Origin of the sequence: Aeromonas sp. R1-2, assembly GCF_040908505.1 — a bacterium.
GTDB classification, from domain to species: domain Bacteria; phylum Pseudomonadota; class Gammaproteobacteria; order Enterobacterales; family Aeromonadaceae; genus Aeromonas; species Aeromonas veronii.
On the sequence record NZ_JBFODU010000041.1, the window covers coordinates 1 to 40,930 of the forward strand.

The 40,930-nt window shown below is 59.9% G+C and carries 31 protein-coding genes, 4 tRNA genes and 1 pseudogene; 20 read left to right on the top strand and 16 right to left on the bottom strand.

The features are described 5' to 3' along the window. From AB5Y76_RS15110 to AB5Y76_RS15155, 10 genes and pseudogenes are all read right to left on the bottom strand, one after another. Positions 1-191 (bottom strand): annotated as a pseudogene (locus tag AB5Y76_RS15110) (IS3 family transposase); the annotation flags it as partial. A gap of 116 nt (positions 192-307) precedes the next feature. Beyond that, on the bottom strand, positions 308-502 hold the full coding sequence (gene yacG / locus AB5Y76_RS15115; protein ID WP_005336142.1) for a DNA gyrase inhibitor YacG: 195 nt from the start codon (positions 500-502) through the stop codon (positions 308-310). Between the two features lie 9 nt (positions 503-511). Beyond that, positions 512-1,234 (bottom strand): cell division protein ZapD, encoded by a 723-nt coding sequence (zapD, locus tag AB5Y76_RS15120; RefSeq protein ID WP_005336141.1) that lies wholly within the window; start codon positions 1,232-1,234, stop codon positions 512-514. Between the two features lie 37 nt (positions 1,235-1,271). Beyond that, the gene (coaE, locus tag AB5Y76_RS15125) at positions 1,272-1,886 is read right to left on the bottom strand and encodes a dephospho-CoA kinase (protein ID WP_167573347.1); all 615 of its coding nucleotides are present in this window, start codon (positions 1,884-1,886) and stop codon (positions 1,272-1,274) included. Between the two features lie 12 nt (positions 1,887-1,898). Beyond that, entirely contained in the window at positions 1,899-2,771 is an 873-nt protein-coding gene (locus AB5Y76_RS15130; protein ID WP_368177748.1) for an A24 family peptidase, read from the bottom strand. A 61-nt stretch (positions 2,772-2,832) separates the two neighbouring features. Further along, positions 2,833-4,074, bottom strand: a complete 1,242-nt coding sequence (locus AB5Y76_RS15135; protein ID WP_005336136.1) for a type II secretion system F family protein — start codon at positions 4,072-4,074, stop codon at positions 2,833-2,835. Positions 4,075-4,314: 240 nt separating this feature from the next. Next, positions 4,315-6,021, bottom strand: coding sequence for a PilB family type IVa pilus assembly ATPase TapB (gene tapB / locus AB5Y76_RS15140; protein WP_139474347.1), 1,707 nt, complete (start codon positions 6,019-6,021; stop codon positions 4,315-4,317). Positions 6,022-6,024: 3 nt separating this feature from the next. Continuing rightward, positions 6,025-6,399 carry a prepilin-type N-terminal cleavage/methylation domain-containing protein gene (locus AB5Y76_RS15145; protein WP_167557146.1) on the bottom strand — a complete coding sequence of 125 codons (375 nt, stop codon included), beginning with the start codon at positions 6,397-6,399 and terminating at the stop codon, positions 6,025-6,027. 315 nt (positions 6,400-6,714) lie between these two features. Beyond that, complete coding sequence (gene nadC, locus AB5Y76_RS15150; protein WP_167557145.1) at positions 6,715-7,590, bottom strand: carboxylating nicotinate-nucleotide diphosphorylase; 876 nt, start codon at positions 7,588-7,590, stop codon at positions 6,715-6,717. Between the two features lie 3 nt (positions 7,591-7,593). After that, positions 7,594-8,064, bottom strand: coding sequence for a TIGR02281 family clan AA aspartic protease (locus tag AB5Y76_RS15155; RefSeq protein WP_167557144.1), 471 nt, complete (start codon positions 8,062-8,064; stop codon positions 7,594-7,596). 130 nt (positions 8,065-8,194) lie between these two features. On the opposite strand from AB5Y76_RS15155, the gene ampD reads away from it, so the two are divergent. The 6 genes from ampD (at position 8,195) to AB5Y76_RS15185 (ending at position 17,226) form a co-directional block, all read left to right on the top strand. Then, positions 8,195-8,770 carry a 1,6-anhydro-N-acetylmuramyl-L-alanine amidase AmpD gene (gene ampD, locus AB5Y76_RS15160; protein ID WP_236382360.1) on the top strand — a complete coding sequence of 192 codons (576 nt, stop codon included), beginning with the start codon at positions 8,195-8,197 and terminating at the stop codon, positions 8,768-8,770. A 278-nt stretch (positions 8,771-9,048) separates the two neighbouring features. Then, positions 9,049-9,813 (top strand): pyruvate dehydrogenase complex transcriptional repressor PdhR, encoded by a 765-nt coding sequence (pdhR, locus tag AB5Y76_RS15165; protein WP_005336127.1) that lies wholly within the window; start codon positions 9,049-9,051, stop codon positions 9,811-9,813. 79 nt (positions 9,814-9,892) lie between these two features. Continuing rightward, complete coding sequence (aceE, locus tag AB5Y76_RS15170; RefSeq protein WP_005355086.1) at positions 9,893-12,553, top strand: pyruvate dehydrogenase (acetyl-transferring), homodimeric type; 2,661 nt, start codon at positions 9,893-9,895, stop codon at positions 12,551-12,553. A gap of 120 nt (positions 12,554-12,673) precedes the next feature. After that, complete coding sequence (aceF, locus tag AB5Y76_RS15175) at positions 12,674-14,563, top strand: pyruvate dehydrogenase complex dihydrolipoyllysine-residue acetyltransferase (RefSeq protein WP_005336125.1); 1,890 nt, start codon at positions 12,674-12,676, stop codon at positions 14,561-14,563. Between the two features lie 148 nt (positions 14,564-14,711). Further along, positions 14,712-16,139: a dihydrolipoyl dehydrogenase gene (gene lpdA / locus AB5Y76_RS15180; protein WP_005336123.1), complete on the top strand. Its 1,428-nt coding sequence runs from the start codon at positions 14,712-14,714 to the stop codon at positions 16,137-16,139. Between the two features lie 124 nt (positions 16,140-16,263). Then, positions 16,264-17,226 (top strand): sensor domain-containing diguanylate cyclase, encoded by a 963-nt coding sequence (locus AB5Y76_RS15185; protein WP_167573353.1) that lies wholly within the window; start codon positions 16,264-16,266, stop codon positions 17,224-17,226. A gap of 84 nt (positions 17,227-17,310) precedes the next feature. Here AB5Y76_RS15185 and AB5Y76_RS15190 read toward each other — a convergent pair whose 3' ends face one another. Beyond that, the gene (locus tag AB5Y76_RS15190; RefSeq protein WP_129503161.1) at positions 17,311-19,221 is read right to left on the bottom strand and encodes a methyl-accepting chemotaxis protein; all 1,911 of its coding nucleotides are present in this window, start codon (positions 19,219-19,221) and stop codon (positions 17,311-17,313) included. Positions 19,222-19,455: 234 nt separating this feature from the next. On the opposite strand from AB5Y76_RS15190, the gene AB5Y76_RS15195 reads away from it, so the two are divergent. The 5 genes from AB5Y76_RS15195 (at position 19,456) to AB5Y76_RS15215 (ending at position 29,105) form a co-directional block, all read left to right on the top strand. Further along, complete coding sequence (locus AB5Y76_RS15195) at positions 19,456-21,717, top strand: patatin-like phospholipase family protein (RefSeq protein ID WP_263718066.1); 2,262 nt, start codon at positions 19,456-19,458, stop codon at positions 21,715-21,717. 229 nt (positions 21,718-21,946) lie between these two features. Beyond that, positions 21,947-24,544 (top strand): bifunctional aconitate hydratase 2/2-methylisocitrate dehydratase, encoded by a 2,598-nt coding sequence (gene acnB / locus AB5Y76_RS15200; protein ID WP_005355080.1) that lies wholly within the window; start codon positions 21,947-21,949, stop codon positions 24,542-24,544. A 280-nt stretch (positions 24,545-24,824) separates the two neighbouring features. Further along, a complete protein-coding gene (locus AB5Y76_RS15205; RefSeq protein WP_263718051.1) occupies positions 24,825-26,411 on the top strand; it encodes an EAL domain-containing protein in 1,587 nt (528 codons plus the stop codon). A 162-nt stretch (positions 26,412-26,573) separates the two neighbouring features. Then, positions 26,574-27,968: a D-arabinono-1,4-lactone oxidase gene (locus tag AB5Y76_RS15210; protein WP_263718052.1), complete on the top strand. Its 1,395-nt coding sequence runs from the start codon at positions 26,574-26,576 to the stop codon at positions 27,966-27,968. Between the two features lie 9 nt (positions 27,969-27,977). Then, the gene (locus AB5Y76_RS15215) at positions 27,978-29,105 is read left to right on the top strand and encodes a GTP-binding protein (RefSeq protein ID WP_263718053.1); all 1,128 of its coding nucleotides are present in this window, start codon (positions 27,978-27,980) and stop codon (positions 29,103-29,105) included. On the opposite strand, the gene AB5Y76_RS15220 is transcribed toward AB5Y76_RS15215, so the two are convergent. Both AB5Y76_RS15220 and AB5Y76_RS15225 read right to left on the bottom strand, forming a co-directional pair. Beyond that, complete coding sequence (locus AB5Y76_RS15220) at positions 29,090-32,197, bottom strand: efflux RND transporter permease subunit (RefSeq protein WP_263718054.1); 3,108 nt, start codon at positions 32,195-32,197, stop codon at positions 29,090-29,092. The two genes, AB5Y76_RS15215 and AB5Y76_RS15220, sit on opposite strands and share 16 nt — an antisense overlap. After that, positions 32,194-33,294: an efflux RND transporter periplasmic adaptor subunit gene (locus AB5Y76_RS15225; RefSeq protein ID WP_129503165.1), complete on the bottom strand. Its 1,101-nt coding sequence runs from the start codon at positions 33,292-33,294 to the stop codon at positions 32,194-32,196. The genes AB5Y76_RS15220 and AB5Y76_RS15225 overlap by 4 nt, the downstream gene beginning before the upstream one ends. Before the next feature lie 90 nt (positions 33,295-33,384). Between AB5Y76_RS15225 and AB5Y76_RS15230 the strand changes: the two genes are divergently transcribed. Continuing rightward, entirely contained in the window at positions 33,385-33,993 is a 609-nt protein-coding gene (locus AB5Y76_RS15230) for a TetR/AcrR family transcriptional regulator (protein WP_129503166.1), read from the top strand. 11 nt (positions 33,994-34,004) lie between these two features. Then, the gene (gene mdtD / locus AB5Y76_RS15235; protein WP_263718055.1) at positions 34,005-35,420 is read left to right on the top strand and encodes a multidrug transporter subunit MdtD; all 1,416 of its coding nucleotides are present in this window, start codon (positions 34,005-34,007) and stop codon (positions 35,418-35,420) included. Here the strand turns inward: mdtD and AB5Y76_RS15240 are convergent. The 3 genes from AB5Y76_RS15240 to folB all read right to left on the bottom strand — a co-directional run bounded on the left by AB5Y76_RS15240 (position 35,392) and on the right by folB (position 36,887). Further along, complete coding sequence (locus AB5Y76_RS15240) at positions 35,392-35,880, bottom strand: YbaK/EbsC family protein (RefSeq protein ID WP_263718056.1); 489 nt, start codon at positions 35,878-35,880, stop codon at positions 35,392-35,394. The genes mdtD and AB5Y76_RS15240 overlap by 29 nt on opposite strands. A 126-nt stretch (positions 35,881-36,006) precedes the next feature. Continuing rightward, entirely contained in the window at positions 36,007-36,516 is a 510-nt protein-coding gene (folK, locus tag AB5Y76_RS15245; RefSeq protein WP_263718058.1) for a 2-amino-4-hydroxy-6-hydroxymethyldihydropteridine diphosphokinase, read from the bottom strand. Beyond that, positions 36,516-36,887 (bottom strand): dihydroneopterin aldolase, encoded by a 372-nt coding sequence (folB, locus tag AB5Y76_RS15250; protein ID WP_258721564.1) that lies wholly within the window; start codon positions 36,885-36,887, stop codon positions 36,516-36,518. Before folB ends, folK begins: the two co-directional genes overlap by 1 nt. 157 nt (positions 36,888-37,044) lie before the next feature. On the opposite strand from folB, the gene plsY reads away from it, so the two are divergent. From plsY to AB5Y76_RS15285, 7 genes are all read left to right on the top strand, one after another. Beyond that, positions 37,045-37,707 carry a glycerol-3-phosphate 1-O-acyltransferase PlsY gene (gene plsY, locus AB5Y76_RS15255; RefSeq protein WP_263718061.1) on the top strand — a complete coding sequence of 221 codons (663 nt, stop codon included), beginning with the start codon at positions 37,045-37,047 and terminating at the stop codon, positions 37,705-37,707. Between the two features lie 47 nt (positions 37,708-37,754). After that, positions 37,755-37,830 (top strand) — tRNA-Phe (locus tag AB5Y76_RS15260). Positions 37,831-37,882: 52 nt separating this feature from the next. Continuing rightward, positions 37,883-37,958 (top strand) — tRNA-Thr (locus tag AB5Y76_RS15265). A gap of 3 nt (positions 37,959-37,961) precedes the next feature. Beyond that, positions 37,962-38,037: transfer RNA gene (locus tag AB5Y76_RS15270), tRNA-Phe, on the top strand. An 8-nt stretch (positions 38,038-38,045) separates the two neighbouring features. Then, positions 38,046-38,121 (top strand) — tRNA-Asn (locus tag AB5Y76_RS15275). A gap of 105 nt (positions 38,122-38,226) precedes the next feature. Beyond that, positions 38,227-39,399: a nucleoside recognition domain-containing protein gene (locus AB5Y76_RS15280; RefSeq protein ID WP_005355060.1), complete on the top strand. Its 1,173-nt coding sequence runs from the start codon at positions 38,227-38,229 to the stop codon at positions 39,397-39,399. Between the two features lie 461 nt (positions 39,400-39,860). Then, on the top strand, positions 39,861-40,316 hold the full coding sequence (locus AB5Y76_RS15285; RefSeq protein ID WP_263718062.1) for a hypothetical protein: 456 nt from the start codon (positions 39,861-39,863) through the stop codon (positions 40,314-40,316). Positions 40,317-40,930: the final 614 nt, after the last annotated feature.

A 40,930-nucleotide genomic window follows, 5' to 3' on the forward strand; every position in this document is an offset into this window, starting at 1 on the left:
ACAGAAGCCCCCTGGCTCCAATCTTGCCGACCATGTTTACGCAACCATACCAGAACGGTGGAGCGGCCCTGAATGCCATAACGCACCTGAGCCTGTTTGTAGGTGAGCTCGCCTTTTTCAATCTGCTCGACCAGTGCCAGTTTAAAAGTCAGCGAGTAATCGCGCTGTGTCCGTTTCACACCTTGTCCCATCGGGTTCTCCATTTATTGGGGGGAAAGGTGTAAACCATATTCAGGACGGGACACAAACATGAAAAAAGGGCCAATCGGCCCTTTTTTCATGTTGCAGAGGTGGGTGGCCAGGGGACTTATAGCCACTGATCGCCCTCTTCCGGCTCCGGCAGCAGATCCGGGTTGATCTCCCCCGGGATCCGCTTCTCTTCATCGGCCCATTCGCCGAGATCGATCAGCTGGCAGCGCTTGCTGCAGAAGGGGCGGAACGGACTCTGCGGGCCCCATTCCACTTCGCTCTGACAGGTCGGGCACTTTACCTTGGTGACCATAAGCCCTCCTTAGCAGCAGGCGAGCTGGAACGGCACGTCGCCAATCGGCTGTTCTGCGGTGGGTAGAAAGCGCAGGGCGAAGCGGTTCTTGTGGCCGCTCAGGGTCGGGTAGCAGAACAGATTGCCCGGTAGCTTGATGCGGATCAGCTCGGCGCTCTCGGCGGTGTCCTGGAAGAAACCGTTGCTGGCAACCTGCTCACTGAAGCTGCCTGATTCGCGCCACAGGCGCAGCAGCAGAGTGATGGCATTCATCAGCAGATTGATATCGCTCAGCCAGCCCTGCATCTGCTGGTGACGGGTGATGGCCGGGGTACCGAGCCAGTGGTGCAGCTGCGGCACATCGAAGGCACACAGACCACCCGGGATGGAGAAGCGCTGGCGGATGGAGCCGAGCAGACGATCCTCTTTCAGGCGGGCACCCGGGCGTGGCGAGTTGAGCAGGTTGCGGGAGAGCTGGCTGCTCTCTTGCTGCATCAGTTTGATCTGCTCCAGATCGACATCGGGCAGGCTGGCCCAGTGGCTCAGACGCTGGCCGAGACGCTCCAGATCCTTGATGAGGTCGGCGCGCAGGTCACCACGCTCCAGCAACTCCTGCAGATCGAACAGCCCCTTGAAGAAGGCGATATGTGCCCAGGATTGTTCACTCTCCAGATTGTCGCGGATCTGGGAAAACAGGGACTCCAGACGAAGATAGGTCCGGCTTTTTTCATTGAGGGGGAAATCGTAAATCATGCCTAATCCTGGCCAGCCATAAACCGGCCTAGTGTACTCACACTTGGCGGCCTTGTTGAGAGGCAATTGCCAGATATGTCTCGTGCAGCGCCAAAATCCGCGTTTTAATCGTCATTTCGCTGCCATTGTAGTTTTCGATGACATCATCCGCCGCCGCGAGGCGCTCCGACCGACTCGCTTGGGCGGCGATGATGGCCTTGGCTTGCTCGGCCGATACCCCATCACGGCGACAGGTGCGCTCAATCTGGGTGGCTTCATCCACATCGATCACCAGCACCCGGTTGGCGAGGCCAGTGAGTTTGTTCTCCACCAGCAGCGGCACCACCAGCAGGCAGTAAGGAGAACTGGCTGCGGCACACTGGCGCAGCATTTCGCTGCGAATGAGCGGATGGAGCAGGGCATTGAGCCACCCCTTGGCCTGCGGGTCGCTGAAGACCCGCTCGCGCAGGGCACGACGGTCGAGTTGACCGCTAGGTTCAATCACATCAGGGCCAAAATGGTCGGCGATGGCGGCAAGGGCCGGGGTGCCCGGCTCGACCACTTCACGGGCGATCACATCGGCATCCACCACCTCGATACCCAGCGCGGCAAACTGATTGGCGATAGTGGTCTTGCCGCTGCCGATACCACCTGTGATAGCAACTACATACATGGGGCCTCTTGCTCAAAGCAGGGTAGAGAGATACCAGCGGGTGATGGTATCGCCCCACAGCAGGGCGATCCAGCCCGCGATGGCGAGGTAGGGGCCGAAGGGAATGGGCTTGCCCTGATGGTGTTTGTGCAAGGCGATCAGACTGATGCCGATCACGGCGCCGACCAGGGATGAGAGCAGCAGAATTATGGGCAGCGCCTGCCAGCCGAGCCAGGCGCCCAGTGCCGCCAGCAGCTTGAAGTCGCCATAGCCCATCCCCTCCTTGCCGGTTAGCAGCTTGAAAGCCCAGTAGAGGCTCCAGAGCACCAGATAGCCGGCCATGGCACCAATCACGGCATCCGCCAGCGGCACGAAACCACCAGCCAGATTGAACAGCAGCCCGCCCCACAGCAGTGGCAGGGTGAGCTGGTCGGGCAGCAGCATCTTGTCGAGATCGATGAAGGTGAGGGCGACCAGCACCCAGGTCAGCAATAGGGCGGCCAGTGTGCCCCAGCCCGGCGTTATGACCATGGCAACGGCCACCGAGAGCAGGGCGGTCAGCAGCTCTACCAGCGGATAGCGGGCCGAGATGGGGGCCTGACAGTCACGGCAATGCCCTTTGAGCCAGAGCCAGCTCCACAGCGGGATGTTCTCCAGCGCAGTGATGGCGTGGCCACAGTGAGGGCATGCGGAGCGGGGGACCATCAGGTTGTAGCGCTCTGGCGCAGTGGCCTCCTCATCGGGGGAAAAGTAGCTGCGATATTCGGCCTGCCACTCCCGCTCCAGCATGATGGGCAAGCGGTGGATCACTACGTTAAGGAAGCTGCCGATCATCAGGGAGAAGAGAAAAACCAGCGAGAAGTAGAGCCATGGCAAGCCGTGAGCCAGCTCGAGAAGAAGTGTCATAACCAACCGTCAGTTATTGAATGAGGGGGAGGGCATGGTTGTGGTGCCATGCCCTGATAAATCAGCCTACCACGTCGCCAAGCTTGAAGATGGGCAGGTACATGGCGATAACCATGCCGCCGACCAGCACCCCGAGCACCACCATGATGAGGGGTTCCAGCAGGCTGGTGAGGCCATCGACCAGATCATCCACCTCCTGTTCGAAGATGGTGGCGACCTTGGAGAGCATATCATCGATGGCGCCGGACTCCTCACCGATCATCACCATCTGGATCACCATGTCGGGGAAGAGATCGACGGTGCGCATCGCCACGTTGATCTGCATACCGGCCACCACCTCGTTGCGGATCGCCATGACCGCGGTGCGATAGACATAGTTACCAGAGGCCCCAGCCGCCGAAATCAGCGCATCTACCAGCGGGATACCGGCGGAGAAGGTGGTCGACAGGGTGCGGGCAAAGCGGGCCATGGCCGCCTTGTGCAGGATCATCCCGACCACTGGAATGGTGAGGACGAACTTGTCGGTATTGTCTTTCACCTTCTGGGAGGCCCGCCAGGCCCGCACGTAAAGGAAGATACCAAGGGCGGTGCCACCAAAGAAGACATACCACCAGTTCTGCATAAAGCGCGAGATGCCGATAACAAACTGGGTGAACACCGGCAGCTCGGCGCCGAAGCTCTTGAAGATATCCTCGAACTGCGGAATGACGAACAGCAGCAGGATGGAGGTGACCACGATGGCGACCAGAATGACCATGGTGGGGTAGAACATCGCCTTTTTGATCTTCGACTTGAGCGCTTCCGACTTTTCCCGGTAAGTGGCAATACGGTCGTAGATGGTCTCCAGTGCACCGGATTGCTCACCGGCTTCCACCAGATCGCAGTAGAGATCATCGAAATAGAGAGGATGGCGGCGCAGTGCCTCCGACATGGGGGTACCGGTCTCCACATCGGCGGCAATCTGTCCCATCAGCTCGCGCATCGAGGCTTTCTCGTGGCTGCGGGCGATGATCTGCAGGCTCTGCACTAGCGGTACGCCGGCGGAGAGCATGGTAGTTATTTGGCGGGAGACGATGGCGATATCCATCGGTTTGATCTTGGCGCCGCCCTTGGAGAAGAGCCCCTGGGATTTCTTGGCTACCTTGGTGACGTTGACCCCCTGCTTGCGCAGTTCGGTCTTGACGGTGTTGATGCTGTCGGCCTGCAGCTCGCCGGAGACCTTCTGCCCCTTGCGGTTTACCCCGTGCCAGCGGAAGGCGAAGACTTTCTTGGGGGCATTGTTCTTTTTCGTTAGGGTTGCCATCTTTGCATCCTGCAATGGGGTTGGTTGTCAGAGTCGGACTCCGCACGTCACCAACCTGGTCAAGGTGCCCGACTGGCTTGATGCCTGCGGGGTACTGATAGGGTGGGTGGTACCTTCTTGGCGCCAGCCCGGTCACTTTAATACCTGATTATTCTGTCGCTCGGGTTGTCATCCATAGCGAGTTTGTGGGTGAATGATGCTTTGTGCCAACCAAACCGGCGGGTCGTGACGTCACACGGATCAGTTGGTGGTGACCCGGTTGACCTCGGCCAGACTGGTGACCCCGAGCCGGGCCTTCTCCAGTCCCGAGGTGCGCAGGGTGCGCATCCCCTCCTTCTGCGCGATAGCGGCGATTTGCAGGGAGTTTGCCCCCTGCATGATCAATTTGGCGATGTTCTCCGACATCAACATGATTTCGTAGATGCCGACCCGCCCCTTGTAGCCGCCGGAACACTCCTTGCAGCCGACCGGTTTGAACAGTCGAAGCCCTGCCGCCAGTTGCTGCGGCGTAAAGCCCAGCTCCAGCAGTTCGGCTTCCGGCACCACTTCCGGCGCCTTGCAGTGATCGCATAGTTTACGGGCCAGCCGCTGGGCCATGATCAGGGTCACCGAGGAGGCGATGTTGAACGCGGGCACCCCCATGTTCATCATCCGGGTCAGGGTCTCGGCGGCGGAGTTGGTATGCAGGGTGGAGAGCACCAGGTGGCCGGTCTGCGCCGCCTTGATGGCAATCTCGGCGGTTTCGAGATCGCGAATTTCTCCCACCATCACTACATCCGGATCTTGCCGCAGGAAGGAGCGCAGGGCGCTGGCGAAGGTGAGCCCCGCCTTGGGGTTGACCTGCACCTGGTTGACGCCGGGCAAGTTGATCTCCACCGGATCTTCGGCGGTAGAGATATTGACCTCGGTGGTGTTGAGAATATTGAGGCCGGTATAGAGCGAGACCGTTTTGCCCGAGCCGGTGGGGCCGGTCACCAGGATCATTCCCTGTGGCTTGGAGAGGGCGCGCAGGTACTGCGCCTTCTGCCGGTCATCAAAGCCGAGTTGCTCGATATTGAGGCGTGCCGCCGAGGAGTCGAGCAGACGGATAACGATCTTCTCCCCCCACATGGTGGGCAGGGTATTAACCCGCATATCCATCGACTTGTTGCGTGACAGCTTCAGCTTGATGCGGCCATCCTGTGGCAGCCGCCGTTCGGCAATATCGAGTCGTGCCATGACCTTGAGACGGGCGGAGAAGCGGTTGGAGAGGTTAACCGGCGGGGTAGCAATTTCATGCAGAATGCCATCGATGCGAAAGCGAACCCGATACTTGAACTCATAAGGCTCGAAATGCAGGTCGGAGGCACCGCGCTTGATGGCATCCATCAGGATCTTGTTGATGTACTTGACGATGGGAGCATCGTCATCGGCGGTATTGACGCTTTCGTCCAGCCGACTGTTCTCGTCGGAGACCTCGAGATCCGAAATCTCGGATTCATCGATATCCTCCATGCCGAGGGCATCGCTCTCGCTCTCCAGCAGCTTGCCGATGGCGGCGGTGAGCTTGTTCTCCTCCACTAGCAGCGCCTCGGTATGAAGCCCGAAGCTGAAGCCAAAGTCCTCCAACGCCGAGACATTGGTCGGGTCCGACATGGCGATATAGAGGGTGTGGCCCTGAGTGTAGATGGGCAGGACGTGGTGTTTCTCAATCAGCTTCTGATTGAGGTACTTCTGTGGGATCTCAGCCAAATCGAAGGCGGCAAGATCCAGCAGAGGTACCCCATACTCCAGCTCGCAGAAATCGGCGAGCGCCTTGCTGTCGAGGATCTCGTTCTCTATCAGAAATGTCACAAAGGGTTTGCGCTGGGCCTTGGCCTGGCTCAGATAGCGCTGGGAGTCCTCTTCACTGATCAGTGAAGAGGCGGCCAGGCTTAACGCCAGGCCGCTATTAGGGCTAGAGGTCATGCGTTAGCTACAGTTGGCGCCAGATATGGCTTGCCAAGTTACCTTCCCACTGCTGAGTTGGCCTGAGAGAGTACAGGAAATGTCAGAGATATCAGATGCACCTTGCCCAGTAATAGTTGCAACACCACTACTAGCAATAGCCCCAGAAACTCCCGCGACAAATTTGGACGCTGCGGCGGATGCATTGCATGGCAAAGAACTGGTTTGTGCACAGACTTCTAGCTCAGTTTTTACTTGTCCAATAGCAGAAGTTAGTTCAGTTGCTTTTGCTTTTTTAGTGTAGTTTTGATACGCCGGTAGCGCTACCGCCGCCAGAATGGCCACGATCGCGACCACGATCATCAGTTCAATAAGGGTAAAACCCGATTGTTTCATCATTTGAAATATCCTTTTATCCTTGGTTCCTGGGAAGTGTCGGTGGAAAATCATCCGAACGTCAGTATCTTATCCGAGCTGTCAGGGGTGGCAACAGAGATTGCTGCCTTTGTTAACTACTTTCATGTCATTTACCAAAAACTTGATGCGAGTCATAAAATAAGTGGCTTCTTATGACTCTTTGTTACGGGTGAAAGCGGGTCCGTCATTACACTCCTTTGCTGAGGGATCCTGCATAAAGAAAAGGCGCCCATGGCGCCTTTTGCAAGTTGTTTATCCGGTTAGGTCGAGTATTTGCTCAGGCCTGCGGGGTGAATCTCACTGCGGGATAAAGCGCATGGAGAGATCGAGCGCCCGCACATGCTTGGTGAGCGCCCCGACCGAGATAAAATCGACACCGGTGGCAGCAAACTCGGCCAAGGTGTCCAGCGTCACATTGCCGGAGACTTCGAGCTTGGTGCGGCCCTGATTGATGGCGACTGCTTCCCGCATCATGGTCACGTCGAAGTTGTCCAGCATCACGATATCGGCCTTTGCCGCCAGCGCCTGTTCCAGCTCTGCCAGTGATTCCACTTCCACCTCTACCGGTTTGCCCGGATTGAGATGACGAGCCTCGCTAATTGCCTCGGCAATGCCGCCACAGGCGAGGATATGGTTCTCCTTGATGAGATAGGCGTCATAGAGGCCGATGCGGTGATTCTTGCCGCCGCCACAGGTGACCGCGTACTTCTGGGCGGTGCGCAGCCCGGGGATTGTTTTGCGGGTGTCGAGCAGGCGGCAGTCAGTGCCCTCCAGCTCTGCCACATAGCGGGCAGTGAGGGTGGCGACGCCGGAGAGGGTCTGGACAAAGTTCAGGGCATTGCGCTCGCCGGTCAGTAGCAGGCGGGCAGGGCCGTGGAGGCGAAACAGCTCCTGATTGGGGGAGAGCACTTCGCCATCCTGCACCAGCCACTCCACCTTCACTTCGCCACCGAGCTGGGCCTTCAGTTGCAGGAAGACTTCATCGACCCAGGGCTGGCCGCAGAACACGCCGGCTTCACGGGTGATGACCCGGGCGCTGGCCATCCGGTCGGCCGGGATCAGCTGGGCGGTGATATCGGCGCTGGCGTCCGGTTGGTCCAGCGTGGTGAGGGCATCGCCCAGATCTTCGAGTAGTGCGGCGCGCACGGCGCGGCTGACATCCTGTTGAAACATGCCTTATTCCTGCAAGGGTCTGAGCAGCAGTTGCCGCTCCTTTTGAACCAGCTCCAGCCGACCGAGGGCGTTCATGCCAACCAGCACTTCGTCACCGTCTGCCGCCGGATTGATAAAGATGGCCAGATCGTACAAGGTCAATGGCCCCATCGCCAGCGTTTCGATGGTGCCGTTGCCGACCTGGATCTGCCCCGCGGCGGTATTGGCCTGGCTGCTGCCATAAGCGGTCAGGCCGAGCCGCTCGGCAACCTGCTGTGGGATGGTGATACGGGTGGCGCCGGTATCGAGCAGCAGTTGCACCGGCTGGCCGTTGATGGCACCCTCCAGACGATAGTGGCCGCTCTGGTCGGCTCGCAGCAACAGCTCGCCGCTGGCAGTGACACTTGGTTGGTTGCGGGAGTGAAAATAGAGGGTCAGCAGGCCCATCAAAGAGAGCCAGGCCAGTAACCACATCCAGCGTGCCGTGTGCTGCATACCCCATCCATATCGAGCGGAAGATGACTCAGCCTAACATACCATTTCCCGTTGATTCAGTGAGTTGGTGCCGGGTTGCCTATCAGGTATCTTCGTTTTTTCGCCATTTATCACCCAACTCGAGTAGCCGATGACTCAACTCGCTTCGCAACCTTGTTTCTCTATCGATGCCGCTGGCTGGTGCCAGCAGGCGCGCCGGGTGCCTTCTCCCCATCACAACGAACGGGCCGCCCCGGACGATATCTCCCTGCTGGTGGTTCATGGCATCAGCCTGCCGCCGGGGGAGTTTGGCGGTCCCTTTATCGACGATCTCTTTATGGGACGACTCGACCCTGAGGCTCACCCCTATTTTGCCGGTATCCATCAGCTGCGAGTCTCGGCTCATTGCCTGATCCGCCGTGATGGCGAGCTGGTGCAGTATGTGCCGTTCGGCGAGCGCGCCTGGCATGCGGGAGTATCGAGCTGGCAGGGGAGGGAGGCGTGCAATGACTTCTCCATCGGTATCGAGCTGGAAGGGACCGACGAGACCCCCTATACCGAGGCTCAATACCGGGCATTGGCAGGGCTCACTCGAGCTATCTCGGAGCGCTATCCGGCCATTACCCACGAAAAAATTGTCGGCCATTGCGATATCGCACCAGGGCGCAAGACGGATCCCGGAGCCAGTTTCCAGTGGGATTACTACCGTCAGTTACTAAACAGCTAAAGTAAATATTCAAATTTAGTTTGGGTTTTAAAATCAATGGCTTGCCTATCTGGCAGGCCATTCTTGTCTCTGGTTGCGCAAATGTTATTTGTGAGCGTGGTCAAGAATATTGGTCAGACCATTTTCTATGAGCTAAATCATGTTTCCCCTGCTTTACCTCTTAAGTGGCGGGGGCGATTCTTGACTCAGATCATCTTTTGAGTGGACTTTTCAAAAGGCCTCTGCTAATTTTCGCCCCATCCATAAAATTGGTAATACCAATTTAACAAAGTAGCCTCATGCCCTATCGCAAGATTACGCAACCCAAGTTGGCCGACTCCATTGTCGCAGAGCTGGAACAGATGATTCTGGAAGGCAGCCTGCAGCCGGGGCAGAAATTGCCTCCCGAGCGGGAACTCGCCATCCAGTTTCAGGTATCGCGCCCCTCCTTGCGCGAAGCCATCCAGCGACTGGAAGCGCGCGGATTGCTTTATCGCCGTCAGGGCGGCGGCACTTATGTGCAGAATGCCCTGAGCAAGGGGATCGCCGATCCTCTGTTCGAACTGCTCAGTACCCACCCGGAAGCCCAGTATGACCTGCTGGAGTTTCGCCACGCGTTGGAAGGCATCTGTGCCTACTACGCGGCCTTGCGGGGAACCGGGTCTGATTTCGAGCGTATTCGTCAGGTGCAAACCACCATCGAAGAGGCGGGCCAGCTGGGCTCGCTGGTGGCCGAATCGGCAGCCGTCACCCAGTTCTATCTGGCGGTGGCCGAGGCGTCCCACAACGTGGTGCTGCTGCACCTGCTGCGGGCCATGAGCCCGATGCTCGAACAGAACATTCTGCAGAATAACGAGATTTTGAATCGCCGCCCGGGAGTGGTAGCCAAGATACGTCGCCATCGCGCGAATCTGATCGAGGCTATTCTTTCGGGGGCTCCGGAGCGGGCCAGAACAGCTTGTCATGAGCATCTGGCCTTTATCGAGGACACCTTGTTGGATATGCAGAGGGAAGACAGCCGGATCCAGCGATCCATGCGTCGGATCCGTCAGCAGGAAAACTAATCCCACAAGGCTTTATTGTCGAATGCTTGCGCCCTTCGCCGTGCAATGCCGTGCAATCACAACAACATAGGAACCAGCCATGTCTGATATCCTGAAGAACGATGTGGACCCGATAGAAACGCTGGAGTGGCTTGCCTCTCTGGAATCCCTGCTGCGTGAAGAGGGTCCGCAACGCGCTCAGTTCATCCTTGAACAGTTGGCCGAGAAAGCCCGCGTAAGCGGTGTGGACGTGGCTGCCAAGGCAAATCGCGATTACATCAACACCATCCCGTCCAGCGACGAGCCGGACTACCCGGGTGACCTGGAGATGGAACGCCGCATTCGCGCCATCATCCGCTGGAACGCCATGATGATCGTGCTGCGCGCGTCCAAGAAAGACCTGGACCTAGGTGGTCACATGTCTTCCTTCGCTTCTTCTGCGACCATCTATGATGTCTGCTTCAACCACTTCTTCCGCGCTCGCAACGAGAAGGATGGTGGCGATCTGGTTTACTTCCAGGGTCATATCTCCCCGGGCATCTATGCTCGCGCCTTTGCTGAAGGTCGTCTGACCGAAGAGCAGCTGGACAACTTCCGTCAGGAAGTGGATGGCAAGGGTATCCCTTCCTATCCGCACCCGAAACTGATGCCGGACTTCTGGCAGTTCCCGACCGTATCCATGGGTCTGGGCCCCATCGCCGCCATCTATCAGGCTCGCTTCCTGAAGTACCTGACCGACCGTGGTATCAAGGATTGCTCCGAGCAGACCGTTTACGCCTTCCTGGGTGATGGCGAGATGGACGAGCCGGAAGCCAAAGGTGCCCTGACTGTTGCCGTGCGTGAAAAGCTCGACAACCTGGTGTTCGTGGTCAACTGCAACCTGCAGCGTCTGGATGGTCCAGTTGTCGGTAACGGCAAGGTCATCAACGAGTTGGAAGGCCTGTTTGCTGGCGCCGGTTGGGATGTCACCAAGGTTATCTGGGGTCGCAAGTGGGATGAGCTGCTGAAGAAAGACACTTCCGGCAAGCTGATCCAGCTGATGAACGAGACCGTGGACGGTGACTACCAGACCATGAAGTCCCGCGACGGTGGCTACATCCGTGAGCACTTCTTCAACCGTTATCCGGAAACTGCCGCGCTGGTCAAAGACATGACCGACGAGGAGATCTTTGCCCTGAACCGCGGTGGTCACGATCCTCGCAAACTGTTCGCCGCGTTCAACAAGGCGACCCAGACCAAGGGCAAGCCGACCGTTATTCTGGCCAAGACCATCAAGGGTTACGGCATGGGTGAAGCGGCCGAAGGCAAGAACATCGCTCACCAGGTCAAGAAGATGGAGCTGGACTCCGTGCGTCACCTGCGTGACCGCTTCAACCTGCCGGTGGCCGACGAGCAGCTGGCCGATCTGCCGTACCTGAAGATCGAAGCCGGTTCTGCCGAGCACAAATACCTGCACGACCGTCGCACTGCCCTGAAAGGCTATGTGCCGACTCGTCTGCGCGAAAGCACCACCAAGCTGGAAATCCCGGCACTGGATGCCTTCGGTCCGCTGCTGGGCGAGCAGGCGCGCGAAATCTCCACCACCATGGCGTTCGTGCGTTCCCTGAACGTGATGCTGAAAGACAAGTCCATCGGCAAGCGCATCGTCCCGATCCTCGCTGACGAAGCCCGTACCTTCGGTATGGAAGGTCTGTTCCGCCAGATCGGTATCTACAGCCCGCACGGTCAGCAGTACACCCCGCAAGACCGCGACATCGTTTCCTACTACAAGGAAGACAAGCAGGGTCAGGTTCTGCAAGACGGTATCAACGAGCTGGGCGCCATGTCCTCCTGGCTGGCTGCTGCGACCTCTTACAGCACCAACGACTGCCCGATGATCCCGTTCTACATCTACTACTCCATGTTCGGCTTCCAGCGGATCGGCGACATGGCGTGGGCAGCCGGTGACCAGCAAGCCCGTGGCTTCCTGCTGGGTGCAACCTCCGGTCGTACTACCCTGAACGGCGAAGGTTTGCAGCACGAAGATGGTCACAGCCACATCCTGGCGAACACCATCCCGAACTGCATCTCCTACGACCCGTCCTACGCCTATGAAGTGGCAGTGATCGTACAGGACGGCCTGCGCCGCATGTACGGTGAGAACCCGGAGAACGTGTTCTACTACATCACCACCCTGAACGAGAACTATGCCATGCCGGCCATGCCGGAAGGCGCCGAGGAAGGCATCCGCAAGGGTATCTACAAGTTGGAATCCGTCGCCGGTGCCAAGGCGAAAGTTCAGCTGCTGGGTTGTGGTTCCATCCTGGGTCACGTGCGCAAGGCTGCCCAGATCCTGGCCAGCGAGTACGGCATCGGTTCCGATGTGTTCAGCGTCACCTCCTTCAACGAGCTGGCCCGTGACGGTCAGGACGCGGATCGCTGGAACATGCTGCACCCGACAGCCGAAGCTCGCGTACCGTACATCGCTCAGGTACTGGGTTCCGAAGCCACCATCGCTGCGACCGACTACATGAAGTCCTTCGCCGATCAGGTTCGCGCCTTCGTTCCGACCGAGAACTACCGCGTGCTGGGTACCGACGGTTACGGCCGTTCCGACAGCCGTGCCAACCTGCGTCGTCACTTCGAAGTGAACGAGTTCTACGTGGTGGTTGCTGCCCTGACCGAACTGGCCAAGCGCGGCGAGGTAGACAAGCAGGTTGTGGCCGATGCCATCGCCAAGTACGGCATCGATGCCGACAAGGTCAACCCGCTGTACGCGTAAGTGGATCAAGGGTCGCGCCGTCATGCGGCGTGACCCTGCCAGGATTTAAAAACGGTTAACGCGAGATGTGCGTAGCGGCATCAGCCAGTCACGCGGATCGACGCAAGAGGATAAAGCACAATGTCCAAACAGATTATGGTGCCGGATATCGGCGCCGATGAAGTTGAAGTCACCGAGATCATGGTGGCCGTGGGTGACAAGGTCGAGCTGGACCAGTCCATCATCGCGGTAGAAGGCGACAAGGCCTCCATGGAAGTACCGGCCCCGTCTGCCGGTATCGTCAAAGAGATCCTGATCAAGGTGGGCGACAAGGTTGCCACCGGTTCCCAGATCATGATCTTCGAAGCCGAAGGCGCTGCCGCCCCTGCTGAAGTGGCTGCACCGGTTGCTGCTGCTCCGGCCGCCGCACCTGCCGCTGCCGTGCGCAAAGATGTGCACGTACCGGACATCGGTGACGACGAAGTGGACGTGACTGAAATCATGGTTGCCGTGGGCGACATGGTAGAAGCTGACCAGTCCATCATTGCCGTGGAAGGTGACAAGGCCTCCATGGAAGTACCGGCACCGTTCGCAGGCCGCGTAGTCGAGATCAAGGTGGCCGCTGGTGCCAAGGTCTCTACCGGCTCTCTGGTGATGGTATTTGAAGTGGCTGGCGCTGCGCCTGCTGCCGTTGCTGCTCCGGCTCAAGCTGCCGCGCCCGTGGCTGCTGCCCCGGTTGCCGCTGCTGCCAAAGAGGTCAACGTACCGGATATCGGTGGCGACGAAGTGGAAGTCACCGAGATCATGGTTGCTGTGGGTGACAAGGTTGAAGCCGACCAGTCCCTGATCGCCGTGGAAGGTGACAAGGCCTCCATGGAAGTGCCTGCGCCGTTCGCCGGTGTGGTCAAAGAGATCAAGGTGAAGGCGGGTGACAAGGTCTCCACCGGTTCCCTGATCATGGTATTCGAAGTGGCTGGCGCTGCTCCTGCCGCCGCGCCGGTTGCTCAAGCTGCCGCCCCGGTCGCTGCAGCCCCTGTTGCCGCTGCTCCGGCTCCGGTTGCCCAGGCTGCTGCCGCTGCGACCGATTTTGTTGCCAACGACGCCTACGTGCACGCCTCTCCGGCGGTACGCCGTCTGGCACGCGAGTTCGGTGTCAACCTGGCCAAGGTGAAAGCCTCCGGTCGCAAGGGCCGCATCGTCAAAGAAGACGTACAAGCCTACGTGAAGGATGCCATCAAGCGTGCCGAGTCCGCTCCTGCCTCTGCCGGTGTAGCCGGTGGCAACGGTCTGGGCGTACTGCCGTGGCCGAAGGTAGACTTCAGCAAGTTCGGTGATGTGGAAGAGGTCGAGCTGACCCGCATCCAGAAGATCTCCGGTCCGAACCTGCACCGCAACTGGGTCATGATTCCTCATGTCACCCAGTTCGACGAAGCCGATACCACCGAGCTGGAAGCGTTCCGCAAAGAGCAGAACGCGATGCTCGAGAAGCAGAAGGCAGACGTGAAGATCACCCCGCTGGTGTTCATCCTGAAAGCCGCCGCCAAGGCGCTGGAAGCTCACCCGCGCTTCTGCAGCTCCCTGTCCGAAGATGGCAGCAAGCTGATCATGAAGAAGTACATCCACATCGGTGTGGCGGTAGATACCCCCAACGGTCTGGTTGTGCCCGTGGTGCGCGATGTTAACAAGAAGGGCATCATGGAGCTGTCTCGCGATCTGGCCGAGATCTCCAAGAAGGCCCGTGCCGGCAAGCTGACCGCTGCCGACATGCAGGGCGGTTGCTTCACCATCTCCAGCCTGGGTGGCATCGGCGGTACCAGCTTTACCCCGATCGTCAACGCGCCGGAAGTGGCTATCCTCGGTGTTTCCAAGTCCGAGATGAAGCCGAAGTGGAATGGTAAAGAGTTCGCGCCGCGCCTGATGCTGCCGCTGGCTCTGAGCTATGACCACCGCGTGATCGATGGTGCCGATGGGGCTCGCTTCATCACCACCATGAACGGCGTGCTGTCCGACATTCGTCGACTGGTCCTGTAAGTGAGAGGGCGGGCCCAGAGCCTGCCCTTTTTACTTCTCATTTCATTAACATGATCGTAAACTTGCCCCGTTTTTTTCACGGCTGCAGCCACCCGTTTCGGTATAAGACTGCGCTGTCCGGGGATACAAGAACGACAAAGAGGTCATGATGAGTAAAGAAATCAAAACCCAGGTCGTAGTACTGGGTGCTGGCCCTGCCGGTTATTCCGCTGCTTTCCGTGCAGCCGATCTGGGTCTGGATACTATTATCGTCGAGCGTTACTCCACCCTGGGTGGCGTCTGCCTGAACGTGGGCTGCATCCCCTCCAAGGCGCTGCTGCACGTTGCCAAAGTGATTGAAGAAGCCAAGGCGCTGGCCGAGCACGGCATCGTCTTCGGTGCCCCGCAGACCGACATCGACAAGATCCGTCTGTGGAAAGAGAAGGTTATCAACCAGCTGACCGGCGGTCTGGCTGGCATGGCCAAGATGCGTAAAGTTCAGGTTGTGAACGGCTTGGGTAAATTTACCGGCCCGAACACCCTTGAAGTGGAAGGTGCCGACGGCAAGACTACCGTGACCTTCGACAACGCCATCATCGCGGCCGGTTCCCGTCCGGTGAAACTGCCGTTCATCCCCCACGATGACCCGCGCGTATGGGACTCTACCGATGCGCTGGAGCTGAAAACCGTTCCCGGCAAACTGCTGGTTATCGGTGGCGGCATCATCGGTCTGGAGATGGGTACCGTTTACTCCTCTCTGGGTTCCGAGATCGACGTGGTGGAATTTGCCGACCAGCTGGTTCCGGCTGCCGACAAAGACATCGTCAAGATCTATACCAAGCGCGTCGCCAAGAAATTCAACATCATGCTGGAGACCAAGGTCACCGCAGTTGAAGCACGCGAAGACGGCCTGTACGTCTCCTATGAAGGCAAGCACGCTCCGGCCGAGCCGGTTCGCTACGACAACGTGCTGGTTGCCGTAGGTCGTGTGCCGAACGGCAAGATGCTGGATGCCGAGAAGGCAGGCGTTGCCGTGACCGAGCGTGGTTTCATCGAGGTGGACAAGCAGCTGCGTACCAACGTGGCGCACATCCACGCCATTGGTGACATCGTGGGTCAGCCGATGCTGGCGCACAAAGGTGTTCACGAAGGTCACGTTGCCGCTGAAGTGATCGCTGGCAAGAAGCACTACTTCGACCCGAAAGTGATCCCGTCCATCGCCTATACCGAGCCAGAGATGGCATGGGTTGGTCTGACCGAGAAGGAAGCCAAGCAACAGGGCCTGAACTTCGAAGTCGCCACCTTCCCGTGGGCTGCTTCCGGTCGCGCCATCGCGTCCGACTGCTCCGACGGTATGACCAAGCTGATCTTCGACAAGGAGAGCGGCCGCGTCATCGGTGGTGCCATCGTGGGTACCAACGGTGGTGAACTGCTGGGTGAAATCGGTCTGGCCATCGAAATGGGTGCGGACGCCGAAGATATCGCGCTGACCATCCACGCTCACCCGACTCTGCACGAGTCCGTGGGTCTGGCTGCCGAAGTGTTCGAAGGCTCCATCACCGACCTGCCGAACGCCAAGGCCAAGAAGAAAAAGTAATTTTCTTCCCCGCTTGTCTAAAAAGCCGCTCGAATGAGCGGCTTTTTGTTTTCTCCTTGCTGCCCCGACTTCGACAAAGCCCAATATGCTAAAGATAGGTTTTGGCACTGATGAGAGAGGCACGATGCTAGAAGCACCCATTCCACCCGATGAGGCATTGCGGTTGGAGACCCTGCGGCGGCTCTCTTTGCTGGATTCCGAGGCCGAGGAGCGGTTTGACCGGCTGACCCGCATGGCCCGACGGGTGTTCAATGTCCCCATCGCGCTGGTGAGTCTGGTGGATGAAGACCGCCAGTGGTTCAAATCCTGTATTGGTTTGGAGGTCCGTGAGACCGCCCGGGACATCTCGTTTTGTGGCCACGCTATCATGGGTAATGAGACCTTCATCGTGCCGGATGCTTCGCAGGATCCCCGCTTTGCCGACAATCCGCTGGTGGTGGGCGGGCCCGGCATCCGCTTCTATGCCGGACAGCCACTGCGGATCGCCAACGGCTGCAAACTGGGGACGCTCTGCATCATCGACACTGTGCCGCGGGAATTGAGCGATGAGGATGTGGGGCTGCTCAAGGATCTGGCGGCAATGGTGGTGCGGGAGCTCGAAGCGGTGCAGCTGGCCACCATTGATGAATTGACCCTGATCTCCAATCGGCGCGGGTTCGTGATGCTGGCGGAGAAGAGCCTCTCGCTGGCCAGTCGCTTGCAGATGCCACTGGCACTGCTCTATCTGGATCTCAATGGCTTCAAGGGGATCAATGATCGGTGGGGGCATGCAGAAGGGGATCGGGCCCTGATCGCCTTTGCCACTCTGCTAAAGCAGGCTTTTCGTGGCGCCGACGTGTTTGCCCGCATGGGCGGCGATGAGTTTGCCGTCCTGTTGCCCAATGTGATGGAGGCGCAGGCGCAACTGGCCTATGAGCGTTTCAATGCCATGTTGGCCGAGCACAATCAGCACAGTGGTTGCGGTTATGCGCTGACCTGCAGCACCGGGATTGTCTGCTATGACGGGCACGGCTGTGTCTCCCTGGCCGAGCTGCTCACCCGCGCGGATGAGCTAATGTATCAGCGCAAACGGGATGGCAAGGGCTGACGGCTATGCCGGATTAGTCGCCACCAAAACAACAGAGAGCGCCACGGCGCTCTCTGTTGTTGATGGCTCAGGTCAAGGTCGGGGTCAGAGCCGGAAGTTGCCGACCAGCTTGTCCAGCTGACCGGAGAGCTGTTGCAGGCTGCGGCTCGACTCGGTCAGCTGGTGGGCGATATCGGCGGTCTCCATGGTGAGCTGGTTGATATCTTCCACGTTGCGGTTGATCTCGCCGACCACGCTGGACTGCTCCTCGGTGGCGGTGGCGACCTGGATATTCATGTCGTTGATCTGGGTGATGTGTGCGGTGATCTGGCCGAGGGCGGCGTTGGCCTCATCGGCCTGACTCACCACCTCCAGACTCTGGTTACGCCCTTGTGCCATGGCGCTGACCGCGCGGGCACTCTGCTCCTGCAAGCGGTTGATCATCCCCTGGATCTCGGCAGTTGAGGCGGCGGAGCGGTTGGCCAGATTGCGCACTTCATCTGCCACCACGGCGAAACCTCGACCCTGTTCACCGGCGCGAGCGGCCTCGATGGCGGCGTTCAGTGCCAGCAGGTTGGTCTGCTCCGAGATGCTGCGGATGGTTTCGAGGATGCTGCCGATGGAGTCGGTCTGGCTCGCCAGCGACTCGATAACCCCTGCCACCTGCTCAATCTCGCCGGAGAGGTCGACGATGCCGTGGCGCGCCTGCGCCACCACTACCGCACCCGCATCGGCCTGATCGTTGGCCTGTCTGGCGACTTCGGCTGCCAGCGAGGCGTTACCGGCGATCTCGCTCACCGTGGCCCCCATTTCGTGGATGGCGGTGGCCACCTGCACGGTGCGGTCACGCTGGGCAGTACAGTTATGCTGGGTCAGCTGCGCCTTGTTGGCCACCTCGTTGGCGGTGGCCGCGAGCTGGCGGGAGTTCTCCGCCACCTGCTCGATGGAGCCGTGGATCTTGGCGACGAAGTTGTTGAAGCCGGTGGCGACCTGACTCAGTTCGTCACGTCCTTCCACCTTGAGGCGCTGGGTGAGATCCCCATCGCCGCTGCCCAGCTCCTTGAACAGGCGGGCCAACTCGTTGAGCGGGCGGCTGACCGAGCCTGCCAGCAGCATCCCCATCAGCCCCATGGCCAGCGCAATCACCAGCGAGATCATCAGGATCTCGTTGCGGGTCTGATCCAGCTCGGCATAGATCTCGGCTTGCGGCACCTGGGCCACCAGATACCAGTCGAGCAGCGGGATATAGCTGCTGGCCAGTACCATGGGCTCGCCATTGACTTCGGCGTTGATGACGGCAAAGGGGCGTTTGGCCAGCAGGCTGCCGGTATCACCGCTGGCAATGTTGCCAAGCGTGTCACGCTCGATGCGGTTGGCCTCGGGGTGCAGCTTCACCTTGCCGCTGCCATCGACCATAAAGACGATGCCGCTCTCTTCCAGCCGGAAGTTGGAGACCATGGTCACCATGGTGTCGAGGGATTTGGCAAAGCCGGCCAGCCCGCGCCCGTTGAGCTGCTGGAAGTTGACGAACAGCTTCACCTCGCCGTTGCTCTCGCGGAAGATGCTGAGGGTCATCTCCTTCTGGCTCTTGGTGTAGTCATAGAACCAGGCGTCTTGCGTGGGTGTCAGGTTGCGCAGAAAGCCATCCTGGTTGTAGTAGGCGGCACTCTGGCGATCGGCGAAGGAGGCGGTCACCAGACCATACTGGTTGGCCACATCCTTGAGCTGGTTGATGAGGATTGGCTCCTGCTCTTTGGGCATGCCCCGATCCACCCAGTCGAGGATAAAGCGGTCGGTGGCCAGTTGGCGGGCGGCCTGGGCGATGCCGTGGAGATCCTGTTCAATCTCCTTGCTGATCCGCTGGGTCAGGTTGGGGAGCTCCTGCTCGAACATCCGGTTTTCGATCAGTTGCTGGGCCGAGCGTTGACTGAAGTAGCCTACCAGCAGGCAGGAGACGACCACGGCCAGGGTGACCGTGGCCAGTATTTTCTGTTTAAGAGTGAGGGTTGCCAGCATAAAGGTGCTCAAAAGGTTGAGATTGACGACGCTCATATTAGCGGCAGCGCGGCGCTACCCATGAGGCTTGCAGCCCTTTATTTGCGGATTACGTTTGCGCTCACAGGGGCGGCGACTCGCCCCTTCGCCATGCAGCACAGGCGGGATGCGGATTGACGGTTGCGCTAACTGCCGGGCCCCTTATAGTAGAGGCCATCCTTGGTGACTGACCCTCTGAATAATATGGAAAATATGATGCGCAGCTTAGGTGCGGGATGGACCCGTCTGCTTTTGGTGATGCTGGCGGCCTGCCCGCTGCTGGCTGTGGCGGCACAGGGGGAGCGCCCGAAAATTGCGGTGGTGCTCAGTGGCGGCGGTGCCAAGGGTTCTGCCCATATCGGCATCCTCAAGGTGCTGGAGCAGAAACGGATTCCGGTCGACATCATAGTCGGTACCAGCATGGGCTCTTATGTGGCGGGGATGTATGCCATGGGGCTCAGTGCCGAGGAGGTGGAGCGCACCACTTTGGCCATCGACTGGAACAAGGGCTATCAGGACAAGGTTGGCCGCGACGAGCTGTCGCTGCGCAAGAAGCAACAGAACGAGCAGTATCAGCTGCGCACCGATATCGGGGTGAATGGCGACACCACCCAGCTGCCGGACGGTTTCTTCCAGGGCCAATCCATGGCCAGCCTGCTGCGGGGGGCCACCTCCAACCTGCCGGTGCAGGAGAGCTTCGACGATCTCCCCATTCCCTACCGCGCCATGGCGACCGACATGGAGACGGTCACCCCCTTCGTGCTCGATCACGGCAGCCTGGCCAAGGCGATGCAGGCCTCCATGTCCATTCCCGGCGCCCTCAAGCCGGTGGAGTGGGAGGGGCACATCCTGGCGGACGGCGGCAGCGTCAACAACATGCCGGTGGATGTCGCCAAGGCGATGGGGGCCGACGTGGTGATCGCGGTGGATATCGGTGCCAAGCTGCGTACCCGGGAGTCCCTCAAGTCAGGGTTGGCCATGATTGACCAGCTCACCACCTACATGACCCAGGTGGGCACTGACAAACAGAAGGCGCTGATGGGACCGAAGGATATTCTGATCGCCCCCGAGTTTGGCGATATGGGGATCGCCGACTTTGCCCGGATGCCGGAGGGGATCAAGATCGGTGAGACGGCGGCTGACAAGGTGTCGCTGCAACTCGATAAGCTGTCGCTCACCAAGGCGCAGTACAACGCCTATCGCAACCAGAAGCTGAGCCGCCGTGCCGAGCGTAGCGGTCAGCCCGCCTACTTCATCGACAAGGTGGAGATCATCAACAAGTCGCGCCTCTCGGATGAGACGGTGCGCGCCATGCTGAAAGTGCGGCCGGACAAGGTACAGACCAATGAGAGTCTGGAAGCGGGCATTCGCCGCCTCTATGCCCTTGAGTCGTTCGATCGCATCACCTACGAGGTGGAGGAGCGTGACGGGGAGAATGTGCTGCTGGTGGATGCCAGCGAGAAGAACTGGGGGCCGGGCTACCTCAACTTCCAGTTCGGTTTCACCGATGACTTCGAGAACACCTCCAACTACAACGTCGGCATGTCCTATACCCTCACCAACGTCAACGAGTGGGGGGCCGAGTGGCTGACCGAAGCGTCGCTGGGCACGGCCAAACATATCAAGACCGACTTCTATACCCCGCTCGAACCCTCCCAGACCTTCTATGGTGAGGCGAGTCTGGCCTATGACCAGACCCTGCGCCGCCTGTTTTTCCCCAATCCGGATCCCGAGGCGGTTTCGATAAGCTATCTCGACTCCGAATACTCCTTCTTCAGCGGCGATCTGGCGGTGGGCTGGAACCGCCAGCCCTGGAGCCGGTTGTCGATGGGGCTGGAGGGACAACTTGGCACGATTGATGTGAAGAACTTCAAGGGGCTGGAGATGGATGCCACGGCGTGGGGCCCCTATGTCCGCTTTGAACACGACAATCTGGATAGCCGCTATTTCCCCTATCAGGGGATGAAATGGGACATGAAACTGGGCCACTCCCACGTCAGTGTGGATGGACTCGAGTCAGCAGATGGCCGCAGTGAAGGCTGGAATTATCAGCTCTCGATGATCAAGCCCTGGTCATGGGACAGGCACAGTCTCAACCTGATCCTCGAAGGGGGCGGCTCGGGCAGTGAAGAGGTGGTGCCGCTGCATATTCAGGATCTGGGCGGGCTGTTCCGCCTCTCCGGTTTCCAACGCTACCAGCTGAGCGGTCGCTACAGCCTGTTCGGTGGCCTGCGTTACATCTATCGGGTGGCAGATAATGACTTTGGTGCCCTCAAGATGCCGCTCTATCTGGGTGGATCTCTGGAGCAGGGCGGGGTCTGGAACAAGGGTGAGGATATCAGTCTGGAGAGCTCGTTTACCGCCGGTTCGCTTTATGTCGGGGTGGAGAGCTTCCTCGGCCCTGTGTTCCTCGGCTACGGCATGGCGGAGGGGGGCAATGACGTCTTCTATCTGCAATTGGGCAGTACGTTCGAATAATGCTGAAATGATGCCGATTTGTTAACTCTGGTTGGGGTCGCTCAATTAATTTTCAAAAAATACCAGCCTGTTTAATTGGTTACGATTTTGTGGTGAATAAGTAAACAGGGTTTGGATTTTAATTAGTCGTTAAAACTTATATAGTGGGGAGCACCCTACGGGGTGTCCCGCAAGGACGATCGCCGCGAGCGTGGGCGAACCCCAAAAAAAGACCAAAGAGGAATTAGTCGTGCTTGAAACATACCGTAAACACGTCGCAGAACGTGCCGCCGAGGGCGTGGTTGCCAAACCTCTGGATGCAGAGCAGGTCGCCGCCCTGGTTGAGCTGCTCAAGAACCCGCCCGCTGGCGAAGAAGACTTTCTGAAAGAGCTGTTGTCCTCCCGTATTCCCCCCGGTGTTGATGAAGCGGCCTATGTCAAAGCCGGTTTCCTCACCGCCGTCGCCAAGGGCGAAGCCCACTCTCCCATCCTGACTGCCGCCGAAGCTGTCGAGCTGCTGGGCACCATGCAGGGTGGTTACAACATTCAACCGCTGATCGACCTGCTGGATCACGCCACTCTGGCGCCGCTTGCCGCCAAGGGGCTCTCCCACACCCTGCTGATGTTTGACTCTTTCCACGACGTGGAAGAGAAGGCCAAGGCGGGCAATGTCCACGCCAAGCAAGTGATGCAATCCTGGGCTGATGCCGAGTGGTTCCTCTCCCGCCCGGAGCTGGCCGAGAAGATCACCGTCACCGTGTTCAAGGTGACCGGCGAAACCAACACCGACGACCTCTCGCCGGCACCGGACGCCTGGTCCCGCCCGGACATTCCGCTGCACGCCCTGGCGATGCTGAAAAACGCCCGTCCCGGCATTACTCCGGACAAGGATGGCGCCGTCGGCCCCATCAAGACCATCGATGCCCTGAAAGAGAAAGGCTTCCCGCTGGCCTACGTGGGTGACGTGGTCGGTACCGGCTCTTCCCGTAAATCCGCCACCAACTCGGTGCTCTGGTTTATGGGCGACGACATTCCGTTCGTGCCGAACAAGCGTGCTGGCGGTGTCTGTCTGGGTGGCAAGATTGCCCCGATCTTCTTCAACACCATGGAAGATGCCGGTGCTCTGCCTATCGAAGTGGATGTCTCCAAGCTGGAAATGGGCGATGTGATCGACATCTACCCCTATGCCGGCAAGATCTGCAAACACGGCACCGAACAGGTGCTAGCGCAGTTTGAACTGAAAACCGACGTGCTGATCGACGAAGTGCGCGCCGGTGGCCGTATCCCGCTGATTATCGGTCGCGGCCTCACTGACAAGGCCCGCGAAGCGCTGGGTCTGCCGTTCTCCACCGTATTCCGTCGCCCGCAGCCGGTGGCCGATACCGGTAAAGGCTTCACCCTTGCCCAGAAGATGGTGGGCAAGGCGTGCGGCGTGAAGGGCATTCGCCCGGGCACTTACTGCGAGCCCAAGATGACCACGGTCGGCTCTCAGGACACCACGGGCCCGATGACCCGCGACGAGCTCAAAGATCTGGCCTGTCTCGGCTTCTCCGCCGATCTGACCATGCAGTCCTTCTGCCACACTGCCGCCTATCCGAAGCCCATCGACGTACAGACCCACCACACCCTGCCGGACTTCATCATGAACCGCGGCGGTGTGAGCTTGCGTCCGGGTGACGGCGTCATCCACTCCTGGCTGAACCGCATGCTGCTGCCGGATACCGTGGGTACCGGTGGTGACTCCCACACCCGTTTCCCCATCGGTATCTCCTTCCCGGCGGGCTCCGGTCTGGTGGCCTTCGCCGCCGCCACCGGCGTGATGCCGCTGGATATGCCGGAGTCCGTGCTGGTGCGCTTCAAGGGCGAGCTGCAACCGGGCATCACCCTGCGTGATCTGGTTCATGCCATCCCCTACGCCGCCATCCAGAAAGGGCTGCTGACCGTCGAGAAAGCGGGCAAGAAGAACATCTTCTCCGGCCGTATCCTCGAGATCGAAGGTCTGCCGACCCTAAAAGTGGAGCAGGCGTTCGAGCTGGCGGACGCCAGCGCCGAGCGCTCCGCTGCCGGTTGCACCATCAAGCTGGATAAAGAGCCGATCATCGAGTATCTGAAGTCCAACATCGTGATGCTGAAATGGATGCTCTCCGAAGGCTACGGCGACGTACGCACCATCACCCGCCGCATCAAGGGGATGGAAGAGTGGCTGGCCAACCCGACCCTGATGGAAGCGGACAAGGATGCCGAGTACGCCGAGATCATCGAGATCGATCTGGCCACCATCAAGGAGCCAATCCTCTGTGCGCCGAACGACCCGGACGATGCCCGTCTGCTGAGCGACGTGGCTGGCGACAAGATCGACGAAGTGTTCATCGGTTCGTGCATGACCAACATCGGTCACTTCCGTGCCGCCGGCAAACTGCTCGAGAAGTATCAGGGCGAGCTGCCGACCCGCATGTGGATCGCTCCGCCCACCAAGATGGATAAGGATCAGCTGACCGAAGAGGGCTACTACGGCATCTTTGGTCGCGTCGGTGCCCGCATCGAGATCCCGGGCTGCTCCCTGTGCATGGGTAACCAGGCGCGGGTAGCGGAAGGGGCCTCCGTGGTCTCTACCTCAACCCGTAACTTCCCGAACCGTCTGGGTAAAGGTGCCAACGTCTATCTGGCCTCTGCGGAGCTGGCAGCCGTTGCCGCCATCCTCGGCAAGATCCCGACTGTGGCGGAGTACCTGCAATACGCCAAGGCGCTGGATGCCACTGCGGCAGATACTTACCGCTACCTCAACTTCAACGAGATCGCCTCCTACACCAAGAAGGCCGATGCGGTGATCCTGCAGCAAGCCGTTTAACGGAGTTCTTGCGCGATTTGCGCGATAAGAAGCCAATAATGCCGCGTATTTACGCGGCATTATTTATTTGTGTGTTATTCACCGTCTTTTTTGAAGATTGTTTGCACGATCCTTGCTAGAGAGATCCAACCACCTGTTTGGTGGTTCGTTTTATAAACGCTTTGGGTTATGTTGTTCGGTTATGTGCGGTAATGATGAGGCATCGTTATCGAGGGAAAGTGGATATCTGTTCACTGGGTGCTTGCGTTGGCAGGCCTGACGAATTGCGGCGTGGTTCTTTATGTTTCTGTTCAGGATCGATCTCTCCCGAACCGGGTTACGCTTCGGCGGTGCCTTGCTGGTCTTTACCCTGCCGCTGCTGGTGGGAGCTTGGCTCATCCACAGCAATTATGTGCAGGAGCTGAAAGCGGAATCCAGCGCCTCGGCCCACAAGGCCAGAACCCTGATGGAGTCGATGCTGGATCATGCGGAGCAGGCCAATCGCTCCGTGCTGCCCTTGGTGAATGCTCCCTGTCGCGACAACCTGCTGGTGCTGCGCAAGAAGGTCGCCATCGAGCCCTTCCTGCGTTCGGTCAATCTGGTGCGAAACGGCATCATCAATTGCACTTCGCTGTTTGGTGAGGCCAATGATGCCGATGACGGCTCCATCTACACCGGCCGCAAGCTGCTGCTGATGAGTGGCAACCGGGTGCGGCAAAATCACCCGCTGCTGGTGGTGCGCACCGAGCAGGGCAAGGATGCCGCCTTGAGCGCCATCGACAGTACCCAGCTCAGCTTCATGCTCTCCATGAGCGGAAAATCCAGTGCGCTCTATCTGCAGGTGGGGTCGGCCTGGCTCAATGAGTCTGGCCGCTATCTGAGCGAGGCGCCCACCCTCCATCGCGGGATCAGCCAGGCCCTCACATCATCCCATTATCCTTTCACCATCCATGCCGGTTATGCCATGCCGGTCTACTGGAAGTCGCTGTGGGCCGCGCGGCATGTGGCGCTGTCGTGGCTGGCGGTTTCCTCGCTTTTGCTGGCCTGGCTGGTGTGGTGGGTGCTGGGGCGTCCCGGCTCGCCAACAGATGAGTTGCGACGGGCCCTGCGAGCCAGGGAGTTTGTTCCCTACCTGCAGCCGCTGATTGCCAGCCACGACGGCAAGATGATGGGCGCCGAGGTGCTGATGCGCTGGGAGCATGTCAATGAAGGGGTGATCCGGCCCGATCTCTTTATCCCGCAAGCGGAGGAGTCGGGACTGATCGTCCCCATGACCACCCATATCATGAAGCAGGTGGCGACAAGGTTGAACCGCTCTCAGGAGCAGTTGCCCGATGGGTTTCATATCAGCTTCAACATCAGCGCCGCCCATTGCCACGATTTTGCCCTGCTGGCCGAGTGTCGCGCCTTCCTCGGGCATTTCCTCCCCGGCAAGGTGGTACTGGTGCTGGAGCTGACCGAGCGGGAGCTGTTGATGTCAGATCCCCAGACCCTCTCCCTGTTCCGTCAGCTGGACGAGATGGGGGTCAAACTCGCCATCGACGACTTTGGCACCGGCCACTCCAGCCTGGCTTACCTGCAGCAGTTTCATGTGGATTACCTCAAGATCGACAAATCCTTTATCGCCCGCATCGGTACCGAGTCGCTCTCGGAACATATCGTGGATAACGTGATCGATCTGGCGACCCGGCTCGGTCTGGCGCTGGTGGCGGAAGGGGTGGAGAGCGAGCGTCAGGCTGACTACCTCAGGGCTAAAGGGGTCGACTATCTGCAGGGGTACCTGTTTGCCCGCCCCATGCCGCTGCGCCAGTTCTGCGAGGAGCTGCTGCCGGAAGAGGCACAGACCCGCCAGCCAGATGGGGTGCGAGGCATCTCGAACGCCACCTGATCTATCGGTGACAGACGGGCGGACAAGCTCCCGTCTGGCAGGGTAGGGGAGTGCTCTCTCCCTATCCCCCCTCGAGTGCAGGGGCTTGTTTTCCATGCCTTGTGGCTCGCTTTTCGGTAGAATCGGCGCTCATTTTGACGTCAGTAAAAGATGAGGCGCGGTATGACGGTTCAGTTCCAGGCATTTCACAGCATCAAGGCGATCGGTAATCGGGAGGTGCTGTTCAACTGGTCGAGAACCAATCCCCTCGGAGCGCTGGATCAGGTGTGGCGCCCGAAAAGCTGCGACGAGTTGCAAATGTTGCTGCGGGAACACCCCGAGCGCAAGCTGCGCCTTATCGGCTCCGGCCTCTCCTTCGAACCCATCCACAGCGTCTATGCCGAGGGCAGTCAGGCACTGCTGGTGGACTTGCACCACCTGCGCGGCCAGTTGGACAAAACTGCCGATACCGTGACCTATCAGGCGGGGACGCCGCTCGATACCGTTTATGCCGAGCTGATCGCCATGGAGCGGATGCTGCCCGCATCCCCCGGTGTCATCGGCATCCAGACCCTGGGCGGCGCCCTCAGCACTGGCACCCACGGTCAGGGACTGCACCAGTCTGCCCTCTGCGATGCGGTGGAGGCCATGACGGTGATGCTGGCCAATGGCGACATCATCCGGGTGGATCGCACCGACCCGCGCTTCGGTGCCTTCGTGATGGGGATGGGGATGCTCGGCATCCTGCTCGACGTCACCCTGCGTACCGTGCCCAACCGCATCATGCGCTGCACCAAGTTCACCACCGATTACTCCTTCCTGTTGGAGCACAACGAGCGGCTCAACCGCGAGCACGGCTTTGTGAAGAGCTGGTGGTTTGCCTGGACCGGCGAGAGCCACATCTGGCTGGTGGATCCCGCCTCTGATGAGGAGGTGGCCCGCTATCGTGCCGGTGGCAGCGAGCCGCTGCTGCTGGATGGCGATATCGATGCCCGCATGAACGCCACCATCGACGCCACCCTGCAGAAGATGGCGAAGGACACCAAGGATGAGGCGCTGGCGGGTGAGCACTTCGAGACGGTGCGCCGCTTCAAGGATGCCTCCGATCTGGTGGGCAACGTCTACCAGATCCTCTGCAAGGGGATCCCGGCCCCCCAGATCAACTGTGAGGTGGCGGTGCCGCTTCATCGTATGAACGAGGCACTGGAGATCCTGCAAGCGTGGCAGCGGGCCAACCCGGGCGTGCTGCACTACCCCTTTATCCTGCGATGTACCGGCCCCTCCGAGGCCTGGCTCAGCGCCGCTTATGGCCAGTCGGTCTGCTGGATCGGTTTTCTGGTCTATCTGGCGGCGGACGGCACCTTCGTCAACGGCTCCATGGAGCAGATGCGCGAGCTGCAGCAACTGCTGGCGCCGCTTGGCGGCATCCCCCACTTCGGCAAGCATCTGGCGATGGATCTCTACGACTTCCCGGCCCTGCTGCCGCGCTGGAACGACTTCGTGGCGTTGAAAGCCGAGCTCGACCCCCACGGCCGCTTTGAAAACCGCTGGCTCAGCGACCTGTTTGCCAACCGGTAAGGATCTGACATGACCGATATGCAAGATACCCGTATCCCAGTGACTCTGCTGACCGGCTTTCTCGGCAGCGGCAAGACCACCTTGCTCAACCATTGGGTCAAGCAGCCGGAGCTCGGTGAGTGCGCCGTGCTGATCAACGAGTTCGGCTCGGTGGGGCTGGATCACCATCTGGTGCAACAGGTGGATGAGCAGGTGATGCTGCTCGACTCCGGCTGCATCTGCTGCTCGGTGCAGGGCTCTTTGGTGGAGGCGTTGCAGGGGCTGTTTATGAAGGCCATCCAGCGCAAGATCAAACCGTTCAAGCGGCTGATTATCGAGACCACAGGTCTGGCTGACCCAGCCCCCGTTCTGTTTACCCTGCGCGAAGAGGGCTTTATCGCCCAGCGCTACCGCTTCGATGGCACTGTCACCGTGGTGGATGCCGGTCATATCGAGCAGCAGTTGGCGGCCCAGTATGAGGCGGTGAAACAGGTGGCGCTGGCGGATCTGCTGGTGGTGAGCAAAGGCGATCTGGTGGATGACGAGCAGCTGGCGCGGGTCGAAGCCCAGCTGGCGGCACTCAATCCGGCGGCCCCGATCGAGCGGGTGACCAATGGCGAACTCTCGCCCAAGGTGCTGGATAAGCTGGGTGCCTACAACGAAGCGGCCGGGCGTGATGTACGCCAGCTGCTTGCTTGGCTGCGCACCGAATCCCCCAAGCAGGGGCTGGCGTCACCGATGCAGCCGAAGATGCAACCGTTCGCCGCCAAGGTGGGCACAGCTGCGCCCACCCACTTCGAGCACGGCAACATCGAGAGTTTCTCCCTGCGTATCGGCGAGCCGCTCAAGCCCTCTCGCCTGCTGGCCGCCATCGATGCGGTGCAGGCGCAGTATGGCGATGCCCTGTTGCGGCTCAAGGGGATCTTGCTGCTGGAAGGGGAGAGCCAGCCGGTGGTGATCCACGGCGTCCACGGCCAGCTCTATCCGCTGCAGGCGCTGGGCGACTGGCCGGAGGGCAAGGCCCAGTCCCGACTGGTGTTTATCGTGAAAAGTCAGGACAAGGCCGGTATCGAGCAGCTCTTTATGGCGACCCTCAAGGCCCCCGAGCCCACTCTGGAAGAGCGGCTCAAAGCCATGCTGGGTCAGCCCGACAACTGATCTTGCGTGTTGCAGCTCTCCTGCACCGGGTCAGGACTGCGACGGTTGAACAGCACAAACGCCACCGGCACAAAGTAGAACGAGAGCAGGGTCGCCAGCGCTGTGCCACCGGCGATGGCGATGGCAAAGGGGGGCCAGAAGCCGCCGCCCCCCAGCAATAGCGGGATGAAGCCGCCCACCGTGGTGATGGTGGTTGAGACGATGTGGCGGCTGCAACCGGCCACCAGGTCACGGATCTGCGGCAGATTGCCCTGTTGTGCCAGCGGGTCTGCCTTCAGCTCGGCCAGAATGACGATGGCGGCGTTGATGGCCAGCCCCATCAGTCCCAGCAGGGCGATGATCACCGTAAACCCGAAGGGGTACCCCAGTAGCCAGACCCACAGCAGGCCGAGCCCCGCCGACTGGATCGCCACCAGGGTGACGATGCCCGCCAGCCGGAACGAGTTGAAGCTGAGCACCAGCACGGCCACCAGCAGCACGGCGACCAGGCTGACATGGGCCATCAGATTGCCCACCGATTCATCCCGCTTGGCGGCTTCCCCGCCAAACTCCAGTCGATAGCCCGGCGGCAATGCCAGCGCCTTGGCGGCCAGCCTCTCTTTGACCTGCTCCAGCACGGTTTGCGGCAATACGCCGACCGCCAGATAGGCCTCCAGCACATTGACCCGCTCACCATCCCGGCGGCTGATCTCCCCCCAGCTTGGCAGCAGCTCGGGAGTGGCCAGCGCCCGCAAGGTGAGATTGGCTGCCCCTTGCTGGCCGGTGCCGGTGAGCGACAGCGGCACATTGAGCAGCGCATCCGGATCCTGACGCAAGGGCTCGGCCAGTCGCACCCGAACCGGGATTGACTCGGTGCCTTCCAGCACAGTGCCGCCCAACCTGCCATCCAGTGCGCCCGCCAGCCGGGAGGCAACATCGGTCAGGCTCATGCCTGCCAGTCGGGCGGCCTCCTCATCGACCTGCAACCAGAGTTTGGGGGCCCCTGCCTGCAAGGTGGCGCGGGTCTGCACCACGGCTGGGGTATTGGCGAGCAGACTGCGCAGCTCCTCTCCCAGACGGTGTAGTTGTTCAAGGTCGGGGCCAAACAGCCGCAGCTCGACCGGGGCATTGAAAGGCGGCCCCTGTTCCAGCTTGCGCACCAGGATCTGCGCTTCGGGAAATGTTGCATCGAGCCGCTGCTGCAGTTGTGGAATGAGCCGCTCGGCGGCATCGGCATCCTGCAGGGTGATCATCCCCTGGGCGTAATCGGCCCGCCCCTGTTTTCTGGGCACCAGGTTGTAGTAGAAGCTGGGTGCGTTGTCGCCCACCACCCAATCCTGACGAACCAGCTCGGGGAGGCTGGCCAGCTCGGCGGAGATCCCCAGTGCCAGCTCGCGGGTGCGCGCCAGGCTCGCCTGTGGGGAGAGGCTGACCTCGATGTGGATCATGTCCCGGTCGGCAGGGGGAAAGAACTGTTCGGTGAGGCGGCCCGCCACCCAGAAACCGAGCAGGGGCAGCAGACTGACCAACAGCATGGTTCGCCAGGGGTGAGCCAGCGCCATGGCGATGCTCTGCTGGAAACGGGCGCTCACCCGGGGCAGGTGCAAGCCATCCTGATACCAGCGTCCCCCCTGATCACTGCCAATCCAGCGGGCTGCGAGGCCAGCCACCAGGGTGTGGGCGATGAGGTAGGATCCCAGCAGTGAACAGATCACCGCCCAGGCGATGCCGCCGACAAACTCGCCCGCCGGGCCCGGCATCAGAATGATCGGCATAAAGGCGAGCATGGTGGTGAGGGTGGAGCCCAGCAGTGGCAGCCAGAGGTGGCCGATGGCTTCCAGTGCGGCGGCACTCATGGCCATGCCGTGACGGCGCTGATACTGCACCCGATCCGCCATGACGATGGCGTTGTCCACCATGATCCCGAGCGCCACCACCAGACCGGTGACCGACATCTGGTGAATGGGCAGATTGCTCAGGTTCATGCAGGCGAATGAGAACGCCACGGTAAGCGGCAGCGACATGGCCACGATAATGGCGGCCTTGACTCCCAAGGTCACCAGCAGCACAGCCACTATGATGAGGAAGCCCTGCACAATGTTGATGAGCAGGGTGTCGAGCCGCTGATCGGTATAACGCTGCTGATCGAAGCTGGTGACGAGGCCGATATTATCCGGCAAGTCCTGTTGCAGCTGGGCCAGCATGGTATCGACCCGTGCCGACCAGAGGTCGATGCGGTGATCCTGTGCCATGCGCAGGCCAACCACCACGGCCCGCTCACCATTGGCAAAGGCCAGCTGGCTCTCCGGCTGGTGCAGGGTACGTCTTACCTCGGCCAGATCGCCAAGGCGCAGGGTCTGGCCCTGCTCGCCGGTACGCAGCGGGATCTGGCGGATCCGCTCCAGGGTATCGAGGGCGCCGCGGATCTCCACCTGAAAGCGATTGTGGCTGCCCTGCAACTCCCCGGCGGCTACTTTGGCATCGGCACCGCTCAGCGCCTGGGCAAGTTGTTCGCCACTCATGCCGCTGGCACTGAGGGCGAGGGGATCGAACCGCACCTCGATCTCCTCCTGCGGTGCCCCGACCCGCTCGACGTATTCGGTGCCCGGCAGCTGGCGAGCCCGGCGTTCCAGCTCGGCGCTGTAGCGGGCGAGGCGATCCAGCTGTGGCTGGCCCGGCCCGCGCCAGACTACATTGACCAGCCGGGTGAAGGGGTAGCCCTTCTCGTCATCCAGCTTGGGGGCACTGGCGCCGGCTGGCAGTCCGGCGGCAAGATCTGCCAGCCGGTCACGGACTCTGGACCAGACGGGCTCGACATCGCTGACTTCATCCTTGAGCTCCAGATTGATGATGGAGAGACCGGGGCGAGAGCTCGACTCGATCAGCTTGATCTCGCTCTGGGCCCGCAGCCGGTTCTCGATGGGCTCGCTCACCAGCGCCTCCACCCGCTCGGCGCTGGCCCCGGGGAAGTGGGTAACCACGCTGGCAAAACGGCTGGTGAGCTGGGGATCTTCGGTTCTGGGCAGGGTCTGCAATGCCGCAAGGGCGGCCGTCAGCAGCAGCGCGACCGTCAACAGCAGCAGACGGCCATTCTCGATAAACGGGCGGATCATGACTGTGGCTCCGGATGCGCCGCCTGATGATCCACACTGGTGGTCAGGGTGACCTGTTGGCCCGGCACCAGTTTATGCAGGCCATCGGTCACCAGCTGTTCTTGTCCGTTCAGGGCACCACTTATCCAGGCTCGTTCGCCATCTTGCTGCAGCAGGGTGACGTCCCGACTGACCACTCGGGGTGGCGTTTCGTCGTTGAGCAGATAGAGGGTCCAGCTGCCGCGCAATCCCTGGGTCAGCGCGGTGAGCGGCACCTCGTAGGCGCGGGTGGGCTCGCGGGTCTGATGCAGCAGGGTGATCAGTTGCCCTTCTGCCAGTTGTTCGCCGCCCCGGGTCAGCTGGAAGCGGGCGGTGCGGGTGTGGGTCTGCCCGTCCACTTGTACCCCCAGATTAAGCAGGCGACCCTCCAGTGATTGCGCACCGCTTTGCAGGGGGTAGTGTTGGCCGACGATCAGGGACTCGGCCTGTTTCACCGGCACGCCGATATCGGCCTCCCACTGGCCGCTGCGGGTGAGGGAGAAGAGAGGCTGGCCTGCGGCCACCACAGCCCCCAATGCCTGCTCGCGGCTGACTACGATTCCGTTGAAGGGCGCACGCAGCTGTGATTTCTCCTGTTTGACCCGGTTGGCTTCGAGGGCGGCGGCCAGCTGGTTGGCGCTTGCCTCCAGCATGCGGACTTTGCCTTGCTGTTCATCCAGTGCTTGACGGGAGCTGAACTGCTGCTGGCGCAGGGCTGTGAGCCGTTCGAGCGTCTGCCGGGCAAGGGTCAGCTCGGCCTCGTTCTGGGCAGCCCGGGCGGCCAGCTCTTTGGCTTCCACTGCCAGCAGCCGGGTATCCAGTGTGGCGAGCAGTTCGCCAGCCGCGACCGGCTCTCCGCGTCCCTTGTGCAGAGTGGCGATCCGCCCTGCCAGCTCGAAGCCTATCTGGCTGTGCTCGGGGGCGATCACCCTGCCATTGAAGCGGTGCAGCACCGGGTAGTGATCGCTGGCTTGCAGCGGCTGGGCGATCACCCGGGTCAGGACGGGTGTTTCTTCTGACTCTGTGACCGGGCTGCAGCCACTCAGTAACAGCGCCAGCAGGATTAAGCAAAGTGTCATGACATCATCCTCTGGTTGACATAACATCAAATCATACCGGTGAGTCTAGTTTTTCGAAACTAGACTGTCCAGTTTGATTGTGGAGGAAAAATGAACATTTCACCCCGTAGTCAGCAGAAGCGGGCTGCGATCCTCGATGCTGCCGGGCGGCTCTTCTGTCAGCACGGTCTGCATCTGGTCAGCATGGACATGGTGGCCAGTGAAGCGGGCGTCTCCAAGCAGACGGTCTACAGCCATTTTGCCAACAAGGAGTCGCTGTTTGCCGAAGCGGTGGGCAGCAAGTGCGTCAGCAGCGAGCTGATGCCGGAGGTGTTGCTGCGTGGCAACAATGTGCGGGAGAGTCTGATTGCCTTTGGCCGCAGCTTTCGCAAGTTGATCTTGAGCGATGACGCCATCAATATCTTTCGCACCTGCATCAGCTGCAACGATGCCCAGCTGGCCACCCTTTTTTTCGAGGCGGGCCCGCTCTATGTGACCGAGATGCTGTCCAACTGGCTGGAGCAACAAAAGCAGCAAGGCCTGCTGTGCCATCAAGACAGCGAACAGGCCGCCTTGCAGCTGTTGCTGATGTGGCAGGGCAAGGAACGCATGCTCCGTGAGCTAGGTCTGCCATTGACCCTGAGTGCTGCCGAGCAGGATGCCTGGACCCTGAGTTGTGTCGATCTCTTCCTGACCGCCGCCGCTCCCCCGCAAAAATAATGGAGGTGGCAATGAGCCACACAGTGACAGATGCCCAGCGCAAGTGGCTGCCCCTGCTGGCGGCGGTCGGTTTCTTTATGCAAGCGCTGGATGGCACCATTCTCAACACCGCCCTGCCCAGCATGGCCGAGACCTTGGGAGAGAGCCCGCTGCAGATGCAGTCGGTGATCATCGCCTACATGTTGACGGTGGCGCTGCTGATCCCGGCCTCCGGCTGGCTGGCAGACAGATTCGGTACCCGCCGCATCTATCTGGCCGCCATCTCGCTCTTTACCCTCGGCTCGCTCGCCTGTGCCGCCTCCAATTCCCTCTCCATGCTGGTGGCCGCCCGTGTGCTTCAGGGGATTGGCGGTGCGCTGCTGATGCCAGTGGGACGGTTGGCGGTGCTGCGGGTCTATGACAAGCACGAGCTGCTGCGGGTGATGTCGTTTGTCACCATCCCGGGGCTGCTCGGCCCGCTGATGGGGCCGGCGCTCGGTGGCTGGCTGGTGGAAGTGGCGAGCTGGCACTGGGTATTTCTCATCAACCTGCCGGTGGGGTTGCTCGGCTTTATCGCCAGCTGGCACTTTATGCCGGAGCTGCGGCAGCAGACCGCCCGGTTCGACTGGCAGGGCTTTGTGATGTTCAGCGTCGGTATGGTGCTGGTGTCGGTCGGCTTGCAGGGGCTGGGGGAGCACAGCATCTCCACCGGTTGGGCGCTGTTTGCACTGATCTTCGGCTTGGCGGCGATGGCTAGCTACTGGCTCTATGCCGCCAATGCACAGCAGCCGCTCTTTAGCCTGAACCTGTTCAAGACCACCACCTTTGCCATCGGCATCTGGGGCAACCTGTTTGCCCGCCTCGGCAGCGGCGCCATGCCCTTCCTCACCCCGCTGTTTCTGCAGCTGGGGCTCGGTTTCTCCCCGAGCAAGGCGGGGATGACCATGATCCCCACCGTGATTGGCGCCATGCTGACCAAGACGCTGGTGAACAAGCTTATTCCGAAGGTGGGCTATCGCCGCATTCTGATCGGCAACACCCTGCTACTGGGGGCGATGATCGCCAGCTTCTATTTCATCGACAACCAGCTCCCCTACGGGGTCTTGCTGGGCTGGCTGGCGATCTTCGGCGCCATCAACTCGCTGCAGTTCTCCGCCATGAACACTCTCACGCTGCAAGATCTCAGCCCGACCCTGGCCAGCAGTGGCAACGGCCTGCTCTCGGTGGTGATGCAGCTCTCCATGAGTTTGGGGGTGGCGATTGCCGCCAGCCTGCTCGGGCTCTTCTCGGCGGGTACCTCAGCGGGCTCCTTAGTGGCCGAGGGCCAGTGGCTGGCCGGGTTCCACCTTACCTACCTCTGTGTCGGGCTGCTCTCCATGCTGGCGGCGCTGATCTTCGCCCAGCTGGCGCGCGATGGGGCTACGCCGTCTGGGCGGGCAGATAGCTGACCTCGCAGGGGAGCTGCGCCAGCACTTCGGCCAGATGCTCGGTCGCCAGCAGAAAGGTCTGCTCCGGGTGGCCCGGGGTCCAGGTGAAGGCGGTGTGGTTGAGCAGTTGCGGGTCCACCAGTAGTGGAATATCGGCACGGGGCAGGAAGGGGCAGACCGCTCCCGGCAGGCAGCCAATCTCCGCCTGCATCTCTTCGGCGGTGCAGATGGAGGGCTTGGCACCGAGTGCGGCCTTGACCGCCTTGTTGTCGAGCCGCCCGTCCCTGTGGGTCAGCAGCAGGGCGAAGCGGCCATCCTTGAACTTGAGAAACAGGGTCTTGCTGAACTCCGCCTGCCAGCCGAGGCGGGCCTTGACCTTTTCATCGGTGGCGTAGTCGAGGATGGGTTCATGCTCATAGCGCTGGTGGGGCAGTTCAGCCAGCAACTGGCAGTTGAAATGGTGAATGGTATCGAGTGGCATGGGGTTCTCCTGTAGTGGGCGCTATCCTGCCAGCCTCGCAGGGTCAGGCCCAATGACACTTTCTTATCCGTGATAAGCAACCCTGTCCGTGGAAACAACAAGGGCGCCGTGAGGCGCCCTTGCGGATCAGTGATGCTGCAATTCGCACGCTTCCCAGTGAAAGGGAATGGGGCACAGCTGCTGGGAGGCCTTGTCATAGGCTTGCCACAGCTCGCCCATGGTGCGGCCATCGACCGGGTGGCGCAGTTTGGGGGCCAACTCGGCCAGTGGCCAGAGCACGAAGGCGTTGGTGAGCACTTCACCGCGCGGCAGCACCAGCGGGGTGTCGCAGACCAGATCGCCATAGAGCAGCAGGTCGAGATCCAGGGTACGCGGGGCGAACTTCTTGGCATCCGGCTCGCGGCCGTGGGCGAACTCCATGGCCCGCAGTCGCTGGCAGACGGTGGCCAGCGGCAGATCGGTCTCGGCAGCCGCTACCAGGTTGTAGAAAGGGCGGCCGTTGAAGCCGACCGCCTCGCTCTCGAATACCCGGGAGACCCGCAGCTCGCCAAATTCGGCGTGCAGGGCATCGAGCCCGGCGCGAATGTGGCGCTCCCGCTCGATGTTGGAGCCCAGGCTGATATAGATGGTGGTCATCAGTTGCTGCTCGCGGCCGGGGGGCGATGGCGCAGGATCTCGACACCGACCCCGGCGGCATTGGGCACGGCGCCCGGCTTGGTGAGGGTCACCTTGACCCACTGCACCCGCTCGTCGGCGAGCACCAGCATGGCGACCTGCTCGGCCATGGTCTCGACCAGCTCAACCACCTTGCCGCTGACATGCTCGCAAATCTTGTTGGAGAGGTCGGCATAATCCAGTGCCAGATTGATGTCGTCGGTTGCTGCCGCGGGGCGGTTGTCGAACCCCATCTCGAGGTCAAAACGGAGCTTTTGGCGAATGCCCTTCTCCCACTCATATACACCGATGGTGGTCAAAACTTCGAGTCCGCGAATAAACACCTTGTCCATGACTGTACTTCTTCTTTACTCTTGATGGGCTGTGATGACAGCGCAGGGATGCTGGCCGGGCAACAGGCTTGCCGAGGCGCTCTGGGTGGGCATGGGCCCATGCCAGCGTATGTGGCCCGCATCATACCCCATTCATATCGTGGTAAAAACGACCAAGATGACGGCCCTGACGATTTTGATGATTATTCTGGCCTACCTGGGTGGTTCACTATCCAGTGCTGTGCTGGTCTCCCGCTGCACCGGTCTGCCCGACCCGCGGGATCATGGCTCCCACAATCCGGGGGCAACCAATGTGCTGCGCCTCGGTGGCCGGATGGCGGCGCTGGTGGTGCTGTTGCTCGATGTGCTCAAGGGCACTGTGCCCGTCTATCTCGCCTGGTATCTGCAGATCAAACCCGTCTACCTCGGCTTTATCGGGGTCGCCGCCTGTCTCGGCCATATGTACCCCATCTTCTTTCATTTTCGTGGTGGCAAGGGGGTGGCGACGGCGCTGGGTACCATGATGCCCATCGGCTTTACCATGGGGGGCGCCGTGATTGGCACCTGGCTGCTGGTGCTGCTGGTGAGCGGCTACTCCTCGCTGGCCTCCATCATTACCGTGCTGCTGACGCCGCTCTTTACCTACCTGCTCAAACCCGAATATACCCTGCCAGTCTCCCTGCTCTCCTGTCTCATCCTGATCCGCCATCACGAGAACATCTCCCGCCTGCTCAAGGGGGAGGAACCCAGAGTCTGGGGGCGAAAAGGCGCGGCCTGTGCCGAAGAAGTGGCAGAAATGGACGATGTTGCGCAAAAAAGAGACGAACAAGACAAAAAGTGAAATTTCCCGTTGACCATCCGCCTTAAAATCCGTTTAATAGCGCCCACGCCCAGATAGCTCAGTCGGTAGAGCAGGGGATTGAAAATCCCCGTGTCGGCGGTTCGATTCCGTCTCTGGGCACCAATTTTGGTGCCATGAAAGAAAAAATTTGTTCATGCACAATGGTTTAAAGTGTGCCGGCTTAGCTCAGTAGGTAGAGCAACTGACTTGTAATCAGTAGGTCACCAGTTCGATTCCGGTAGCCGGCACCATTTGCCCAGATAGCTCAGTCGGTAGAGCAGGGGATTGAAAATCCCCGTGTCGGCGGTTCGATTCCGTCTCTGGGCACCAATTACAATTCCTCCTTAGTTCAGTCGGTAGAACGGCGGACTGTTAATCCGTATGTCACTGGTTCAAGTCCAGTAGGAGGAGCCAATTCAAAAAGCCCTTGTCGCAAGACAAGGGCTTTTTTCTATTTGGCGCAGCCATTTTTTAACCATAAAAACAACCACACACGCACAGATGAACCGCAGGATAGATATGGAAAATCATGTAGTTATAGAGTCAAAGGGGCGACTTGCCGCCATTCGAAACTGGATGGAACCCGTGCTGGTGCTGCTTATTCTTGGCAGCCTGTTCGGTTACCTCGGCAGCCAGATGGGCCTCTCTGCCATGGTCAACACCCTGTTCAATACCGCCCACCAGCTGCTGCTCAATACCGTGCTCTTTATCATGGGGATCACAGTGCTCTCCGGTGCCCTGAGCCAGCTCTTGAGCGAGTTCGGGGTGATCCGCCTGCTGGAGGTTCTGCTGGCTCCGCTGATGAAGCCGGTGTTTCGTCTGCCTGGCCGCACCGCGCTGGCGGCCCTGATGACTTTCTTCTCCGACAACCCGGCGGTGATCAGCCTCGCCAAGGACAGCCGCTTTCGCAAAGGCTTCACCCCTTGGCAGCTGGTGTCGCTCACCAACTTCGGCACCGCCTTCGGCATGGGGTTGATCGTGGTGACCTTTATGGCCACCTTGCAGCTGCCGAGCGGTGAATCCACGGCCAGTGCGGCGCTGATCGGGCTGCTGGGTGCTCTGGTGGGCTCGGTGGTCTCTACCCGATTGATGCAACGGATGATCCGCCCCTTGGTGGGGGAAGTGCTGAACGATGACGCTGTATCGTCCGACGGCCGCAAGGTCGGGGTGACCAAAGAGGCGGCTCCCGGCTGGCTGCGGATCCTCAACTCTCTGCTCGATGGCGGCAAATCCGGTGTGGAGCTGGGGATGGCGGTGATCCCGGGTGTGCTGATCATCAGCACCTTCGTGATGCTGCTCACCTTTGGCCCGGGCGACAAGGGCTATACCGGCGAAGCGTTTCAGGGGGTTGCCCTGCTGCCGGTGCTGGCCGCCAAGGTGAGCTGGCTGTTTGACCTGCTGTTCGGCTTCCAGCAGCCGGAGCTGGTTGCCTTCCCGGCTACCTCGCTCGGTGCGGTCGGTGCCGCCATGTCGCTGGTGCCCCCTTTTATCGCCAAGGGGTGGATCACCGGTAACGAGGTCGCGGTGTTTACCGCCATGGGGATGTGCTGGAGCGGTTTCCTGAGCACCCATACCGCCATGCTCGATGCCCTCGGCTATCGCCACCTCACCTCCCGCGCCATCGTCGCCCACACCATCGGCGGCCTATGCGCCGGTGTGGCCGCTCACCAGCTCTATCTACTGCTGGGCTGAGTCGGGTTCAGACACGGAAACAAAAAGAGGCTCTTTGGAGCCTCTTTTCATTTCTATTGGTCACGCCTTGTGGGCGGATCACCGCTCGATTAGTAAGCCCGCAGGTCGTTATTCGGTGCCTGAGCACTGCGGTGCTTTTGTCAGGTTTTACTCTGTTGGTGCCATCAGCAGCGCAAGTGGCTCAAAGAGTTGGCGAGCAGGGTTTGAAAGGAAGGGATCGCGGCTCGGGTGGGCGGCAAAACGCTTTGCCACCATATTGCCACTACCGCCCGCGGCGGCAGCCACTGGCCGCCTGACACCCCTTTGCACTCGGCCATCTCCTGCGTGCTGGTGTGCTGGTTGAATAAATAGATCAGCCATTCAAGGGATTAGCCGGTGCGGTGCGTTTTATTGCCGTGCTGGCCCCGCTTATGCACATCTCTTGGCAACACCATCATGGGTCGTTGTCGCGGAGAGTTATCATGATCAGCAGTCTGCTTCCCCTTGCCTCTATCGCCCTCAAGCTGGGCAGTCAGCTGCTCGGCAGCAGTGCCAAACCTGAGCCAGTGCACCAAACCGTGCAGGAAGAGCGCCTCGCCCCGACCGTCCAGAGTTTGTTCCAGCGACTCGGTATCAAGGATGCCAATAGCGAGCAAAATCGCGCTGCCATCAACCACTTTATGGGGGAGCTGATGCAGACTCTGGGGCAGGAGAATGGTGGCCAATCCCTCCCGGCTGCCATCGACAGCGCCCGCAACCAGCTGGCGAGCGGCACCCAGAGCACCCGCCTCGATGCGCTGCAAAGCCAGCTTGATACTCTCAAGGATTCCCTCGGTGCCAGCCATCTCCACCTCGACCAGCTGCTCGGCGCCTTTAAACAGACCCTGCCCAATGGCAAGGGGGAGGGGGTTGGCAAACTGCTGAATGCCAGTATCTAAGAACGGTCAAATTTTGAAAGAAGAATATTTTTGGAGTTCTTATTGTCGTTTTCAAATTAAATGGTGATAATTGAGTCTCAACTACTTTGTGGTATTGGTTTATGTATAAAAAACCATCAGTATTGATTGATTGATTGATTGATTGATTGATTGATTGATTGATTGATTGATTGATTGATTGATTGATTGATTGATTGATTGATTGATTGATTGATTGATTGATTGATTGATTGATTGATTGATTGATTGATTGATTGATTGATTGATTGATTGATTGATTGATTGATTGATTGATTGATTTGTTTTTATTTCTTCTGGTCATCAGCAAAGTCTGTTGAAGTGGATCTGCTTTCTCTAACGTCTACCAGACTATTTTATAAACATAATGCACATTAAATCACAACCGTAACGGTTGAGTTTTGAACTGCTATCTGACTGTTTTTGAGTTGTGATTAAATAAGGTTTCGTAGTGATGAGTTCATCTATTTTTGATAAGAATATAAACCCAGTATTGGCATCGGCTAAATAACTGATCCTAATAGTGCTACACCTTCGCTGTGCCATAGCCATTCCCCGGGAAAGGAGACACGGTATCCATGAAGTGTTTCACTCGA

Coding starts and splice junctions, on each gene's coding strand:
- AB5Y76_RS15135 (WP_005336136.1), bottom strand. CDS start 4,074: ATGGCAACCCTAACGAAAAAGAACAATGCCCCCAAGAAAGTCTTCGCC.
- mdtD (WP_263718055.1), top strand. CDS start 34,005: ATGAGCCACACAGTGACAGATGCCCAGCGCAAGTGGCTGCCCCTGCTG.
- AB5Y76_RS15190 (WP_129503161.1), bottom strand. CDS start 19,221: ATGCTGGCAACCCTCACTCTTAAACAGAAAATACTGGCCACGGTCACC.
- AB5Y76_RS15155 (WP_167557144.1), bottom strand. CDS start 8,064: ATGCAGCACACGGCACGCTGGATGTGGTTACTGGCCTGGCTCTCTTTG.
- pdhR (WP_005336127.1), top strand. CDS start 9,049: ATGCCCTATCGCAAGATTACGCAACCCAAGTTGGCCGACTCCATTGTC.
- AB5Y76_RS15210 (WP_263718052.1), top strand. CDS start 26,574: ATGACGGTTCAGTTCCAGGCATTTCACAGCATCAAGGCGATCGGTAAT.
- AB5Y76_RS15285 (WP_263718062.1), top strand. CDS start 39,861: ATGATCAGCAGTCTGCTTCCCCTTGCCTCTATCGCCCTCAAGCTGGGC.
- plsY (WP_263718061.1), top strand. CDS start 37,045: ATGACGGCCCTGACGATTTTGATGATTATTCTGGCCTACCTGGGTGGT.
- aceF (WP_005336125.1), top strand. CDS start 12,674: ATGTCCAAACAGATTATGGTGCCGGATATCGGCGCCGATGAAGTTGAA.
- folK (WP_263718058.1), bottom strand. CDS start 36,516: ATGACCACCATCTATATCAGCCTGGGCTCCAACATCGAGCGGGAGCGC.
- AB5Y76_RS15280 (WP_005355060.1), top strand. CDS start 38,227: ATGGAAAATCATGTAGTTATAGAGTCAAAGGGGCGACTTGCCGCCATT.
- AB5Y76_RS15205 (WP_263718051.1), top strand. CDS start 24,825: ATGTTTCTGTTCAGGATCGATCTCTCCCGAACCGGGTTACGCTTCGGC.
- AB5Y76_RS15130 (WP_368177748.1), bottom strand. CDS start 2,771: ATGACACTTCTTCTCGAGCTGGCTCACGGCTTGCCATGGCTCTACTTC.
- nadC (WP_167557145.1), bottom strand. CDS start 7,590: ATGTTTCAACAGGATGTCAGCCGCGCCGTGCGCGCCGCACTACTCGAA.
- AB5Y76_RS15225 (WP_129503165.1), bottom strand. CDS start 33,294: ATGACACTTTGCTTAATCCTGCTGGCGCTGTTACTGAGTGGCTGCAGC.
- coaE (WP_167573347.1), bottom strand. CDS start 1,886: ATGTATGTAGTTGCTATCACAGGTGGTATCGGCAGCGGCAAGACCACT.
- AB5Y76_RS15220 (WP_263718054.1), bottom strand. CDS start 32,197: ATGATCCGCCCGTTTATCGAGAATGGCCGTCTGCTGCTGTTGACGGTC.
- yacG (WP_005336142.1), bottom strand. CDS start 502: ATGGTCACCAAGGTAAAGTGCCCGACCTGTCAGAGCGAAGTGGAATGG.
- AB5Y76_RS15215 (WP_263718053.1), top strand. CDS start 27,978: ATGACCGATATGCAAGATACCCGTATCCCAGTGACTCTGCTGACCGGC.
- zapD (WP_005336141.1), bottom strand. CDS start 1,234: ATGATTTACGATTTCCCCCTCAATGAAAAAAGCCGGACCTATCTTCGT.
- AB5Y76_RS15185 (WP_167573353.1), top strand. CDS start 16,264: ATGCTAGAAGCACCCATTCCACCCGATGAGGCATTGCGGTTGGAGACC.
- AB5Y76_RS15145 (WP_167557146.1), bottom strand. CDS start 6,399: ATGATGAAACAATCGGGTTTTACCCTTATTGAACTGATGATCGTGGTC.
- AB5Y76_RS15230 (WP_129503166.1), top strand. CDS start 33,385: ATGAACATTTCACCCCGTAGTCAGCAGAAGCGGGCTGCGATCCTCGAT.
- AB5Y76_RS15195 (WP_263718066.1), top strand. CDS start 19,456: ATGCGCAGCTTAGGTGCGGGATGGACCCGTCTGCTTTTGGTGATGCTG.
- tapB (WP_139474347.1), bottom strand. CDS start 6,021: ATGACCTCTAGCCCTAATAGCGGCCTGGCGTTAAGCCTGGCCGCCTCT.
- lpdA (WP_005336123.1), top strand. CDS start 14,712: ATGAGTAAAGAAATCAAAACCCAGGTCGTAGTACTGGGTGCTGGCCCT.
- aceE (WP_005355086.1), top strand. CDS start 9,893: ATGTCTGATATCCTGAAGAACGATGTGGACCCGATAGAAACGCTGGAG.
- ampD (WP_236382360.1), top strand. CDS start 8,195: ATGACTCAACTCGCTTCGCAACCTTGTTTCTCTATCGATGCCGCTGGC.
- folB (WP_258721564.1), bottom strand. CDS start 36,887: ATGGACAAGGTGTTTATTCGCGGACTCGAAGTTTTGACCACCATCGGT.
- AB5Y76_RS15240 (WP_263718056.1), bottom strand. CDS start 35,880: ATGCCACTCGATACCATTCACCATTTCAACTGCCAGTTGCTGGCTGAA.